This window comes from Cupriavidus sp. GW822-FHT02D05, from assembly GCF_058802485.1.
Genome location: NZ_JBXAOE010000004.1, coordinates 220,618 through 277,681, shown reverse-complemented (window position 1 = coordinate 277,681; position 57,064 = coordinate 220,618). Strand labels below are relative to the sequence as shown.

Below are 57,064 nucleotides of genomic sequence, written 5' to 3'. Positions count from 1 at the left end.
GGCGACGACTTCGTCCTCGGTTTCGAAGCGGAACAGCGGCGCGAGCGGCCCGAAGGTTTCTTCACGCGCGACCAGCATGCCGGGCGTCACGTCGGCCAGCACGGTAGGCTCGAAGAACGATTGCCCGAGCGCGTGGCGCTTGCCGCCTTGCAGCACACGCGCGCCCTTGGAGATCGCGTCGGTGATATGTTCCTCGACCTTGATCACGGCCTTGCCGTCGATCAGCGGTCCGATGCGCACGCCGTCTTCCATGCCGTTGCCCACCTTCAGCGCACGTACCGCCGCGACCAGTTTTTCGGCGAACGCGTCATAGACCTTGCTGTGCACATAGAGGCGGTTGGCGCAGACGCAGGTCTGTCCCGCGTTGCGGTACTTGGACACGATGGCGCCTTCGACGGCGGCATCCAGGTCGGCATCCTCGAACACGATGAAGGGCGCGTTGCCGCCCAGCTCCATCGAGACCTTCTTGATGGTGGACGCCGTCTGCGCCATCAGCGTACGGCCGACTTCCGTCGAGCCGGTAAAGGTGAGCTTGCGCACCAGCGGGTTGCTGCTGAGTTCGCCGCCGATGGCGGCAGCCGAGCCGGTGACGACCGACAGCACGCCTGCGGGAATGCCGGCGCGTTCCGCCAGCACCACCATCGCCAGCGCGGTCAGCGGGGTTTGCGAGGCGGGCTTGACCACCATCGTGCAACCTGCCGCCAGCGCCGGGCCGGCCTTGCGCGTGATCATGGCCGCGGGGAAATTCCACGGCGTGATGGCCGCGCACACGCCTACCGGTTCCTTGGTGACGACGATGCGCTGGTTGCTGACCGGTGCGGGAATGGTCTCGCCGTAGACGCGCTTGCCTTCCTCGGCGAACCACTCGATGAACGAGGCCGCGTAGCCGATCTCGCCGCGGGCTTCGGCAAAGGGCTTGCCTTGCTCGGCGGTCATGATGCGGGCGAGGTCGTCCTGGTTCGCCAGCAGCAGTTCGAACCACTTGCGCAGCAGCGCGGAGCGTTCCTTGGCGGTACGCGCGCGCCAGGCCGGCAGGGCGCGGTTGGCGGCCTCGATGGCCTGGCGCGTCTCGTCGGCGCCCAGCAGCGGCACCTGGCCGACGCGCTCACCGGTGGCGGGATTGGTCACGTCGATATGACGCTGCGCATCGGTCCAGCGGCCATCGATATAGCACTGCTGGCGCAGCAGGGAGGGGTCTTGGAGTTGCAACATGGTCTGGTTCCGGTTCCGTAGCGATGTGGGGGGGATTCGGCGCAGCGCCGCTGACGGCAGGTTAGCAGGATCCGGCGATCTCGTTTGGCCGCCGGAGGGATGATCAAGCCGCGATTCAACCCGCGATTCAACCCGCGATGTATAGCCCGCCATTGACGTGCAGCACCTCGCCGGTGACAAAGCTGGCCGCGTCGCTGCACAGGAAGCCGATGGCGGTGGCGATCTCGCGCGGCTGGCCGAGGCGCTTGAGCGGTGTCTGCTCAACGGAATCGGCGCCGCGTTTCTGGATCAGCTCGGTGGTCATGGGGGTTTCGATCACGCCCGGCGATACAGCATTGACGCGGGTGCGCGGCCCGAGTTCCCGCGCCAGGCTGCGGGTGAGGCTGAGCAGGCCACCCTTGGAGGCCGAATAGTGCGCATTGTAGTAAGCGCCCCGGTGTGCCGCCACCGACGTCAGGTTGACGATGGCGCTGTTCTCGCGCAGCGCGGGAATGGCGCGGCGCACAAGATAGAACACGCCATCGAGATTGATCGACAGCGTCTGCCGCCATTGCGCGTCGCTCATCTCGGCCACTGGCTGGGCCTGGTACAAGCCTGCCGACGGCACCAGGAAATCGATGCCACCGAAGCGCGCCTGCGCGAGCGCCACGGCGCGCTCGCAATCGTCGGGGCTGGCGGCGTCCATGCGCAGCGTGGCGATGCGCTCGCCGCTCGGGTCCAGTTCGCGGGCAAATCCGGCGACACCGGCTTCGTCCAGATCCGTCAGTACCAGGTTGGCGCCGTGCGCCAGGAACAGTTTGGCCGTCTCACGGCCGATGCCGCCGTTGGCGCCGGTCAGCAGCAGCGTGCGTTGATCGAAGTTGTACATGTTGTCTCCCGTGTTCAGATATGCAGTGCGCGCCCGTAGGCCGCGAGCACGGCTTCGTGCATGGCCTCGGACATGGTCGGGTGCGGCAGGACGGCGGCCATCAGGTCGGCCTCGGTGGTCTCCAGCGTCTGCGCGATGGCGTAGCCCTGGATCATCTCGGTGACCTCGTCGCCCACCATATGGGCGCCGAGCAGTTCGCCGCTGCCAGCGTCGAATACCACTTTCACCAGGCCGGCGGTGCTGCCCATGGCAATGGCCTTGCCATTGCCGACGAAAGGAAACTTGCCGACCTTGACGGGATGGCCGCGCTCCCTGGCCTGTGCCTCGGTGAGCCCCACGCTCGCCACTTGCGGATGGCTGTAAGTGCAGGCCGGAATACGTGTGGCATCAAGCGCATGCGGATGCAGCCCGGCGATCCGCTCCACGCAGATCACGCCTTCGTGGCTGGCCTTGTGCGCCAGCCATGGCGGGCCCGCCACGTCGCCAATGGCGTACACGCCAGGCTCATCGGTGCGGCCGAAGCCGTCGGTCACGATATGCGTCTTCTCGACCTTGACGGCGGTCTGCTCCAGGCCGAGGCCTTCCACGTTGCCGACAATGCCTGCCGCCACCAGCACGACGTCGACGTCGACTCTCGCGCCGCCGGACTTGCCGCCTTGCAGCTCGAAGGACCAGCCCTGCCCCTTGCGCTCAGCGCTCTTGATGCCGGTGCCCGTATGCAGCACGATGCCTTCCCGGGTCAGGCTGCTTGCCACCTGCGCGCAGATGTCGGCATCCTCCACCGGCAGGATGCGCTCCGCCATCTCCACTACCGTCACTTCGACACCCACCGCGTGATAGAAGCTGGCGAACTCGATGCCGATGGCACCGGCGCCAACGATCAGCATGCGCTTTGGCACCACGGGCGGCGCCAGCGCCTCGCGATAGGTCCAGACCGTCTTGCCGTCCCCCGGCAGCGCGGGCAGCTGGCGGGCGCGTGCGCCGGTGGCGAGCAGGATGTGGGCGGATGAAACGGTACTGATCGTGCCATCCGTTGCGGTGACTTCCAGCGTGCCCCTGCCCGCCAGCCGTCCGTGGCCGTTGAGCACGGTCACCCCGTTCTTCTTCATCAGGTGGGCCACGCCCTTGTTGAGTTGCGCGGCCACCGCGCGGGAGCGGGCCACCATGGCCGGCAGGTCGGCGGTAGGCGGCGCGGCATGCACACCGTAGGCCGCTGCGTCCTTGACCAGCCGCAGCACATCGGCGGAGCGCAACAGCGCCTTGGTGGGAATGCAGCCCCAGTTCAGGCAGATCCCGCCCAGGTGCGCTTTCTCGACCAGCGCGGTCTTCATGCCTAGCTGTGTGGCGCGGATGGCGGCCACGTAGCCGCCCGGGCCGCCGCCCACGACGATCAGGTCAAATGCGGAGTTCGCCACGTCATGGTCCTTAGATCAGCATCGACAAGGGGTTTTCAAGCAGGCGCTTGAACGCGGCCAGCCATTGCGCGGCCAGTGCGCCGTCGATGGCGCGGTGGTCTACCGAGAGCGTGCAGCGCATGACCTGCCCGGCCTTCAGCTCGCCGTCTTCCACCACCGGCACCGCTTGCGTGGCGCCCACGGCAAGGATGGCGGCCTGCGGCGGATTGATGATGGCGGAGAACTCGGACACGCCGAACATGCCCAGGTTGCTCACGCTGAAGCTGCCCCCCTGGTACTCCTCGGGGCGCAGTTGCGAAGCGCGCGCACGCGTGGCCAGGTCGGCGATTTCGGCGCTGATGACGGACAGCGGCTTGGTATCGGCAGCGCGCACGATGGGGGTGATCAGGCCGGCGTCCGTGGATACCGCTACCGCGATATCGGCCTGCCGATACTGGCGCATCGCCGTGTCGGTCCAGCCCACGTTGGCCGCCGGCACCTCGCGCAAGGCGACCGCCACGGCGCGCACGATGAAGTCGTTGACCGAGATCTTGCGCGGCGCATTGGCGTTGATCTGCGCGCGCAGCGCCAGCAACTGCTCCATGCGGCAATCCGCCGTGAGGTAGAAATGCGGGATGGTGGCCTTGCTCTCGCTCAGCCGGCGCGCGATGGTGCGGCGCATATTGCTGTGCGGGATTTCGGTGAACGCATCGCTGGCCCGGGCTTGCGGTGCGGCGGGGCGCGCAACGGCAGGTGCGCTGGCAACGGCGGGAGCCGCGGCGGCCTGCTCGATATCGCGCTTGACGATGCGGCCATTGGGGCCGCTGCCGCGCAATGCCGCGAGGTCCAGCCCGCGCTGCGCCGCCAGGCGGCGCGCCAGCGGGCTGGCGAAGATGCGCGCGGCCTGCGGCGTGGCAGTCGTGGCAGCAGCAACCGCTTCGCCGGCGGATGCCGCCTCGGCCCGCGGCGCTTGCGCGCTGCCACCGGCTGCGGCGATCAGCGCATCGACATCCACGCTGGTTTCGCCATTGACCAGCAGCACGCCGATGGGCGCGCCCACTTCCACGCCCTGGCCGGCCGCCACCAGGCGGCGGGCGAGCACGCCGGCCGAATCGGCATTGAGCTCGACCACGGCCTTGTCGGTTTCGATTTCGGCGATGCAGTCGCCCACGGCAATCGTATCGCCTTCGTTCTTGGTCCACGCTTGCAGCGTGGCCTGGGTGGCATTGGCCGCCACCTCGGGCATGCGTAGCAGGGTGGCCATGTCAGGCAGTCCTCGGCTGTTGCAGGTCGGGGCGATAAGCCGCGATATCCGCGTACTGCACGATCTCGAGCACGTTGCCTTCGGGGTCGCGGCAGAACGCGAGGTACGTGCCGGGGCGCACTTCGATGCGCTGCGGGCCGGTCAGGAATTCCACGTCTGCCGCGAGCAGCTTGTCGACGGCGGCCTGGATGTCGTCCACGATAAACGTGAGGTAGGTGGCGTTGGCCTTGTCGAGGATGTACTCGGGCGCTGCCGCAGGTGCGGGCGCTTGCACCGGGGCCAGCAGCTTGATGCGCTCTCCGTAGCTGGTTTGCAGGCGCACGGCGGTATAGCCGCCGGCGTGCATGGCAGCCTGCACGGCGCTTGCCGCAGGCACGGCCACTTCGCTGACAAAGGCGAAGCCAAGCACCTGCTCGTAGAAGCGGCGCATGCGCGGCAGGTCGCGCACGGCGATGCCGACCTCCAGGGGAACAATCATGTTCAGTGTCATTGGTATTCCTTGGGTTCGTTCAGTTGGCCAGGCAGGCATCCGGTCTCACGCCGCGCCCTTGTCTCGCATCACCTGGCGCAGGCCCTCGGCCACTTCCTCGGTGCGGGCGGCTGCGGCGCGCTCCAGCACCTTGGAGATGCTCGGCGCGGCCTCCGCGCCGGTCACGCGCTGCACGGGCTGGTCCAGCCAGTCGAAGTAGCGGCGCTGGATCTCGTCGGCCAGCCATCCGCCGTAGGAGGTGCCCCGCGCGCCTTGTTCCACGATCAGTACGTTGTTGGTCTTCTTTACGCTCTGCGCGATGGTGTCCCAGTCAATGCTGGCGCGGTCCAGCCAGCGCAGGTCGATCACCTCGGCGTCGATACCGGTCTGCTCCACTGCTTCGAGCGAGTGGCCGACCATCGACAGGTACGTGATGACAGTGACGTCGCTGCCGCCGCGGCGTACCGCCGCCTTGCCCACCGGCAGGTGATAGTCGAAGTCATCCACGGGGCCTACGCCCGAGGCGTTGTACAGGTCCACGTGCTCGATCACCAGCACCGGGTCCTTGCACGCCAGCGCGGTGTTCATCAGGCCCACGTAGTCGAACGGCGTGGACGGCGCCACGATGCGCCAGCCCGGGTTGGTGGCGAAGATGCCGGCCGGGTCCATCGAGTGCTGCGAGCCATAGCCCGTGCCCATCGCCACCTTGGTGCGCAGCACCAGCGGCACGTCGCTCTCGCCGCCGAACATGTGGCGCGCCTTGCCGATCTGGTTGAAGACCTGGTCGGCCGCCACCCACATGAAGTCCGGGTACATGAATTCCACGACCGGCTTGTAGCGGCCATCCAGCGCCAGCCCGCCACCCAGGCCCACGAACGCGTTCTCGCTGATCGGCGTGCCCAGCACGCGGTCCGGGAAGTTGTCGCGCAGGCCGCGCGTGGCGCCGTTGGTGCCACCCTTGAGGCGGTGCACGTCCTCGCCCATCACCACCACCGACGGATCGGTCTCCATGCGCCGTTGCATGACGTCCGCCACCACGTCGATGAACTTGCGCTTGTCCAGCTTGCCGGAGAAGCCGGCCTCCTCCTCGCAGCGCAGGCCCGCCAGCTCGCTCAGGTCGCCACGGATGCCCACGTCGCGGAAGTCCGGGCTCGGCCACAGCTCGGGACGGATGCGGCGCTTGCCCGGCTTGCCGGAAGGATCGGCTTCGGTGAGTGCGGCCATCGCGTCACGCATGGCTTGCTTGATGCGCTCACGCAGCGCGGCGATCTCGTCGGCGCTGATCAGGCCGCGCGCCTGCATGCGGCGCGCCATCAGTTCGAGCGGGTCGCGCGCGCGCCATTGCTGCTCTTCTTCCTTGCTGCGGTAGCCGAAGGCGCTTCCCGGGAAGGGGCCGTTCTGGTGGAAGAAGCGGTACAGATCGGCTTCGATGATCGTGGGGCCCTTGCCGGCACGCATATTCGCGAGCGCTTCCTGCGTGGCCAGGTACACCGCCAGCGGGTCCATGCCGTCCACCTTCCAGCTCGGGATATTGAAGCCCATGCCGCGCGCGGACAGGCGCGGCTCGGCGGTGGACTCTTCCACCGTGGTGGAGACGGCGTAGCGGTTGTTCTCGATAAAGAAGCACAGCGGCAGCTTCCACGCGGCGGCCAGGTTCATGGTCTCTAGCACCGAGCCGATATTGACCGCGCCGTCGCCGAAGTAGGTGATGGCGACCGCATCCGTGCCGGCATGCCGGTGCGACCACGCCGCGCCCGCGGCCATGGGCACGCCGCCGCCCACGATGGCATTGGTGCCCAGCGCGCCGGCTTCGGCCCATTGCAGGTGCATGGAGCCGCCACGGCCTTTGCAATAGCCCTGCGCCAACCCGAGGATTTCCGCCAGCGTGCGTTGCAGCAGCGTTTGCACGTCCGCGGCCAGCGGCGCGCGCGGGTCGATGCCGTTGGGCGCGAGGTAGCCCAGCGCCTTGGAGACGAACTGGTGATGCCCGCGATGCGAGCCATTGATCTGGTCCGCGCCAGTCAGCGGCACGATGGAGCCGGCGGCGCCGCCTTCCTGCCCGATGCTGGAGTGTGCCGGGCCGTGGACCAGGCCTTCGGCGGCGAGTTCGAGCACAGCTTCCTCGAAGCCGCGGATCAGGTGCAGGTGGCTCAGCAGGGTGCCGAGCAGGGCCGGGTCTGCCTTGGCCCAGTCTTCATCGGTGGTGCGCAGTTCCACCCATTCGGCGGCGGGGCGCAGGGCGCTACGTTCAGACATTTGAGAATCCTTGATTACCGTTCGATGGTGCTTTCAATCGTGTTGGAGGACTGCGTGCTCAGAAGCCGTCGGCGGTCCAGCCGCCATCGGAGACCAGCGCATGGCCGGTGATGAACGCGGCCGAGTCCGAGGCCAGGAAGAGGGCGACTTCCGCCATCTCTTCCGGCGCGCCAAAGCGGCGCAGCGGCGTGCGCGCCAGCAGCGCCTCGCCGTCGATGGCCTTGCTGGCCAGCAGCGTTTCCATCAGCGCGGTGCTGGTGTAGCCCGGGCAGACCGCGTTCACGCGGATGTTGTACTCGGCCCATTCCGCCGCCAGCGACTTGGTCAGCGACACCACGCCTGCCTTGGCGGCGCAGTACGCCAGGCGACGTGCGGACGAGGCCAGGCCCCACATCGACGCGGTGCTCAGGATGGCGCCGCCGCCCTGGCGCACCATGCGGCGCGCCGCCGCTTGCGTGCAGAAGAACACGCCGGAGAGGTCGATATCGATGGCGCGGCGCCAGTCGTCGGGCGTCAGTTCCAGCGACGGCTTGTTCATCGAGATGCCGGCGTTATTGAGCAGGATGTCGATGCGGCCAAAGCGGGCCTCGGTGGCGGCGCAGGCTTGCTCTACGGCCTCGGGGTCGGTGATCGAAGCCTTCACGACTTCGACCTGCACTTCCGGGTAAGCCGCTTCCAGTTCCGCCTTGGCGCTGGCGAGTCCTTGCGCATCCAGGTCCAGCAGCATCAGGCGCGCGCCGTGCCGGGCAAAGCCATGCGCCATCGCGCGGCCGATGCCGCTGGCGCCGCCGGTGTTGAGCACGACCTTGCCGGCCAGGCCGGGGTAGCTGGCGCGCGCAAACGGCTGCGCGTTCGGGTATCCAATAGGCAAAGAGGTGCTCATACGGCTAACCAGTCCTTCAGAAGTTGGGTATTGGAGGTGAGTTGTTCGGGCGTGCCTTCAAAGACGATGCGACCGTGGCCCATCACGCAGACGCGGCTCGATACCTTCAGCGCGATGGCGAGCTTTTGCTCCACCAGCACCACCGAGACGCCCCGGCGGTGAATGTCCTGGATGGCCTCGCCAACCACCGTCACGATCTTTGGCGCGAGGCCTTCGGTGGGCTCGTCGATCAGGATCACCAAGGGGTTGCCCAGCAGCGAGCGGCACATGGTCAGCATCTGCTGCTCGCCGCCGGAAAGGCTGCCGGCCTTGGTGTTGCGGCGCTCCTTCAGGCGCGGGAAGTAGTCGAACATCTGCTCGAACGTCCATTGCGGCGCGCCTTCGGTGGCGCGCTGCTCGCCCATGCGCAGGTTTTCGTCCACGGTCAGGTTGGCGAAGACCTCGCGCTCTTCCGGCACATAGGCAATGCCGCGCCGGCAGATCGCATACGATTGCGCGCCGGCCAGATCGCGCCCGCGCAGCCTGATGTGGCCAGCGCTTGGCGGCACCAGGCCCATGATGGCCTTGAGCGTGGTGGAGCGGCCCGAGCCGTTGCGGCCCAGCAGGCTTACCACTTCGGCCCGCCCAACGCGGAAATCCACGCCGTGCAGGATGTGGCTCTTGCCGTAGTGCGCGTGCAGTCCTTGCACGCTCAGCAGCGGATCGGCGTCTTGTACGGACTGCGCGCTCATACCGTGACCTCCTCGCCCAGATAGGCTTCCTTGACGCGTGCGTTGTTGCGGATCTCGTCGGGCGTGCCGGTGGCGACGATCTCGCCGTAGACCAGCACGCTGATGCGGTCGCTGAGCGAGAACACCACGTCCATGTCGTGCTCCACGATCAGCAGCGTGCGGCCCTGCGCGATCTCGCGGATCAGGCCGGCGGTGTAGTCGGTTTCCTCCTGCGACATGCCCGCCATCGGCTCGTCGAGCATGATGACCTTCGGGTCCGAGGCCAGCGTCATGGCGATCTCCAGCGAGCGCTGCTCCGAATACGACAGCTCGCCGGCGATGGCTTGTGCGCGCCCGGCCAGCCGCACCTGTTCGAGCAGGTGCTGGGTCTCGTCGCGCACGGCACGCACCTTGTGGGCGAACTTCCACAGCGTGTATTGCAGGCCGTGGCGCCGCATGACGGCGAGGCGCAGGTTCTCGAAAACGGTGAGGCCCGCGAAGATATTGGTGATCTGGAACGAGCGCGCCAGGCCGCGATGGTTGATGCTCTGCGGCGACAGGCCGTGGATCGGCTCGCCGTTGAGCATGATCTCGCCTTGGGTCAGGGGCAGGCGCCCGGAGATCAGGTGGAACAGCGTGGACTTGCCGGCGCCGTTCGGGCCGATCAGCGCGTGGCGTTCACCACTGACGAGATCGAGGTCCACGCCACGGATGATGTCGACGTCGCCGAAGGATTTGCGCAGTCCGCGCAGGGAGAGCATCGCTTGCGTGTTCATGCCGGGTTCCTCCGGACGTTGGTGGCCGCGGTGGCGGGCGCGTCGGTGGCGGGGGTGGTGTCCTTCAGGCGCAGCCAGCGGCCGTTGGCCAGGCGGGCCGTGGCGATGCCTGCCACCAGCAGCGCCGCGGGCACCAGCCAGGTCAGTGGCGAGATGGGATCCCATTCGCGGCCAAACAGTGCAATCGCGGGCCAGCCACCACCATTCAGGGCAGCCATGGAGCGGTAGTCTTGCGAGAAGAAGCGCTGCAGCATCTCCACCGTGAACACCGTGCCGCCTGCGAGCAGCAACGTGCCGACGACAAATGCCAGCGCCATGGGCAGCAGCGCACGCAGGCCATAGGTCTTGCTGTGCGTGGCGAAGGACTTGATCAGCCCGGCCAGGCCCGTCGGCATGAACATCATCACCAGCACGAACACGATGCCCTGGTACAGCAGCCACGAGCGCGTCAGGTCCGATACCGCATAGCCGAAGAAGGTCATCACCGCCGCGCCCAGCGCCGGGCCGAGGAAGAGCTTCACGCCGCCGATATAGCTGTTGAGCACCACCGCCGCGGAGGCGGATGACTCGAACACCACGTAGTTGGCCGCTTCCATGTTGAGTGCCTGCAGCGCGCCAGCGATGCCAGCGAACATGGCCGAGACGGCGAACACCAGCACGCCGAGGCGGTGCGTGTCATAGCCGAGAAAGCGCAGGCGGTTGGCGTTCTCCCGCAGGCCCAGGGTCAGGCGGCCCACCGGCGTCAGCGTGAACAGGTACAGCAGCGCCAGCGACAGCAGCACCCAGAACAGTGTCAGGTAGTAGACCTGGTTGCTGTCGCCGAAGGCGAGGCCCCACGCCGGCATGCGCATGGTGGACAGGCCCGCTTCGCCGCCGAACCAGCCCTTCAGGTGCGGCGCCAGCGAGTGCAGCAGTTCGGCCAGCGCCAGCGTGATCATGGCGAAGTAGACGCCGGTACGCTTGGTGGCGAACCAGCCGGCGGCCAGGCCGGCGACCAGGCCCATGGCGCCGCCGGCCAGCGGCAGCAGCGGCGTGGGCAGCAGGCCGTTGCCGCCAAAGGCGTTCATGGCGTGCACGGTGGCAAAGCTGCCAATGCCGAAGTACGCCGCATGGCCAAACGACAGCATGCCGCCCTGGCCGCTGAGCAGGTTGAACGAGGCCGCGAACAGCACCGCGATCAGCATCTGGATGGACGCGTTGACCAGCGATTGCGACAGCACCATCGGCAGCGCCAGCAGTGCGCCAGTGCCGAGCAGCAGCAAGGTCTTCTGCGTGTTGGAGAGGTGGGTCATGGTTACTCCTTCTCGCCCATCAAGCCTGACGGACGGACCAGCAAGATCAACAGCATCAGCGCGAACGGGATCGTCCCGGCCAGGCTGGAGAGTTTCAGGGTCATCAGCCCTCCGGCTTGCTCGGCCCAGGCGCCCGCTCCGGCCAAGGCCAGCAGGTCGGCCAGGCTGCGATCGATGCCGACCGAGAACGACGTGATCAGCCCGATCAGCAGCGAGGCGAGCATGGCGCCCTCCAGCGATCCCAGGCCGCCCACTACCACCACGACGAAGACCATCACGCCGAGTTCCAGCGCCATGTTCGGGTTGGAGGTGTAGAACGCGCCCGCCACCGCGCCGGCCAGGCCCGCCAGCGCCGCGCCGATGCCGAACACACCCATGAAGACCAGCGGCACGTTGTGGCCCAGCGCCTCGGCCATGCGCGGCTTGTAGATCGCCGAGCGCACCACGATGCCGACCCGGGTGCGCGTGAGCAGCAGGTAGATCACGGCGAACATGGCCACGGCGATGCCGCCCATGAACACGCGATAGAAGGGATAGGAGGACACGCCCAGGTGGAAGGCCGCGAAGTCCAGCGATGCCGGGATGCGGTAATCCACCGGGAAGTTGCCGAAGAACAGCTTGATCAGCTCGGCAATGATGAAAGACAGGCCAAAGGTCAGCAGCAGTTCGTGCGCGTGGCCGTGGTGATGGACTCGGCGCAGGAAGAAACGCTCCACCGCCACCCCGACCAGTCCCACCAGGATCGGCGAAACCACGATGGCCGGCCAGAAGCCGATCGTGCCTTGCAACGTATAGGCAAAGTAGGCGCCCAGCATGTAGAACGACGCATGGGCAAAGTTGAGCACGCCCATCATGCCGAAGATGAGGGTCAGGCCAGCGGAAACCATGAACAGCAGCAGGCCGTAGATGGTGCCGTTAAGCAATGAGACGACGAGGTATTCCATGAGGCTTCCTTGGAACGAGCCTGTGCGGCCAACTGGCGCATGGCCGTACTTGCCATCGCCTGCGCCGCAGCGGCGCAGGCGATGGCTGATGTTGCTAGGGTGGCTTGGACAGGGGATCAGCTGGGGCGCTGCATCTTGCAGCTGGCCTGGGCCGGCGTGGCGGCCTCGGCGGCGGAGAAGGTCTTGACCGGCTTGAAGCCCATGTCGGTGCCGTCGACCTTGAACTTCGCATCCTTGGCGACCACGGACACCACCATCGGCAGCAGCACCTGGTGATCGGCGGCGCGCATGCTCATCTCGCCCAGCGGCGATCTGACCTTGGCGGTTTCGAGCGCCTTGGCCAGTGCGCTGGTGTTGAGCTTGCCGCCTTCCGGCTTCACGGTCTTCAGCGCCTCGCCCAGCATCTCCACCGCGAACACCGTCTGTGGCTCGATGTAGGCGGGCATATGGCCCTGCCGGGCCTTGAAGTCGTTGGCGAAGCGCTCACTGTCGGCGCCACCCGCCTCGGCATTGAAGGGGTGGGCAACATAGTGGCCCAGCGCCACGTCGGCGGCGTTGCCGATATTGCCCGGCTGGTCGAGGAACACGGTGGCGAAGCGCGTCTTCAGGCCGGCCGCCTTGCTGGCCTTCATCAACAGCAGCAGGTCGTTGGACCAGTTCCCGGTGATCACGCTGTCCGCCTTGGCGGCAGCGATCTTGGCCACATAAGGCGAGAAGTCCTGCACCTTGTTCACGTCATGCAGCGTCTTTTCCACCACCGTGTAGCCGCCGGCGCTGGCGTAGTCGCCGATGGCCTTTTCCATGTCGACGCCCCAGGAGTAGTTCTGGTTGATCGAATACACGCGGGTGCCCAGCGCATGGAGCGGCTTCATCGCGCCGACCAGCGCCTTGACGCGGATCTGCGCATTGGTGGCGAACTTGAAATGGTAGAAGTGGCACTTCTCGCCGGTCAGCTCCATCGCCTCGCCGCCGACGTTCATGAACAGGATTTCCTTGCCCGGATTGCGCAGGTTGAACTTGCGCACGTCCTCGGTGATCTGGCCGGACACGGCTGAGGACGAACCCTGAATGACGATCTGGGCGCCATCGGCCACGGCCGCCTTCAGCTTGTCCGCCGCGCCTGCCGGGCCGCCCTGGTTGTCGTACTCGACCAGCTGGAGCGGCTCGCCGTTCCAGCCGCCGGTGGCGTTGATCTTGTCGATCGCATAGCGCGCCGCTGCGCGGAACATCAGGCCGGTGGATGCCTGCGGGCCGGACAGCGTCTCGACCAGCGCAATCTTCACCGGCGCCGCCGATGCCGTGCCCGCCAGCACGGAGAGTGCCGCGGCTGCGAACAAAGGACGGGTAATGCGGCTACCGCTCATGGGTGTCTCCTGGCTATTGTTTGGATTCATCTGGCGGGCGCCGAAACTGGCCCGTCATAGTGGTCTGACCTGTGGTTAAAGTGGTCTGACAGGTTTACTATAGGGAGATGGGAGGCGATCGTCAACGGCGACTTGCGCGCCATGCGGGTTTCTACTGAGAGTCCGATCGGACGTGTATCCGCGTAGCGGAACGAGGGGTGCGTGCCCTTGCAGGGATTGGCTTACGGGCGAATAACGGGAGCCGGCACCGCTTCGTGCTGGTACATTCCACACGTTTCATGCGCGCGAAGACGTGCTACATTGACCTGTAAGACCAATTTAAAATCGAGCGCCAACCAGAAGCTGTCTGGCGCCAGGGAGCCCGTATTGAACAAGACCGTGCCCGGTGCCGCGGCGCCGCCGCCCACCCAGCGCCCGGAGGGAACCATGTTCCATCCCGAGCCCAAACACTTGCCGGACGAGATCGCCAGGCGCCTGATCCAGGCGATCCAGGCGGGCGAGTTCGCCGTGGGCGACCGCCTGCCCAGCGAGCGCTTGCTGTGCGAGCAGTTCTCGGTCAGCCGCGCGGTGGTGCGCGAGGCCCTGTCGCAGCTCAAGTCAGAGGGGCTGGTTGCGCCCAAGGCGGGCAGCGGTGTGTTCGTGACCGAGCGCAGCCAGCGCCAGGCGTTTCGCATGCAGGATGTGGCCATCGACGAGAAAGATTCGCTGGCCATGGTGATGGAGCTGCTGGTGACGATCGAAGTGGCGGCCACCAGGTTCGCGGCCATGCGGCGCACGCCGGAAGACCTCAAGCGGATCCGGCGCGCGCTGATCGGCATGGAGTACGAGATCGCCAACGACAGGTTGGGCGATGAAGAGGACTTCGCCTTTCACCAGGCCATTGTCGAGGCGACGCACAACCCGCACTTCCAGGCCTTGAGCGAACACCTGGAGCACGGCGCGCGGCGCGTGATCCGGCAGGCGAGGAGCAATACCAAGAGCCATCACGCGGACATGGTCGAGGCCGTGCAGGAAGAGCACAAGACCATCTACGACGCGATCGTGGCGGGCGATCCCGAGCGGGCGGCGCAGGCGGCGGAAACCCACCTTCGCAACGCCGCCAAGCGGCTGAACATGTACCTCAAGGGGTGACTGGCGGCTGACCGGCGGGGTGGCCGGCAACCGCCGATGGGCTGTCCGCGTTCTTGTCCCGTCGGGCTTGCCTGGCTTATTCCAGCCCGGCTAGGCCCAGTTGGAAGCGTTGGCTCAACCGCTCGCCGCTGGCTAGCAAAACGCTCACTTCCACCCCCGATGCCATCGTCTGGCAGGCCGCGCGGCTGGTGCCGGAGACCGACACGCTGGCACCCTGCGGGCAAACGCACACGGCATGCCCCTGGCCCTCGGTATCGACCGTGACCGCGCCGTAGCCGGCCCGCATCGACAGGCCGGAAGCCTGGCGCCAGGTCCATGCGGACGGGGGCACAGAGGCGGTAATGTCGGTGCCGTCGCCCCGCAGCACCGCAGCGGTGGCGGTGACCCGGGGCACACCGGGCGTCAGCGGCGTGTCGGCGTAGGTGAGTTGCAGGCGCAAGGCGCAGTCCGGCGCCAGGGCGGAGGTGGCGTTGCGCGCCGTGGGCGGTTGGAGCAAGGTGAGTGCTACCTCACCTTGCTCGCCGCGCCAGACCTTGCGCAGCGTGTCCCCGCACGCTTTTAGCAGCGCAATGAGCAGGCCGCCTGGCCGTGGCGCGGCGTGGCCCGATAGTGACCCTGAGTGCATCGATGGCACGATTTCCCCGTATCCTTTTTATAAAGGCACTCTACAAACCGAGCGGCCTTCGCGCATCACCCATTCATGGGATGCCGCCGGGTTTTCTCACGGCCGGCGCGGGATTTCAGGCCGATGGCGGTGTCCCGGCCAGTTCGCCGACGCGCCTGACCACCTCGGCCAGTAGCGCCGAGCTGTCGTCGCTGCGATAGCTCATCATCACCGGCGAGGTAAAGCCGGGTGCGTCAATCGGCACGTAGGCCACGTCGTCGCGGTGCAGGCGCTGCACCGATGCCGGCACCAGGCAGATGCCAAGCCCCGCAGCCACAAGGCCGATGGCGGTCTGCAGCTCATTGGCCTCCTGCGCCACGCGCAACTGCAGGCCCTGCGTGCGGAACAGCGCCAGCACGTGGTCGGCGTAGCTGGGGCGGGGCCGCGCCGGGTAGAGCACGAAGGGGTGGGCCGCCAGTTGCGCCGGCGTCATGGGCGGGCCCTTAAGCGCAGGGTGGCCGCTGGGCACGGCGGCCACCAGCGTTTCGGCCATGACCACCGTGCGGGTGATGGCCGGGTCGTCCAGCACGATGCGGCCGAAGCCGATATCGATGCGCCCGGCTTTCAGCGCTTCCATCTGCTGTACGGTGGTCAGCTCCGACAAGCCCACCTCCAGCGCCGCATCGGAACCCCGCACCAGCCGGATCAGTTCCGGCAGGAAGCCATAGAGCACCGATGGCACGAAGCCGATGCCGAACCAGCGCTTCTCATTGCGGCCAATGCGCCGCGTGCCTTCCACGATCTCGTCGATGCGCTGGTTGAGCTGCAGCGATTGCTCCAGCAGGAAGCGGCCGGCTTCGGTCAGCCGCACCGCGCGCGAGGAACGGTCCAGCAGCACGGTGCCGATTTCGTCCTCCAGCTGGCGGATCTGGCGCGACAACGGCGGCTGGGCGATATGCAGGCGCTCAGCCGCGCGGGTGAAGTTGAGTTCGGCCGCAACGGCCTGGAAATAACGCAGGTGACGTAGCTCCATGCCCCCGTCCTTTCATACTTAAAAGGTATTGATCGGGACATACTCGGTCTTGGACACCCTGGATGTCAAGCCACATACTGCTTCTCAACGTATTCCATACTTGGCAGACACCCAGCATGAAAGCAACCGTCACCTCCGTCGAAGCCATCCTGGTCGACCTGCCCACCATCCGGGCGCACCAGCTTGCCATGACCACCATGCAGCGCCAGACCCTGGTGATCGTGCGGCTGCGTTGCAGCGACGGCATCGAGGGGATTGGCGAAGCCACCACCATCGGCGGCCTGAGCTACGGCGACGAAAGCCCCGAGGGCATCAAGCTGACCATCGATACCTACCTGGCGCCTGCATTGGCCGGCATCGACGCGTGCAATATCCACGCCGCCATGCAGCGCCTGGCTTCGGTGGCGCGGGGGAATCGCTTCGCCAAGTCGGCGCTGGAGTCCGCGCTGCTCGATGCGCAGGGCAAGCGCCTGGGCCTGCCCCTGTCCGAGTTGCTGGGCGGCGCGGTGCGGCCGAACCTGGCCTGCCTGTGGACGCTCGCCAGCGGAGACACCGGCCGCGATATCGAAGAAGCCGAAACCCTGCTGGCCGAGCGCCGCCACAACACCTTCAAGCTCAAGATCGGCCGTCGCAGCGTGCGCGATGACGTGGCCCATGTGTCCGCCATCAAGCGCGCGCTGGGCGACCGTGCCCGCGTGACCGTGGACGTCAACCAGGCCTGGAACGAAGCCGATGCCGCCACCGGCATCGCCATGCTGGAAGCCGCCGGCATCGATCTCGTCGAGCAGCCCGTGCCGCGCGAGCAGCGTGGCGCGCTGGCCCGGCTGGCGGCGCGCTTCGTGGTGCCGGTAATGGCCGATGAGGCCGTGTGCGGTCCCGAGGATGCGATGGAACTGGCGCGCATTGCAGGCGCGGACGTGTTTGCGCTGAAGATCTCCAAGTCCGGCGGCATCTTCGAGATGCTGCGCACAGCGGCGGTAGGCGACGCGGCCGGCATCGCGCTGTACGGCGGCACCATGCTGGAAGGCAGCGTGGGCACCATTGCCGCTGCCCACGGCTTTGCCACGCTGCCGCGGCTGGCCTGGGGCACCGAGCTGTTCGGCCCGCTGCTTCTCAAGGATGATGTGGTGACGGCGCGCCCCGAGTACCGTGACTTTGCCTTGCACCTGCCGGTAGGCCCGGGGCTTGGCCTGACGCTGGACGAAGACAAGCTGGCCCATTACCGCCGCGCCGCCTGAGGCGCTGCCCAAGCAAACATAACCGAGGATTCAAGCATGTTGTTTCTGGTGAGAATGGACGTAAAGATGCCGGTGGACATGCCGGCCGCGCTGGCCGACGAGATCAAGGCGCGCGAGAAGGCGTACTCGCAGGACCTGCAGCGCCAGGGCAAGTGGCCGCATCTGTGGCGCGTGGTGGGCGAGTACGCCAACTACAGCGTGTTCGATGCCGAGTCCAACGACGAACTGCACACCATGCTCTCCAGCCTGCCGCTGTTCCCGTACATGGAAATCCATGTCACGCCGCTGGCCAAGCACCCGTCGTCGATCAAGTAAGCCGGCCGGCTCGCCGTTACCCTGAATACCGCCGCGGCCCCGATGGCCGCGTTCCAACACCAACTCCGAATCCATTTGGAGGAGACTCTGATGCGCTTGCCATTCCTGCGCGCGTGGGCCGCCTGCGCCTGCGCGCTGGCCACCCTGGCCGTGCTGCCGTCCGCCGCCCACGCCGACAGCTATCCCGATCACCCGATCCGCTGGGTCGTGCCATTCCCCGCGGGCGGCGCGATGGACAATATCGCCCGCACGCTGGGCGAGGAAATGTCGAGGAGCCTGGGGCAGTCCATCGTGGTGGAAAACCGCCCCGGCGCCGGCGGCAATATCGGCGCCGAGATGGTGGCGCGCTCGCCCGCGGATGGCTACACGCTGATCATCGTCGCCAACGGCATGGCGGTGAACCCCGCGCTGTACGGCCGCCTCAGCTACGACCCGGTGAAGGATTTCGCGCCGGTCTCGCTCCTGGCGGTGGTACCTAACGTGCTGGTCACCAGCAAGGCCAAGAAGCTGCCCGCCACGGTGCCCGACCTGATCGCCGCGGCGCGCGCCACGCCGGACAAGTACACCTATGCCTCCGCCGGCAACGGCACCTCGATCCACCTGGCCGGCGAGCTGTTCACCTCGCTCACGGGCGTCAAGATGCTCCACGTGCCCTACAAGGGCAGCGGCCCGGCCATGACGGACCTGCTGGGCGGCCAGGTCGACTATATGTTCGACAGCATCACCTCGGCCAAGCCGCATATCGACTCCGGCAAGCTCACGCCCATCGCGGTGACCACCGCCAAGCGCTCGTCGACGCTGCCGAACGTGCCGACCCTGGCCGAAGCCGGCGTCAAGGGCTATGACCTGTCGCCATGGTTCGCCGCTTTCGTTCCGGCCAAGACGCCGCCCGCCGTGGTCGCACGGCTGAACCAGGCCATGGTGGACGCGCTGGCCAAGCCGTCGGTGCGTACCCGCCTGGCCGCCATCGGCGCCGAGCCGATCGGCAGCACGCCCGCGCAGCTGGGCAAGCACCTTGCTGCTGAAACCGATAAATGGGGCAAGCTGATCCGCGAACGCGGCATCCGCGCGGACTGAGAACGCCATGACCACTGCATTGCACCAAGGCATCGCGCTGCACTACGAGATCGAGGGGGCGCCCCACGCGCCCGTGCTGGTCATGTCCAACTCGCTGGGTACCGACATGCAGATGTGGGCGCCGCAGATGGAAAGCCTGCTGCCGCGCTTTCGCGTGCTGCGCTACGACACCCGCGGCCACGGGGGCTCCGGGCTGCCGTCCCCGGCTGCGGCGCCGTTCGGGTTTGCGGAACTCGGCCAGGACGTGCTGGCCATCATGGATCACGCCGGCATCGGGCGCGCGCATTTTTGCGGGCTGTCGATGGGCGGCATGACCGGCATGTGGCTGGCGGCCAATCACCCCGAGCGTTTCGACCGCTTCGTGCTGGCCAATACCGCCGCCCTCATCGGCCCGGCCAGCGGCTGGGACATGCGCATCCAGACGGTACGCAGCCAGGGCATGGCCGCCATCGTCGATGCGGTGCTGGCGCGCTGGTTCAGCGCCGCCTGGCTGGCCGGCAACGCCGCGCGCATCGCGCCGGTGCGCCAGATGCTGCTGGAGGCATCGCCCGAAGGCTACACGGCCAACTGCGCCGCCGTGCGCGACGCCGACCTGCGCGCGCAGCTGCAGCGCATCTCCTGCCCGGTGCTGGTGATTGCCGGCACGCATGACCTGGCCACCACGCCGGCGCAAGGCCGCGAAGTGGCGCAAGGGATTGCCGGGGCGCGCTACGTGGAGCTGGACGGAGCCCACTTGTCGAACTGGGAGCAGCCGGAGGGGTTTGCGCAGGCGGTTTGCGGGTTTTTGGCAGGCTGAGGCGGATTGCTCACCCGTCCTGCGCAGGCATCATTGCGATGCGATCCCGCGTGTTCTGAACCCCTTTGAATGATTGGCAAGCGACGACCGCAATCCGCGTTTGCCGTGGCACGCGACGCTACTTCGCCGCCCCGAAGCGGATATCCCCATACCAGGCACGCGCGTTGCCGCCCGTGTTGTCGGTATCGGTGAGCAGGCCGTAGGCGCTCAGCTTGCCGGGCTTTTCCTTGAAGGCATGCTCGAAGTCCTGCTCCACGTTGCGGCTCAGCGTGAGCCACTTGCCGGCGGCGTCGGCTCCGCCTGACACCACGATCATCTTGACCCGCGAGGTGTGGGGGTTGTCGATGACCGTGCCGACCGGCGCGGTATTGGACCAGATGTACATCAGCGTGGCATAGGGCAGCTCCTCGCCCGCCAGCGTCTTGGCCAGCTTGATAGCGGTGCGCTCGCCCAGCGATAGCTTGTCCGTATCTCCATCGAACATGAACACCAGGCGCGCCGGCGCGTCTTCCTTGGCGGCGACGCTGTTGTCGGCTTCGTCGATCGGGTGTTCCACCTTCCAGCGCCAGTTGACCTGCGGGGTCGCCTCCAGGTCCAGGTTGGTGCCCTTGTGCATCAGCGCGGAGGCGGATGCGGTCGCGTCGGCTTCCAGTACCGTGGCGTGGTCCTGCGCCACCAGGCTGTAGTGTGTCGACGCCTTGCCGTGCGCCACCGGCAGGTTCTTCCACCCGGGCGGCAACGGGCCGCCGGGCGTGCCAGCGGAGAAGGCGGCGCCGGGGGGCGGCGCCGATGCTGCCGATGCCTGCGCTTGGGCCGGCGCAGCGTGCGCCAGCAGCAGGCCGCAGGCTAGCAGGGTGGCCAGCACGTGCGCGCGGGGCGTCACCGAGCGGGAGGAATGCGTCAAAGCCAGATGGGGGGTCATGATCGATTGCCCGATGCTCGCCGTCATTGTTCTTATTGTCTCCATTGTAGGCAGCGGCCCGGGCCTTTGTGTGCGCGCCGGCCAGCGCATTGCCGAAGATCTTGGTGTAGTAGCGGTAGCCCGCGTCCAGATGCCGTGCCGCGCAAGCGCTCAGGCCACGCCGCCGTTGGCGCGCAGGATCTGGCCGTTGACCCAGCCGGCATCGGGGCTGGCGAGGAAGGCGACGACGCAGGCGATGTCTTCCGGCTGGCCCAGGCGTTGCAGCGGGGGCATCTTGGCGAAGGCCTGGATCTGCTCTTCGGTCTTGCCGTCGAGGAACAGCGAGGTCGCGATCGGGCCGGGGGCCACCGCATTGACCGTGATGTTGCGGCCGCGCAGTTCCTTGGCGAACACGTGCGTGAATGCCTCCACTGCTGCCTTGGTGGCGTTGTAGACGGCATAGCCGGGCATGTTCAGCGCCAGCGTGGTGCTGGAGACATTGACGATGCGCCCGCCGTCGGCAAGCCGCGCGGCGGCTTCGCGCAGGGTGTTGAAGGTGCCGCGCACATTGATGTCGAAGGTCTGGTCATAGAGCGCGTCGCTGGTGTCGGCCAGCGGCACCGTCTTGAGCACGCCAGCGTTGTTGACCAGCACGTTCACCTTGCCCAGTTGCTGCTCGGTGATCTCGAACAGGCGGCGCACGTCGTCGGCCTTGGACACATCGGCCTGCACTGCGATGGCCGCCGCGCCAGCGGCCTTCAGTTCGGCCACGAGGGCGTCGGCCTGGGCCGCGCCGGCCGCATAGTTGATGGCGACGGCGAAACCGTCCTGCGCCAGGCGCCTGGCAATGGCGGCACCGATGCCGCGCGATGCGCCCGTGACAATGGCGACTTGGGTGGGGTTGGTGTTGTTCATGATCCGTTTCCTTTCAGGTGGTGGGTTGGTGAAACAGATCATGGATCATTCCTGTGTAAAGATAATTGGTGGTATTTTGATATCATTGCTCCGTTTACATTAACAATTGGGCGCCCCGGGGTCTTTCATTGCCCACGCTGGCCCCGTTCAGCTACGCATGGACCGCTTCCAGGAAATGCAGGCCTTCGTGCGCATCGCCGAGCGCCAGAGCTTTACCCAGGCCTCCGAGGATCTCCAGATCCCGCGCGCCACCATCACCAACCTGATCAAGCGCATGGAACAGCGGCTCGGCGCCCGGCTGCTGGAGCGCACCACCCGCACGGTGCGGCTGACGCACGATGGCGAAGCGCACTACCGGCGCTGCGTACGCCTGATAGCCGACCTGGAAGAAGCGGAGGGGGCATTCCGGGATACCGCGCCCAAGGGCCTGCTGCGCGTGAACCTGCAGGGGACGCTGGCCCGGCATTTCGTGGTGCCGGCGCTGCCGGATTTCCTGGCGCGCTATCCCGAGCTGGAAATCCATATCGGCGAGGACGACCGGCTGGTCGACCTGGTGCGCGAGGGAATCGATTGCGTGCTGCGCGCGGGCAACCTGCAAGATTCGTCGATGGTGGGGCGCCGGGTTGCGCTGCTGGAGCAGGTGACCGTGGCCAGCCCGGCCTACCTGGCTCGCTATGGCGAACCGGCGGATCTTGATGCATTGCCGGCGCATCGCGCGGTCAACTACATCTCCAGCGGCACCGGCAAGGCGGTGCCGCTGGAATTTACAGTAGCTGGCCGCGTGACGGCCGTGCAACTGGCGGCTGCCATTTCGGTCACTGGCGCCGATCTCTACACAGGCGCCTCGGTGGCCGGGCTGGGGCTGGTTCAGGTGCCGCGCTATCGGGTGGCAAGGGAGCTGCGGGAGGGCCGCTTGCAGGTCGTGCTGGCGGACCTGCCGCCGCCGCCGATGCCGGTGTCCGTGCTGTATTCGCAGAACCGCCAGCTATCAATGCGGGTGCGGGTGTTCGTGCAGTGGCTGCGTGATGTGTTCGAGGCAGGCGCCGAGGGAACCAAGGCTTGATTCCAATCGGCGCCTGAGGCTCGCCGGTCGGTTATTTCCGCACGTTGGACGGCAGCACCGAGTTCCGGCTGGACTGCTTGGCGGATTGCCCTGACTGCGCCGACTGCCCCTTGCCGCTGGCCGACGACTTCGGCGACGCGGCGCCGGCTACTCCGACGCCGGCACAAAGCAGGATGGCGAGCAGTGCCGCCGGTGCATTCTTTCGCATGCTCATGATGGACTCCCGTTGCGTGGCCGGTCCGCCCGGGGCGTGCCGGCCACTGGTTGGTTCAGGTTCAGGTTCAAATTCCGGCTCAAATGCCTTCGGCCGGCGTCAGCGAGGCCGCGTCCGGGCCGCCCTTGCGCCCGCGATGGCGGTTGACCCAGGAGAACACCACCGGCAGCACCAGCAGCGTCAGCAGCGTGGTGGTCACCATGCCGCCCACGATCACCAGCGCCAGCGGGCGTTGCGCTTCCGAGCCGATGCCGTGCGACAGCGCTGCGGGCAACAGCCCCAGGCCCGCCAGCATGGCCGTCATCACCACCGGGCGCAGGCGCAGCGCCGCGCCCTCGACCACGGCTGCATGCAGATCGTCGGACTGCGCCAGCCGGTTGACGTAGGAGATCAGGATCACCCCGTCCTGGATCGCGATGCCGAACAGCGACAAGAAGCCGATGCCCGCCGAGATCGATAAGGTCTCTCCTGCGATATGCAGCGCCAGCAAGCCACCGATGGCCGCGAACGGCACGTTCAGCACCACCATCAGCGCATCCTTGAAGTTGCCGAAGGTGCTGTACAGCAGCAGGAAGATCACCAGGATGGTCAGCGGCACGATCACCGCCAGCTTCTTCTGCGCGATCTTCATCTGGTTGAACTGGCCATCCCAGAAGATGCTGTAGCCTGCCGGCAGCGTCACCGCCTTACCGACCTTGTCCTGCGCCTCGGCCACCGCGCTGCCAAGATCTCGTCCGCGCACGCCGAACTTGATGGCGATATAGCGCTTGCCGGTCTCGCGATAGACGAAGAACGGCCCATCGGTCGCCTCCACCTTGGCCACCATCGACAGCGGAATGCGCTGGCCGTCCGGCGTATCCACCAGCAAGCGGTTGATGACATCCGGGTTGTTGCGCGCCTGGTCGTTGAGCCGCACCGACAGCCCGAAGGTCTTCTCGCCCTCCAGGATGTTGGTGACCGCATCGCCGCCAATCGCAAACTGCACGGCGGACTGGATGTCGCTCACGTTCATGCCGAAGCGCGCGCTCTTCTCGCGGTCCACCGTGATGTTCAGCGTGGGCTGGCCGAGTTCCTTGAAGATGCCGACGTCAGCCAGGCCCGGCACCTTCTTCAGGATGGACTCGACCTCCTTGGCCTTGTCCTGCAGCGTCACCAGGTCGGAGCCGTAGATCTTCACCGAGTTCTCGCCCTTGACCCCGGACAGCGCCTCGTTCACGTTGTCCTGGATGTACTGCGAGAAGTTGTACTCGATGCCCGGGATACGATCCAGGTGCTTGGACAGGCGTTCCACCACCTGCTGCTTGGTCGCACCCTTGGGCCAGTCGGCCGGGGGCTTGAAGTACAGCGCGTATTCCTGGTTGAACACGCCGGTGGAGTCGGTGCCGTCATCCGGGCGGCCAATCTGCACCGACACGGTTTTCACCTCGGGCTGCTGGCGGAAGAAGCCGCGCAGGTCGCGCGCGACGGAGGCCGAGTAGTCGAGGTCCACGGTGTTGGGCAACGTGATGCGCAGCCACAGGTTGTTCTCCTCCAGCGTGGGCAGGAACTCGGTGCCGAGGTAGCGCGAGCTGTACAGCGTGCCGGCCAGGCCGATGAACGCAGCCAGGAACACCAGGCCGGGCTTCTTCAGCAGCTTGCGCAGCAGGGGCTTGTAGGCGCGCAGGATCACCGCGATGAATTTCGGCGAGTGCGGCCGCAGCGAGCCACGGAACACAAAGGACGTCACCGCCGGCACGAAGGTCAGCGCCAGCACGATCGAGGCCAGCAGCGCGAAGCCCATGGTGAAGGCCATCGGCTTGAAGATGATGCCTTCCACCCCGCCCATGAAGAACAGCGGCGAGTAGGCCACGATGATGATGCCGGTGGAGAAGATCATGGCGCGCTGGACCTCGCTGGTGGCCTTGACGATGCCATCCTCCACGTTGGTCTCGCCCTCCTCCAGGTGGCGCATGATGTTCTCCATCACGATCACCGCCGCATCCACGATCAGCCCGAAGTCGATCGCCCCTAGCGAGATCAGGTTGGCCGGCACCTTGAAGTGGGCCATGTTGATGAACGACACGCACAGCGCCAGCGGGATCACCGCCGCCACCACCGCTGCGGCGCGGAAGCTGCCGAGGAAGATGAACAGCACGATCAGCACCAGCGAGATGCCGACGAACAGCGCATGCTCGACGGTACCCATGGTGATGTCGAGCAGGTTCTGGCGGTCATAGAACGTCTTGACCTGGATACCCTTGGGCAGCACGTTCTGGTTGATGTCGGCGATCTTGTCGCGCACCCGCGCCAGCACCTCGGTGGCGTTCTCGTCGCGCTTCATCAGCACGATGCCTTCGACGATATCGTCGTGCTGGTCGAACTGCACCATGCCCAGGCGCGGCGTGTTGCCCACCCGCACCTCGGCGATATCGCGCACCCGCACCGGCACGCCGCTGGACACCGACACGGTGACGTTGCGGATGTCATCGAGCGTTTGCAGCAGGCCCACGCCGCGTACCACGAACTGCTGCTCGCCGGCCTTCATCAGGCCGCCGCCAGTATTGGCGTTGGCATTCGACACCGCATCCACCACCTGCTTGAGCGAGAGCCCATAGGCCTGCAGCTTCTCGGGCGTCGGCACGATCTGGTATTGCTTGACCTTGCCGCCAAAGGCCGTGATATCGGCCACGCCCGGGACGTGCTTGATCTCCTTGTAGACGTTGTAGTCCTGGTAGGTCTTCAGCGTGGTCACGTCGATGCCGTCGGCCTCGATCCGGTAGCGCAGGATTTCGCCGGTGGCGTCGCCGTCCGGCGACAGGTTGGGCTGCACGCCCGGCGGCAGGTTGGCTTGCGACAGGTAGGTGACGAAGTTCTGGCGGGCCTTGAAGTTATCCACGCCCTCCTTGAACTTGACGGTCACAACAGACAGCCCGAACAGCGAGACCGAGCGGAAGGACTGCACGTCCGGCACGCTGGCCAGCGCGTTCTCCACCGGAATCGTGATCTGCTGCTCGACCTCCACCGTGCTGCGGCCAGGCCACTGCGTAATGGCCTGCACCGTGACCGGCGCCACGCCTGGGTACGCCTGCAGCGGCAGCTGCAGGAAGCTCAGCACGCCGGCCGCCAGCAGGCCAACGGCCAGGAAGACGATCACCAGGCGCCGCTTGAGGATGCTCTTGATTGGCGAGAAGACCATCTCAGGCCTCCTGCTTGAGCAGCATTTCGTTGAGCAGCATGCCGCCCTGCGTCACCACCCGCACCGACGCGCCGGCCGGCACGCCTTCGGTGACCTGGAAGGTACCGTCGCTGCGCGGCGTGCCCTGCACGGTCACGCGCTCGATGTGCTTGTCGTCCGGCTGCGTCATCAGGTAGAGCTTGCCCTGGTCCTTGACGATGGCCGATTGCGGCACCACCAGCGCCTGCGCGCTGCCGGTGACGATGCGCGCGGTGGCGTACATCTCCGGCTTGAGCGTGCCGTCCGGGTTGGGCACATCGCAGCGTACCTGCAGGGTGTGCGTATCGGCGTCGACATTGGGCGCGATAAAGCTGACGCGCCCGCGGTAGTGCCGGCCCGGGTAGGCCGGAGTCTCGATCTCGATGACCTGACCCAGGCGCACGTTCTTGATGTCGTTCTCGTACAGGTTGCCGGTGAACCAGATCGAGCGAGTGTCGATGATGCTCATCAGCGAGTCGCCGACATTGAGGTAGGAGCCGGGGTCCATGTCGCGCTTGACGATGGTGCCGCCGATCGGCGCGCGGATGGTCAGCGTGTCGGAGGCCACGCCGCGCTCGCGGATGCGGGCGATGTCCTCGGTGGTCGCGCCCAGCACGCGCAGCTTGTTCTCGGACGATTGCATGGTCAGGCGGGCATCGTCCACCAGTTCCTTCAGGTCGCTGTTGTTGAGCGTCTTGAAGGCGTTATGCGAGAGCAGGAATTCGTTCTGCGCGGAGATGTACTCGGGCGAGTACAGCTCGGCCAGCGGCTGCCCGGCATGCACCACGGCGCCCTCGAACACCAGGATGCGCTCGACGCGGCCGGCCACGCGGGCCGAGGCCAGCTTGGCCTGCTGCACGTTGTAGGCCAGCTTGCCGGGCGTGGGCGTGTCGACCGTCACGGCTTGCGTGCTGAACACCGCGGACTTGACCGCGTTCGGGTCGAAGCCGCCTTCGGGCAGCGTCAGCAGCGACGGCACGTTGCGGGGTTTCGCCGCCTCGGGCTTGGCGTAGGGCGCGGCCATGCCGGCCTTGCCGGCTTGCTCCGCCTGTTGTGCCTGTTGTGCCTGTTCAGGCTGTTGGGACTGGGCCCAGTATTTCCCGCCCCAGATACCGCCGGCCAGGACCACCACAAAGCCAGCGCCGATCATCAGATTCTTGTTCATAGGTTCAAGGCCTTGCGGCCATCAGAATTTGTCCCGGCCCACCGCGGCGGCGAGCGTGTAGTAAGCCTGGCGCGCCTCGGACTCGGCCTGCGTCACCGCCAGTTCCGCGTTCTTGAGCGCGGAGCTGGCGGTCAGCAGGTCGGTGAAGTCGGCATTGTTGTTGGCGTAGTTGGTGAAGGCCATCTTGTAGGCGGTCATGGCCTCCGGCAGTTGCCGCTGGCGCAGGAACTCGGCCTGGTTCACCGACTGGCGCAGGTTGTTGTGCGCGGTATCCACCGCCAGCAGCGTCTGCTGGCGCACCGACTGGTCATTGGCATCGGACGCCACCTTGTTGGCCACGGCTTCATCCACGCCGTACTTCTCCTTGGTGAAGAAGAACAGCGGGATGATCACGTCGAACTCGATGCCGTAGCTGGCCGGCTTGAAGCCCAGGGGCGGGTTGCTACCGTTGAAGGTGCCGATGATCTGGAAGTCCGGCAGGTAGGCCTTGCGGGCCAGGCGCACGCCCTTCTCGGCCGCTTCCACCAGGAAGCGCGATGTCCGCACATTAGGATGATCGCGCAGCGCCATGTCTTCCAGCTCAGGCAACGGCGTGGGCGGCAGGCGCGCCGCGCTGGCGTCCGGGCGCAGCTCCAGCGGGAACTCGGGATTCTTGCCGATCAGCGTGTTGATGGTCTTGAGCGCGTTGTCATGCTGGCGCTCCAGGCCAAACATATCGTTCTGCGCGCTGCTCTGCGCCACCTGGGCGTTGAGGTAGTCCACATAGCCCGCCGCGTTGTTGGCGTAGCGGATGCGCGCGACCTGCTTGACCTGCTCCAGCCGCTTGAGGTTCAGGCGCAGCACATCGAGCTGCGCCTTCTGCGCCAGCGCCTGGAAGTAGGTCGTGCTCAATTGCGCGTAGAGCTGCAGGTACAGCGCGTCGCGCTGCGCGTCGATCGATTCGGCTTGCGTGTTGGCGATATCGGCGGCCAGCGCCTTCTTGCCCGGAAACGGGATCGACTGCGTGAGCGTATAGCTGAAGCTCTCGGCGCGCGCCAGCGCCAGCGGGCTGTTCTTGGGCAGGTTGCCCCAGATAAAGCCCACCTGCGGGTTGTTTGGCGCGGCGATCTGCGGCACGGTGGCCTTGGCCGCCATATAGAGCGAGCGCGCCTGGATCAGTTGCGGGTTGTTGGCGCGCAGCTCCTCCGACAGCTCCCACAATGAGAACCCGGGGCCAACGAGGCCCTTTGTCTTTTCTTCGGCGCTGAGCGTGGCCGCTGGCGTGGCGCTCACCCCGGCGCCGCGCGGCGCTGCCTGATCCCACCCGCTGGCTGGCGCTTTGCCGGCAGCAGGCGCTTTCTGCACAGGCGGAACAAGCGGGACCGGATCGGTATCTCCGCTTAGTTGAACACCCCATGCGACCCGAGCCGAAAAGACCAGGATGACGGCTGCTCCAACTTTTCTGTTAGTTGGTTTTTTAATCATAAACACTCCCATCGCTACTTGTAACAGTTATGACAGGGCAAGCTTTCAATTGCCCTTCCAGAACATTGCAAATGGCTTTCGGAAATTTAGGGGATTACCCGCATGGGGAATTGAAAATTGGAATCCAGCATCGACTATTCCGCAGAGCGATAGCAGAATCGCTATTGAAACCCTTAGGATTGCCATGTCACGCCGCAAGCCGGTTGGCATGCGCTGTCCCATGAAATGGGGGAAATGCAGGAAGTGGCCAGGACTATCTATTCCGCGGGACGCTCTGTATCCGGCGTGCGAAAGAAATAGGTTGCCGTATTTAAAGGCAATAGGATGTTTACATCGAAATCAATATGGATTGATCGATGGTATTGCTGATTAAATCAGGTCTAGGGCCGTGAAAAAAAGGATCCTGCCTTTCCTTTATCTGGTTTATTCCATGCTAGTGCGTCGTCCGTTCGCATAGCGGGCACACCCGGATCAACAGGGGCGCGTTTTCCATTTCGGCGAGCGCATCGCTATCGTCGGAGGCGACGGTGCACTTGCACTCGCGCGCCGCGCTTGCGGGCTCGCCGCGGGAGTTCGCCGGCAGTACCGCGTAACGAACGCCGAGCTGCATGCGCCGCTCCCAATCGCCTTGCGGATCCAGCGTCAGCAGCCACAAGCGGGTCTGGATCGACCAATGCCTGACGGTTTCGCTTTTGATCCCCAGGCGGCGTGCCGCTTCGGCGACCGATACTTGCTGGGAGGCCAGGTTGAAGAAGGCTTCCGCCTTGTCCTCCAGCCTGAGCCGCGCCATGGGTGTGCCGGTCAGCCGGCTGAAGCGCTGGCGGCAGCCGGCGCAATGAAAGAGCGGCAGGCTACTGCCATCGGTACCGTCATAGGTCGACTTGCGGGCCCGGCAACGCGGGCATTGCGGCGGCCGGTGGCTGGCGCTGTGCAGCTTGCGCCATGCGGACAGCAGGAAGGCGGTCAGGTCGGCATCGGAGACGTCCGCCGCCCCGCTCGCACGCACATGGATCAGCGTCGTGGCACGGCGCAGGTCATCCGCATGGAGATGCACGTTCGCGCTCGCGCGGCTGGCGGTGGGATCGACCTCGGCTCGCGTGGGTCGTTGCTGCTGAAATCTGCTCATATCGTCGGCGCGGGTGGATCCGGCCATGACGCCGTGGACCCCGGGGCTGGCGCCCTGGTCGTAAAATCCCGCTAACCCGTGCTCCGGGAGCGATGAAATTGCGCCGATTCTATGTGGATTGGCCGCCGCCGAGTACTGTGATTGATCACAGTAAGCCGGGCGGCGCCGCGCTGCTAGGGCTTGATGATGCCGGCGGACGCGGCCTTGACGACCGCTTCGATGCGGGTGGCCACGCCGAGTTTCTGGCGTGCGTTGTCAATGTGGAAGTCGACCGTGCGCTTGGACAGGCCCAGGATGGTGGCGATCTCGCCCGAGGTCTTGCCCCGTGCCGACCAAACCAGTGCTTCCACCTCGCGCTCGCTGAGCTGCACGGCTGGCAGGCCCGGCCGCGTGCGCGTAATCCGCGCAAGGCGAGCCTCGACAATGCTGGACAATATGTCGAAATCGACCGGCTTGGTCACGTAGTCGTCGGCCCCGAGCCTGCGCCCCCTGAGCTCGGCCTCGCGCTGCGCCAGTGCCGTGAGGAACACGAAGGGCATGTCGGCAAAGCGCGGCGCCAGCGAAGTGATCTTCTCCAGCAGTTCGAAGCCGGTCATCACTGGCATACTCACGTCGCAAAGGACGAGGTCCGGCGTGTCGCGCAGAATGGCGGCAAAACCTTGCTGGCCGTCGTGCGCGATGCTCACGGCAAAGCCCCGCTCGATCAACTCTTCGGCGATCAGTGCGGCCGTTTCGGCATCGTCCTCGATGCAGAGGATTTTCCGGCGGGCATCGGTCATGCTGGTCCTTGGTGGCGGCGGCGAGCCGCGTCTTGCGGCCCGCCAACGTACAGCGTAGCGAAATTCTGGATAAAAGTCTTATGAATCACTCGATTCGTCCGGCGCCCGCCAGCCGGCGAGTGCGTCGCGGCCTGGGGCGGCGCCTGGTCGGGCTGCCCGATTCAGTGCCCATGCTCAGGCCGATTCGTGTCCGGCTGTCGCTTGTGTTCGTGCTGTTCCTGCTGCTGGTGGTGGGCGTGGGCCTGTTTGGCATCAACCGGCTCAGCAACTTTCACAGCGTGTCGGCGCAGATCAGCGGCCGCTGGCTGCTGAGCAACCGTATCCTGGGCGACCTCAACAATTATATTTCGGACTACCGCGCGTTCGAGGGCGACGCGCTGATCGCGACGACGCGCGCCGACCTGCGCGCGGCCGAGGGGCAGATCAGCCGGCTAGACGATGTGATCAAGGAGGTCGAGGCCCGCTATGGCAAGATCGAGCACGATCCTGCCGAGCTGGCGCTCTACGAGCAGTTCATGACGCAATGGTCGGCTTACCGGCAACTGGTCGATCGCGTGGTCTCGCTGGCCCACCAGAAAGACACCACACAGGCCGTGGCGCTCTATCGCGGCGAGTCGCGCAGCGCCTTCGAGCAGGCCAACGGCACGCTGGGCGTGCTGACCGAGCGCAACGTGGTTGGCGCCGCGCAGGCAACCGAGCGCGAGGCGGACGCCTATCACGAGGCCCGGCAACTGATTGCCGGCGTCATCCTGGTGTCGGGCTTGCTCGTGATCGCGGCGGTGATCTATCTGGTCAGGGCGGTATCGAACCCCATTGCGGGGCTGGTCGAGCGCATGCACCGCATCATGGACAACGATCCTCACGTGGAGATCCCCGGGGCCGGGCGCAAGGATGAGATCGGTGAAATCGCCCGCGCCGTGGTGCGCTTTCGCGACAATACGATCGAACTGGAGCGCAGCAAGGCGGCGTTGGCCGCCCAGACGACGATGCTGCTGGATACGCTGGAAAACGAGCGGCGCCTTGCGGTGCTCCAGCGCAATTTCGTCTCGATGGCCTCGCACGAGTTTCGCACGCCGCTCAATGTGATCGACGGCCACGCGCAGCGGCTCATGCGCATGAAGGAGGCGCCGAGCGCCGAAGTCCTCGGCGAGCGCTGCGGGCGGATCCGGGTTGCCGTGCGGCGCATGACCAACCTGATCGACCACCTGCTCGATTCCTCGCAACTGCTGGACGGCGGGCGCCTTGCCACGCTGCAAGGCGTCGACTTCTCGCTGACCCTGCTGGTGCACGAAGTCTGCGAGATGCACCGCGAGAGTTCTCCCACGGCCGTCATCGAGGAGATCATCGACCCTGGCTTGAATGAGATCTTCCATGGCGACGCCAAGCTGCTGTTCCAGGCCTTCAGCAACCTGGTTGGCAACGCGATCAAGTATTCGCCCGCAGGCACCCCGGTCACTGTGCATATTTCCGGCGGCGCCGACATGATCCGCGTGTCCGTGTCCGATCGCGGCCTGGGCATCCCGGACAAGGACCGCGAGCATATCTTCGAGCGCTTTGTGCGCGGCGGCAATGTCGCCGGCACGGCAGGCGCAGGCGTTGGCCTCTACCTGGTCAGGCTGGCGGTCGATCTGCACCAGGGCGAGGTCGTGGTCACCAGCAAGGAAGGGCAGGGGTCGAGCTTCGTGGTCAGCCTGCCGCGCGCGGCGGCATCGGGCTGAAGGCTTGGGCTGGATTTGAGACAGACGCCCGGGCCAGGGCATCGACCTCTTGGATCATTCTGCCGAGGCAACGATTCCCGCATCGCGCTCGAGGCGGGGACCCACGCCCGGACGGACCTGGAGCATGGCGAACACGCCCAGCGCCGTCGCAACCGAAGTGGCGATGAACATGGACGAATAGCCGTAGCGTGCCGACAGGATGCCGGCCAGCGTGGGCGCCAGGACCGCAGCGATGTTGGCGATGAAATGCATGATGCCGCTGAACGTGCCGACGCGCGAGGGCGCGGTATCGATCACCACCGCCCAGTAGACGGAGTTCGGCAAGGCGTTCAAGGCGTTGCCCAAAGTCATCAGGGCGATGACGGTCCACACGCTGTGCGCCTGCGACACCATCAGGAAGCACAGGGTTGTCAGCAACAGCGAGGCGGCGGCAAACCAGCTTCTTGCAATGACCAGCTTGCCCGTGCGCTTTAGCAGCCAGTCGGAGATGCGCCCGCCCAGCAATACCGTAAAGCACGCGCCAACCCAGGGAATCATCCCGATGTACCAGAGGGAGGAAAGGGTGAAGTTGAACTCGTCGTGCAGGTACTTCGGTGTCCACGTCAGCAGCATGAAGTTGACGTAGATAAAGGAGAAATAGCCGATGGAGTTGAAAACCAGCGTGCGGCTCTTGAAGAACGCCCACCAAGGCAAGGCGGCGCTTGCGCTTGCGGCGCCTTTGGGGGCTTCACCCCGTCCGGCCTGAATCTGGGCGAGTTCTGCCGCATTCACCTTCGGGTGATCCTCGGGCCGGTTGGTGTAGACGCGCGAGAATAGGGCGATCAGCACCAGGCCCAGGACGCCGAGCACCACATACATGGCGCGCCAGCTGTCGGTGAGCAGCAGCAGGCCGACCGCTACCGGCGCGGTAAGCAGCGCGCCCAGCGGCGTGCTCAGCAGGCCGATGGATACCGCGAAGCCGCGCTCGGCCGGCGATGCCCAGGCGGACATGGTCTTGTTGATGATCGAGTAGGCGGGCCCCTCCGAGAAGCCGAAGAGGATGCGCACCATGGCAAATCCGCTCAGGGCCGAGCCGCCGAACACCGCGAGGCCGATGTCGCCCGCCCAGACCATGCAGATCGCGAACAGTGACCAGGCCACGCCTGCGATCACCCAGACCCGCTTCGCGCCGAGGCGGTCTGCCAGCGCACCGCCGATCAGCGCGCCAAACATATAACCGTAGCCGAAGTAGCCCAGCACCGCGCCCCAGCCGGCGCGGTCGAAGCCGTACTCCCCGATGATCTGCCCGGCCGAATAGGCGATGGCGCCCCGGTCAATGTAGTTGACCAGCGCAATCACGACGATCAGCAAGAAGATGGTGAAGCGATACCGGGTGGGCGGCGGGTGTTGGTGCATCGTGCGTCTCCGTAACGGGTTGGGAGTTGGCTTAGGAGCCTCAGGTTGTCTTGCGGATTGTATAGTATATATAATGCATAATGCATACCTTAACGCTACGGGAAAACCATATGTCTCGCCCATCAGTTGCCATCGCCTCGCTAGGGGGCACCATCAGCATGACGCCGTCGGATGCTGCCGGCGGGGTTGTCCCCAAGCTGGACGCCGCCCAGCTGGTCGCGGCCGTGCCGGGCCTGGGAGAACTGGCCGATATCTCCGCCGAGCCGCTCTTCCAGTTGCCGAGCGCTTCGCTGGGCCCCGAACAGTTGCTGGCCTGCCTGGCATGGGCCGAGGGCAAGGTTGCCGGCGGGGCGCGCGGCGTCGTCCTGACCCAGGGCACGGACACGATCGAGGAGACCGCCTTTTTCCTCGATCTGTATTGGCGCCACCCCGAGCCCTTGATCATTACCGGTGCGATGCGCACGCCGCTGGCCGCGGGAGCGGATGGCCCCGCCAACCTGCTGGCCGCCGTGCAGGTCGCCATGGACGACCAGAGCCGCGGGCGCGGCGTGCTGGTTGTCATGAACGACACCATTCACAGGGCGCGCTGGGTCTGCAAGTCGGATTCCCTGTCGGTCCAGACCTTCGTCTCGCCTGACGGCGGGCCCGCGGGGCGGGTGGTCGAGGGGCAGCCCGAGTACTTTCATCCGCCGGTCGACAGGCCGCTGGCAAGCCCGCCCACGCGGCGTTTTCCAAAGGTGGCGGTGGTGCCGGCGCTCCTGGGCGACGATGGCGATCTGGCCGTGGCCGCGCTTGATCTCGGCTACGAGGCAATCGTGGTTGCCGCGTTCGGCGCCGGGCACGTCTCCTTCGGCTTCGCCGAGCATGTCGCTCGCCTGTCCAAGGTGGTGCCGGTGGTAATCGCTAGTCGCACCGGGGCTGGGGCAACGGCCTCCCGAACCTATGGTTTCGCCGGCTCCGAAGTCGATCTGGCACGGCGCGGCGCCTTGCTTTCGAAGTGGCTCCATCCGTTGAAGGCGCGGCTGTTGCTAGGTGCGTTGCTGGCTGCCGGCACGCCGCGCGAGCAGATCCCGGACGCGTTTGCGAAGTGGGGTACACTGCCACGCCATTCGCCCATCCAACAGCAGCCTGTTCCTTGAAGACTTCGCCGAATCCCCCGTCCAGAGTGCAAGCCGCGCCTTCGCGCCGGCTGACTGCCTACCAGTATGCGGTGCAGACGTTGCGCGCCGACATCCTGCAAGGCCGCATGACCGCGGGCGAGCGCTTGCGCCAGGATGACCTCGCCAAGCGGCTGGAGATGAGCACTACGCCCGTTCGGGAAGCATTGCGCACGCTGATCTCCGAAGGGCTGGTGTTCTTCGACGCGCATCGCGGCGCGGTCGTGCGCGGCCTGACGCTGGATGATGTGCAGGAAATCTACCGGCTGCGCAAGGTGCTGGAGCCGATGATGGTCGAAGAGGCGGTCCGGGGCATCACGCCGGAAGATATCGCCCGGGCCGAGGCGTTCCATGCGGAGATGCTGCAGACGCAGGATGTCACGCGCTGGACCGAGCTGAACCTGGAGTTCCACGCGGCACTCTGGGCATCCCAGGAACACAGCAGGCTGGCCCACCTGGTCAAGACGCTGCGCGATTCGGCTGCGCCGTATATCTCGCTGTCGCTCTACATGAGCCCGGAACATATTGCGCAGAGCAATGCCGAGCATGCCGAAATCCTGTCCCAGTACAGGCAGCGCGATGCCGAGACCGCCAAGCGCCAGACCATCCATCACCTGGACGACACGCTGAAGATCATCGTGCGGGCGATCGATAGTTCCGATGCTGTGGACAACGGCGGGGCATAGCGCAGGCGCACCAGCGGGCGTTCGCTGCGAGCCTGCCGGGTGGTGGCAGGCAGGTGGCAGGCAAAAAAATAGCCCACCTGATGGCGGGCTATATTTTTTCCTGGATATGCGGCATTCGAGCAGTATCCAGGCAATGCTGGCGGAGTGGACGGGACTCGAACCCGCGACCCCCGGCGTGACAGGCCGGTATTCTAACCAACTGAACTACCACTCCGCAGTGGCTGTGGAACCCGCTTGTTGCGGTTTCCGACGCTCGTGTTGAGGCTGCGCTTGGTGGCGTTGCTCTCGAAACTGGCGTCCCCAAGGGGATTCGAACCCCTGTACTCACCGTGAAAGGGTGATGTCCTAGGCCTCTAGACGATGGGGACTGAGACTTGCTCGCTACGTCATGTACATTTCGTGTCGCGAGGGGCGCGATTATAGCGCCCTTTTTTCGCGATGGGAAGCCCCTGTTTATTCTCCCCCGCAAATCGTCAAACGGCGCGCGCATCGCATAGCCGTATTTGCCAAGACAGGCAGCAGGGGCATGGCCACGATGCTGTCCATGCGGGATTGCCTGCGTCTCACGTTGACTCTCGCACTGACTCTCGACGCCATTGCCATGCCGACCCAATCCCATCCTGCCGGCCGCCTGATCGGCCCCACCGCCATCGGCGCCTTCGCGCTGCTGCTGTGGGCCACGCTTCCCCTGTTGACCGCCCAGGCCCGCCGCTTGCCGCCATTCGAATTGCTGGCGCTGAGCTTCGGCGTGGCATTCCTGTTGGGGCTGCCGTGGCTGGCGCTGCATCGGCGCACCGCTGCGCCATGCGAACCGCCAGGCAGCCGGGCCCGGGCATGGCTCTTCGCCTTCGGCGCCATCTTTCTCTATCACGCCCTGTATTTCTACGCGTTCGCGGTGATCCCGCCGGCCGAGGCCAGCTTGCTGGCCTATCTCTGGCCCTTGCTGATGGTGCTGTTCTGCGCGCTGGCGCCGGGTGGCGCCTTGGGCAGGCGGCAGGTCGCTGCCGCGATGCTGGGGTTCCTCGGCACCTTGCTGATCGTCAAGGGCACGCCGCAAGCCGCGCCGGCGGCCTTGCCGGCAGGCACGCAGGCCGGCGCGGCGACGGGCTACCTGGCCGCGCTCGCATGCGCCCTGATCTGGTCGGGCTACTCGGTTGCCAACCGGCGCTACGGCGAGGTGCCAAGCACCACCATGGTCAGCGTGTGCGGGGCAGTGGCCCTGTGCGGTGTGTTGTGCCACCTTGCGCTGGAATCCACCGTGATGCCGAGCGCCGGCGAATGGCTCGCGGCGCTGCTGCTGGGCGTGGGGCCGACCGGCGTGGCCTTCGCAGCGTGGGACCACGGCACCAAGCACGGTCGCCTGGCGTTGCTGGGGGTGTTGTCATATGGCACGCCGCTGATGGCTACGCTGCTGCTGGTGTGGTTCGGCTTTGCCACGCTGACGTGGACGCTGGCAGGCGCGGCCGCACTCATCATCGGCGGCGCGGCGCTCGCGATGACTGGCCGGTCGCACGTCCGCGCGCCGGCAATCGGCCTGATCGACAGGCACGTCATTGGCGCCGCCGCTCGCGCATGGGGCCGTCGGCGTCGATGCTGCCTCCCGCGCTAAGCGGCCCATCGACGTTGACCGGCCCGTTGACCAGCATGTTGCCTTCCACCACCAAGGGCCCGTGCACGGTGAGCGGGCCGTGAAACACCTTCTGCCGCCCTGCGCCAGGCGGCTGTCCATAGACCGGTGGGCGATTGGCAAACCAGGCTGCGGTCAGCGGGCCGTGCGCAAGGACGCTGCCGTCCACGGTCAGCGTGCCATGGACGGTGAGGGGGCCTTCCACCACCAGCGAGCCGCCGATGGTGAGCGGCCCGGATTCCACCGGCTGGCCATGTGCCGCCGCGGCTAGCCACAGGGATGCCGCCAGGATTGCGCGGGCCTGCCGGGCAATTTGCGATCTCATGACACCTCCCAAGGTGCGCGGCGCATTTGCCGCAAGCAGCTTCCAAGTTAGCGCGCGCGGCGGATAGGTGCAAGCCGCGCTCCGAGCCCTGTTCTTTTGCGGTGCGATCTGCCACCATTGCGCCCCTTCATTTCACGGCTCCCGATGAGCGCATCTACGTCATGGCTTCCAGCAAAGCACACCATGCCACCGGATGGGCGGCAGGCCTCGCCGCCGCCGCGGTGGTCGCCCAGTCCGGTGCCGGCGGCCCGTATCACATGGCCGCGGTGCTTGCCTTTTTTGCGGGCGCGGCCGGCGGCGGCGCGCCCGACTGGCTGGAGGTCGCCTGGTGGTCCAGATCCCGCCGGCTGTGGATCACTCACCGTACCTGGACGCACTGGGGCATCGCCTGGCTGGCGCTGCTGGTGTTTGCGCACCGCGCCCTGGGCGCGCATGCGCTGGCCGCGCCGGCATTCGGGTTTGCCTGTGGCGGGCTGATGCACTTGCTGGCCGATTGGCCCAACCCACTCGGCGTGCCCTGGATTCTCGGGCGGCATTCGCTGAACTGGTGGAAGAGCGGACGATGCGACCTGCTGGTGGTCGCGGCCTCGTGGATGGGCGCACTGGCGTTGTCACGCCACGTATGGTTCCACGGCGCGCACGGGCTGGACCTGTTCCAATACTTGCGGGCCTGGCACTTGCGGGTTTGAATGCCTGGGCGCGAGCGCCCGCACAAAAAAAGAGGCGGCCACAAGGGGCCGCCGATCGGGAATGTCGAGGGAGGCAATTCCCTCAGAGAAGGCTAACGGCGCGCCCAAGTGCCACATGAACCCCACCGACGTGGGGTGATGGCCTCGGCATATCGGGAAGTGGCCGGCGGCCAGCTTCAAGCCTCCAGGCAGGTCGCCGCCGTGCCGGGCTGGCTCGCGTCCGCGTCACGCCTTTGCCGGCGCACTGCCGCCACCAGTTCGTCATGCGCGGCGTCGAGCCATGCGGTGCGATGGCGCACGGGGTCTCGCGGGGAGAGTGCATCGACGCTGACCTCGCGCAGGAAGTACTTCACCATGCTGCCCGCGCGCGCGGGCACGGGCATCATGCCCAGCAGTTGCCGGCGCTGCAGCAGGCCGCGGTCGACGGCATGGCCCAGCGCGGCCCACGGAGTGCGCCCCAGCGCCAGGTAGAGCGCCTGGTCATCCATCTGCCTGAGCGCGCCGAGGAACAGGTTCTCGAACACCCTGCGCAGCATCGGCACCGCCATCAGCTCTTCCAGGTCGCCATCGAAAGCCAGGCCGCGCCGCGTGGTGGCATAGGGCAGCAAGGCCATCGGCTGCAGCCGCTCGAAACCATCATCCCAGAGCGATGCGGCATCGGACAGCCCGACCAGTTGCGCGATGCCGAAATGATCCAGCATGCGAATCAGGTTGGGCCGCACGAGCGGGCCGCCGAGTTCCACGCGCCGTTTGTTCTCGCGCTGGATGGTGCGCCCGGGCGCATGCCGCTGCAGCAGGCTCTCGGTCAGCTCCGCCGCTAGCTGCACGTGGGTGTGCCCGGGCGTGGTGCTCACCAATACCAGCCGAGCGCGCTCATGGCTGTGCTCGAACGGCACGTAGCACATCGCGTAGATGCCATCGCGATCCACCAGCACCGGCTTGTCGATCACGGCTGTCGCCGCTGCGCGCCGGATGCGCGCGCAGTACTCTTCCAGGTAATTCGCCAAAATGTCCCCGCCTCACCACGATTTCTCTCTGGTACAGCCGCCCTGTAGCCGGGCTTACCTTTGCTAGCATGGTAGGCGGCGGCCGGACGGCAGGCAAAGCGGGCGGTGCTGTTTCCTGCCTGTGGCAAGACAGGGTGTGTGGGCCAGCGAACCAACCGCGCGGGTACACCATCCTGATGATGGATGGACGCGACCGGGTTACCCGGGCATCGGTGGCGAACTCATGGCGAACGTTGGATCGATGGTTTGAAGGCTGGCGCGGGGATCAGTGCGCGGCATCGTGCTGGCCAACGGCATGCCGCGCCGCGGTGCGCGGCCGCGCCGAAGCGATCAGCAGCGCGGCGGTGGCGACAAAGGCGGGCAGCGAGAGCAGGCCGAAGATCTTGCCGAAGCTCCATCCCAAGCCCAGGATCTGCGCGCCCAGCAGCGCGCCGACGATGCCGCCAAAGCGCCCAATGCCCAGCATCCAGGCCACGCCGGTGGCCCGGCATTGCGTGGGATAGAAGCCGGCGGCCAGCGTGGGCATGGAGGATTGCGCGCCGTTCATGCAGGTGCCGGCGGCAAACACCAGCACGCCGAGCAGGAACACGTCCCCGGCGCCGTGGCCCACCGCATAGACCAGCGCGCCAGTCAGCGCGTAGGTGCCGGCCACGATGCGCCACGGATGGCCACGGTCCATCAGCCAGCCCACGGTCAGCGTACCGATGCCACCGCCCAGCGGGAACAGCGCGGTGATGAGCGCGGCCTTCTCGATCGGGTAGCCCGCGTCGGCGAACAGCGTCGGCAGCCAGCTCGTCAGCAGGTAGAAGATCAGCAGTCCCATGAAGTATGTGGTCCACAGCAACACGGTGCCGGTGCGGAACTGGGGCATCAGGATGGTGCGCAGCGAGGAAGCGCCGGTGGGCGCGGCCTCTTGCACATGAAAGCGCTCGTCGGCGCGCAGCACACCCGGGTGGACCTTGGACAACGCGGCAGCGATGCGCGCGTCCGGGGCCTTGCGCGCCACCAGGAAACGCACGGACTCTGGCAGCAAGAAGATCAGCAGCACGGCCAGCAGCAGCGGCGCTACGCCGCCCACCAGCAGCACCGAATGCCAGCCATAGTGCGGAATCAGCCAGGCCGCGGCAAAACCCCCGGCCGAGGAGCCCAGCGTAAAACCGCAGAACATGGCGTTGACCGCCAGCGAGCGCCGCCGCGTGGGCGCGTACTCCGACATCAGCGTGACCGCGTTCGGCATGGCCGCGCCCAGGCCAAGGCCGGTCAGGAAACGCAGGACCGTGAGCGCTTCGAGCGAGGTCGAAAAAGCCGATGCCACGCTCCAGCCGCCGAAGCACAGGACCGAGCCGACCAGCACGCCCTTGCGGCCAAAGCGGTCGGCCAGCGGCCCCGCCACCAGCGCGCCGGCAGCCAGGCCGAACAAGGCCGCGCTCATCACCGGCCCGAGATGGGCGCGGCTGACGCCCCATTCCTTGGCCAGCATCGGCGCGATAAAGCCGATCGCCGCGGTGTCGAAGCCATCGGCCGCGACAATCAGGAAGCACAGGATCAGGATGATCCACTGGAAGCGCGAGAACGGCTGGCTGTCGATGAACTGCTGGACGTCGATGCCGGCGCCGGGATGGCGCGCACGGTCAGGGGAGGCGGCCGGCTGGCCGCTGGTTGGGGGCGTCATGGTGCGGGTCTCCTGCTATGCCGCTCGTTGGCGGCGAATGCACTGGTTTTCTTGGTATCTCAAGGCGTGCCGCGTGGCATCGCGCGCGTATTCGGCGTATTCAATACGGCAGGCCGACGTAGTTCTCCGCCAGCGACATCTGGGCGGCACGCGAGCCTGTGAGGTAGTCCAGTTCGGCTTGCTGGATGCGCAGCGCGAAGTCATCGGCATCGGGGAAGCGATGCAGGAGCGATGTCATCCACCACGAGAAGCGCTCTGCCTTCCAGACCCGGCGCAGGCATTTCTGCGAGTACGCGTCCAGCTCGCTGGCATCGTCGTGCAGGTAGCGCGCGATCAGGCCGTCGGCCAGGTAGAGGACATCGCTGGCGGCCAGGTTCAGGCCCTTGGCGCCGGTTGGTGGCACGATATGCGCGGCGTCGCCCGCCAGGAACAGGTTGCCGAAGCGCATCGGCTCGCACACAAAGCTGCGTAACGGCGCGATGCTCTTTTCGATGCTTGCGCCCGTCACCAGCGCCTCGGCGGCGCTGGCGTCCAGCCGGCTGCGCAGTTCGTCCCAGAAGCGTCGATCGGACCAGTCCTCGACCCGTTCGTCGGCGCTTACCTGCACGTAATAGCGGCTACGCGTGAGCGAGCGCATGCTGCACAGCGCGAAGCCGCGCTCGTGGCTGGCATAGATCAGCTCATCGGCCACCGGCGGCGTGTCGGCGAGCACGCCGAGCCAGCCGAAGGGATAGACCCGCTCGAAGATGCGCTTGGATGGCTCGGGCACGCTGCGCCGCGTGACGCCATGAAAGCCGTCGCAGCCAGCGATGAAGTCGCAACGCAACGCATGCTGCTGGCCGTCCTTGAAATACCGCACCACGGGCGAGGCTGTATCGAAATCGTGCACGCTGACGTCTTGCGCGTCGTACACCGTGACGGCATTTACGGCCGCGCGGGCGACCATCAGATCGCGCGTGACTTCAGTCTGACCGTAGACCGTGACCGAGCGGCCAATCAACGCGTGGAAGTCGATGTGGTGGCGCTCGCCGCCATAGGACAGTTCGATGCCATGGTGAACCAGGCCGTCGTGCTGCAGGCGCTGCGCCACGCCAGCGCGCTCCAGCGCATCGGCGGTCACGCTTTCAAGGATGCCGGCGCGGATACGGCCGAGGATGTAGTCGGGGCTGCGTTGCTCGATGATAACTGCATCGATGCCGGCCTTGGCGAGCAGCTGCCCGAGCAGCAAGCCGGCGGGGCCGGCGCCGATGATGGCGACTTGTGTGCGCATCGCGTGTCTCCTGGTGCGGGATGGGGATTGTTATTGCACGTAACTATTGAACGTAACAATAGCGGCGCCAGGGACGGGAGGGAATAGACGGAACGAACCATCAACAGGACAAAACGAACATCCGAATCTGGCGCGGAATGTGCCGAAATGTCCTGTCGATGCTGGGGAAAACCCTAGATTATGGGTTGAATTTAGCCGGAATTGTGATATTCGCCGGTGTGCGCGGCGACGCGTCCGAGCGCGCCGGCCGCGCGCGACAGCCTTCACATTTCATACATGTCGCCGCGCTTCAACGGCCCGAGCGCTGTTCCTTGCGGCAAGCCTTGCAAATGTGTTCAAGGCCGTCCTGGCGGCGCGTGTCCCGCGCGAAGAACTCGCCGTCAGCCGGCCAGTGCTCTGCGCAGTGACGGCACAGCTTGAGCAGGCCGATATCGGACATCAGGACGTCGCCGCAGGCAACGTTCGCTCGCACGGCGCGAGCACGGCGCGTGGGGCTCGTGCGCGGTGGGGGCGTGTCTTGCATGGCGCCTGTGGTGAGGGCGCCGTGGCTCTCGCGCGGCATGGCGGCGTGATCGTACATGGTCTCTCCTTGCCTTGGAAATGGCGGAAATGGGCCAGTGATGATTGGGGTGCGCAGCCGGATCCGGCCGCGCCGCTGAAATACCCCGTTACGAAATGGCGTGTGGTTGATGGTCCGATAGCTGTCCGATAGCTCGGTGAATCGATGACGGAGCGATGAGATGCCCGCCTGCGTGCTGTTGTGGCTTACTGGGACAACATGCCCGCGCAGGCCATCAGCAGCCATCCGATGGCGGTACATCCGCCCAGCCAGCCGAGCAGCACCAACACGATGGTGGACCACTTCATCGGGGCCGCCGCGCTTGCGCGGCAGGAAGTCGGGTTGCGTGAGAAAGGGAGCGGCTCATGCGTACTTTCCTTGGAATGGCAAGACCAGGCTTGCTCAAGGGGGGCAGCTTAGCGATCCTGCGGTGTCAATGTATGTCCGGGTTGTAAGGAAATGTGCACGCGCAAATGTGCCGCACCCCGGCATTGCCTACGAACACCTTTGCCGCCTGGACCCACTACGGGAACGCGCGAGGCCAGCGCCTGGGAAGGCGCCTTCCCGGGCAATCGGGAGCCTGCCTATAATGCCGGATCCGACACCCAGCCCACCGCGCACGGCGCCAAGGCCAGCCATGACGATCCTGCTCGATACCTCCATTTCGCACACACTGGATACCCTGGTTGAGCGCGTCGCGGCGATGCCCGGCGTACGCGTGCAAGCCTGGGTCTTCGACGACATCGCCACGCGCCGCGCGGCCGAGCAGCGGCTTGCCGCCGCTGGCGTGCAGGCGGCGATCCACAGCGCTTACAAGCCGCTGCTGCATTTCTTCCTCGAGGCGTTGGCGCTGGAACACGACGGCGGCCGCCTCGCCGCCGCGGGCGAGATCTCCGTGCGCCTGCCCGCGGCTACAACGGCGGGACAGTCGCAGCGCTTCCGGCTCGAAACCTATCCGCTCGCCGGCATGCTGCCGCAAGGCAGCCTTCGCCTGAGCGACGGAGACGACGAAGGCCACTATGTCGTCGAACTGGACGGCATCGCCCACCGTGTGTTCGTGCCGCTCGCGGAGTCTGGCGCGCCGTGCGGGTGGCTGCGCCTGTCGCGTGATGGCGCCGTGCTGGAGGACGGCCCGCTCGCCACCGAGTACGAACTGGCATTCGCCGCAGCCATGGATGCGATCCGCGGCCATGCCTGGGGCCGGCAGGGGCCCTATTTCGATGTGCTTCGCATTGCCATCGACACGGGCGGCATCGAATGCCGGCTGTCCTACCAGGACGAGTGCATCAGTACGCGCGAGGCCCTGCACGAGGACCTGTATTTCTCCGTTCTGGAGTTCTTCCAGGATCGCGCCGGCTTGCCGCGCGGCGATCGCACCTTGCAACCCGGCCAGATCGTGCCCGAGATCCGCCACGCGCAGGGTGCCACGCGGGTGCGGGTGGCATTGTTGCCGCACCCGCGCGTCGCGGCCGCGACGCCGGCCGACGCGGCTGCGGCCCCTCTGTCCCCGAGTGCGCTCGCCGCGCTCTCGCAGCCCCTGACGCCGGAGGAGGCCGCCGTCGAGATGCATGCCCTGGGCGGAAAGCGCTTCAGCGTGCTTTCCACGCAGGGGCGCGTGGTCCACGGCACCCACATCCAAGGCGCGCTGCCCGGGCTGGTGATTTCCGGTGGCCAGCATGCCAACGAAACGTCCGGCGTGGTCGGGGCGCTGCGCGCGGCACAGGCGCTCAAGCAGCGCCCGCATGCGCACTTTGCCCTGATCGCTTTGGAGAACCCGGATGGCGCAGCCTTGCATGTGCAGTTGCGCGAGGACAATCCGCGCCATATGTCGCATGCCGCGCGCTACACCGCGCTGGGCGACGACCTGGAGGCACGCACAGCGCCGCCCTTCGTGGAGAAAGCGGCCCGGCTGGAAGCCATCGAGCGCACCGGTGCCGGGTTGCACATGAGCCTGCACGGCTACCCCGCCCACGAATGGACGCGGCCGCTCACCGGCTACGTGCCGCCGGGCTTCGAGACCTGGACCATTCCCAAGGGCTTTTTCCTGATCTTGCGCCACCACGCCGGGCGCGATGGCATGGCGTTCATGCAGGCGCTGACTGCGCAACTGGCGGCTTCGCCGGATCTGGCTGCGTTCAATGCCCGCCAGCTGGCGACGTGGGGCAACCACGCCGGTGAGGTGCCGTTCCCGGTGCTAAACGGCATTCCCTGCATGATCTTCGAGGATTCCCGGTCAACGGTGCCGTTCACGCTGGTCACCGAATTCCCCGACCAGACGGTCTATGGCGATGCGTTTCGCCTGGCGCACACCACCCAGATGCGGGCGGTGCTGGCGGCGGCGGAGCTGTATTGGGCGGGTTTGCTGGGTTGACGGGGCGCGTTGCGCGCCGTTAGTGGATCGTGCGTGTCACCTTGGCGTGCGGCACCTCTGCCGCCGCCGTGCTTTCAGGCGTTGCGCCTTCGTCCTGCTCGATCATGGTGGCCGCGAGGCTGAGCGCAGCCTGCATCTCTTCGTGCGACAGGCCGGAAGATAGCGCAAGCCGCACCGCCAGGGACGCCAGTCGGGCAACTTCATAACTCGGGATGCTCATCTCAGCTCCTTGTCCTTGTGTCAATGCTTGTGTCAACGCCATGGCAAGCCCTGCCGCGCCGGGCGGCAGGGGCGCCGGCGCGCCATATCGGCATATTCGGCCGCCCGCGCATGCTCGCGCCGGCGCCTGTCAATCTCCAGTATGGTTCACGGCGAGCTTCGCCGCCTGAAGAGAATCCAGCAATGCTGCGTCGCCTCAGGCGGGCAGGAAGCCTTCCACGGTGAGATAGCGCTCGCCGGTGTCGTAGTTGAAGCCCAGCACGGTGGCGCCGGCCGGCAGGTCCGGCAGCTTCTGCGCGATCGCGGCCAGGGTGGCGCCTGACGAAATGCCCACCAGCATGCCTTCCTCGCGCGCGGCGCGGCGCGCCATTTCGCGCGCCGGCTCGGCGTCGACCTGGATCACGCCATCAAGCAGGACGGTATCCAGGTTGCGGGGAATGAAGCCAGCGCCGATGCCCTGGATCGGGTGGGGCGCGGGCGCGCCGCCGGAAATGACCGGTGAGGCGACCGGCTCGACGGCATAGACCTTCAGCGCGGGCCATTTTTGCTTGAGCACGCGGGCGCAGCCGGTGATATGGCCGCCCGTGCCCACGCCAGTGATCAGGGCATCGATGCCCTGCGGGAAGTCCGCAAGGATCTCCAGCGCGGTGGTGTTGACGTGGACCTCGATATTGGCGGGGTTCTCGAACTGCTGCGGCATCCAGGCGCCCGGCGTGGCCGCCACCAGCTCCTCGGCACGGGCGATGGCGCCCTTCATGCCCTTTTCGCGCGGGGTCAGGTCGAAGGTGGCGCCGTAGGCCAGCATCAGGCGGCGGCGTTCCACCGACATGCTGTCCGGCATCACCAGCACCAGCTTGTAGCCCTTGACCGCCGCCACCATGGCCAGGCCGATCCCGGTATTGCCCGAGGTGGGCTCGATGATGGTGCCGCCCGGCTTGAGCACGCCGGATTGCTCGGCCGCCTCGACCATCGACAGCGCGATGCGGTCCTTGATGGAGCCTCCCGGGTTGGCGCGCTCGGACTTGATCCAGACCTGATGGGTATCGCCAAAGAGCCGCTGAACACGGATATGGGGCGTATTGCCAATGGTCTGCAGGATATTGTCGGCCTTCATTTAGGATCTCCAGGAATGGTTTCGAACCGGACTAGCAAACGGGTCCGGACAAGCATGCACTGGAGGATTCTAGCGGGCGGCGCGTCGGCAATGCGATTTCGCCGTCATATTGGCGCGCGCCAGCGCCTAGTGGCAGGCCTCGGTGCGCGTGGGCAGGCAGCGCTCAGGCGCCGGCAGCGCTTCCAGCTCGGAGGCGAGCACGACCCGGCTGCGGCCACGCCGCTTGGCTTCATACAAGGCGCGGTCCGCGCTGCCAAACAGCTTGTCCCAGGTGGCGGCCCCACCGTCCTCGCGCTCGCGGATCTGCGCAACGCCGATGCTGGCGCTGGCGAACCCGCCAAGCTCGTGGGGCAACGCGATGGCGCGGATGCCACGCAGGATGCGGTTGGCCAGCAGGAGGGCATCGGCTTCAGTGGTATGCGGGCAAAGCACGCAGAACTCCTCACCGCCGTAGCGGCCCGCGAGGTCCGCGCCGCGGTGCGTTTCCTTCAGGACGCGGCCGATCTGCTGCAGGATGCGGTCGCCGGCGCGGTGGCCGCTGCTGTCGTTGATGTACTTGAAGCGGTCGATGTCGATCACCAGGCAGCTCAGCGGATGGCCGTGGCGGTTGAATTCAGCGGCCAGCACCATCGCCGCGCCATCCACGGCACCGCGGTTCAGCAGCCCCGTCAATGCATCGAGGCGTGCCTGCTTCTCCTGCTCGGCCAGCATGGCTTCCATGGTCATCAGCGTGAAGCCCGCCAGGCCAGCGAGGATCGCGACAAAAGCGGGCAGCAGCCGCAGCAGGAGCAAGGCTTCGGCACTCAGGGCTGGCACGGGGGCACCGGCTTCCAGCATCGCATACAGCCCGCAGCATTGCGCCAGCAGTTGCAGGCCGCACGCGGCAAGCACCAGCGGGCGGCTGCGGCGGGTCAGCGCAAGCGGGCGCCGCAGCAGGCAGGCCAGGGTGAAGCAGGCGGTAATGGCGGCTACCACGTAGCCGGTGACTTCGGCCAGGCGGCTGCCGCTGTCCAGAGCGCCGGCAGCCAGCACCGCAAAGATGGCAAGCACGCCGGCAGCGAGCGGCACGGGGGCCGAAGGGCGGTCGCCGGTCAGCGATATGCCGCGATGGATCAGCAACTGGGCGGCTACGCCCAGGGCGGGCGCCACCAGCAGGAACCATGCGGGCCCGCCGCGCGCGTCGATCACCAACAGGCCCGCGGCGCAGGCCAGCACCTGGCCTGCGACCCATGCGCGGCCTACGGCGCTCTGGCGCAAAGCCAGCATCAGGGCCGCGAGGATGATTTGCGTGGCGGTGAACAGGACAAGCAGTGCCATCACGGCAGTGCCCTCATCTGACTGCATGAGATCCCCATCGAGTTCGGCGCAGCATCGCTGCGCAGGAGTTTGCCTTCGAAGGTGGGTTCGCGCGTATTGCGTATCGCGTACTGCGTGGAGCCCGTGCGTGAGCCAGCTCGCGACTTGCGACATTCCCGAATGCGGCGTCCGGCCGGTGCTTGTCCGGGTCCATTCCTGCCGATGTGAAGATGTTTTTTTGTTTGAGAAAATTCTACACAGCGCCGCGCTGGAAGTGCCCCGTATTCGCGGCGCGTGACAATTGTTGACATTGGCCTCAAAGCGCGTGATCTACCATTCGCTTCGCTTGCTGCGCTGGTCGCCACGGACCGTTGTATTCCGGCCCAAGCTATCGTGTGATTCCCTATTTTCGTCACCTCAGAGCACAACAGCGTCGAGTTTGCGCCACGTACTGTGATACTTTGTCGATCCGGAAAACTACAAAAATGCAGAAAGTACCGAGACAACAATCAGCTTGCCAGGCACCAAAACCCCTTGCGCGACCGGATCCGGCGGCTTCCGTTTCAGCGCGCCTTCGCAGCGTTCGAAACCCGGGAATTGGCGCTAGCCAGCCTCTGTGACACTGGCATGCATTTGCACTAGTGCATATTCCCTAGTCCTAAATGCTTATATGCACAATTAAGCGCATGCCTCAGAATTCTCGCCCGTAGTGCTTGAATAAGCACTTTTAGTTTGGCCTGCAGGGGACTGCCTGAGAGATCGGGCAGCGCAGGTAGAAGTGGATGGGATCAGCCATACCCGGAATGCATCGTCTGGTGGCATCAAGCGCGACCAGCATGTTGGCAGCAAGCCAAGCGAGCTCTTTCGGGACTATAAAAATATGAAGAAAATAGGGGTCAGCAAGTGATTCTGTTGGGATTGGACGGTGTCACGCGCCGCGTGGCAGGCCTGCGTCAAGCAAGCCGGGGCGCGCCGATGACAAGAGCCTGGCTTGGCGCACTGCTGGCCGTGTTTGCATCCTGGCTGTGCCCGGCGCAGGCACAGGCACTGGCAACCACCGGCTCTCGCGCCCCGAACATCGTCTTCCACTACGGCAGCAAGCCGCCGGTGGACGCTCTGCAGGCGTTCGATGTCGCCGTGGTCGAGCCCGACAGCGGCTTCGATCCGCGCACCGCCACCACGCCCAATACGCAATGGTTCTCCTACGTCAGCATTGGCGAGGTCGCACCGTCGCGCGCCTACCTGAAAGACATTCCCAAGGCCTGGCTGATCGGCAATAACGACGCCTGGGGCGCTCGCGTGGTCGACCAGGCCGCCGAGGGCTGGCCCGCCTTCTACGTGGAAAAGGTCATCGCCCCACTGTGGCAGCGCGGCTATCGCGGCTTTTTCCTCGACACGCTCGACTCCTACCAGCTCAAAGCCAAGACGGATGCCGAGCGCGCCCGCCAGGAAGCTGGCATGGTGGCGGTGATCCGCGCCATCAAGGCACGCTATCCCGAGGCCAAGCTGATCTTCAACCGCGGCTTCGAGATCCTGCCGCAGGTCAACCAGCTGGCGTACGCGGTCGCGTTTGAATCGCTGTACCGCGGCTGGGACCAAGGCGGCAAGCGCTACACCGAAGTGAGCGAAGCGGATCGCAACTGGCTGCTCGGCCAGGCCCGAACGATCCGCGAGCAGTACCACCTGCCGGTGATCTCGATCGATTACTGCCCGCCCGCCGACCGCAAGTGCGCGCGCGACACCGCCGCGCAGATCCGCGCGCTCGGCATCATCCCTTACGTGGCTGATCCCGGTTTGCAGACGGTTGGGATCGGCAACATTGAGGTGATGCCGCGCCGGGTGCTGGTGGTGCAGGACCGCGAGCCGGGCGTATCGATCGACGACTCCGCGGGCGTGCGCTTCGTCTCCATGCCGCTGAACTACCTGGGCTATCGCGTGGACTTCGCCGAAGCCAGCCAGCCGCTGCCGGAGATCGGCCCGGACCGCTACGCTGGCGTGGTGATCTGGATGGCTGGCAACGTGCGCGACCAGCCCGGGCGTTTCTTCAGCTGGGTGCAGCGCAATATCGACCAGGGCGTGCCGGTGGTGTTCCTGAACGATTTCGGCGCGCGCATGAACGCAGCGCTGGCATCGAGCCTGCAGCTCAATTCGGTCAAGGGCAAGATCGGCGTCAAGGCGGACGTAGTGTCGAAGGACCCGATGATGGGCTTCGAGATGCCTGTGGCGCCGGACCGCACGCAGGCAGCGCCGGTTCAGGTGGGCAATGGCCCGGGCTTTCGCTCCCTGCTGCGCCTGAATTCAGGCACGCTGACCTACGACGCTGCCGCGATCACTCCCTGGGGCGGCTACGTGCTCGGGCCTTACGCGGTGCGGCAAAGCGCCAACGACCAGGACCGCTGGGTGGTGCAGCCGTTGTCCTTCCTGCGCGAAGCGCTGCGCCTGCCGGCCATGCCGGTGCCGGATGTCACGACCGAAAACGGACGTCGCCTGCTGACCGTGCACGTGGACGGCGACGGCTTTGCCTCCCGTGCCGAGATTCCCGGCGGCGGTTATTCCGGTGAAGTCCTGTTTCGCGAGATATGGGACCGCTATCGCCTGCCGATGACGATGTCGATCATCCAGGGCGAAGTGGCCAGCGACGGCATGTATCCCAAGCTGACCGCGCAGCTCGAGCCGATCGCCCGCAAGATTTTCGCGCAGCCCTATGTCGAGGTGGCGAGCCACACCTTCTCGCATCCCTTCGAGTGGGGCCGCACGGTGCCCGGCGGCACGCACTCGGAGAACGCCACCGAAGGCGACGACGACTTTCACCTGGCGATTCCCGGCTACACGATGGACCTCAAGCGCGAGATCGGCGGCTCGATCGACTATATCAACCGTACCCTGGCGCCCCCTGGCAAGCCGGTCAGCATGCTGCTGTGGTCGGGCGACTGCCAGCCGCCCGCCGAGGCCATCAAGCTGACCGACCAGGCCGGCGTGCTCAACATGAACGGCGGCGATACGCTGATCACGCGCAGCAACCCGACCTGGACCGCGATCTCGCCCATCGGCGTGAACAAGGCCGACGGCACGTTCCAGATCTTCGCGCCAAACCAGAACGAGAACGTCTACACGAATCTCTGGCATGGCCCGTACTACGGCTTCGAACGCGTGATCGAAACGTTTGAGCTAACCGACCGGCCGTACCGCTTCAAGTCGGTCAACATCTACTATCACAACTACTCCGGCACCAAGGCGGCTTCGCTCAAGGCGTTGCGCAAGGTCTATGACTACGTGCTGAGCCAGCCGCTGATGCCGGTGCATGCCACTGACTACGTGCGCAAGGTGATCGACTGGCAAGGCATGGCGGTGGCCCGCGAGCTGGGCGGCGACGCCACGCAGCCGGCCGCCTGGATCGTGCGCGGCGACGCCAACCTGCGCAACGTGCGCTGGACCGGCGCGGACGTGCCCGACGTGGCGAACTCGCAAGGCGTCACCGGCACCTCGCCGGCGCCCGGCGGCGGCGTCTACGTGCACCTGGCCGATGGTGCCTCGCGCATCGTGATGCGCGCCCCGAGCGCAGCCAATGCCGCGGCTCCCTCCGGCCCCGAGATCGCCGAGGCCAGCGGCTTCGTGCGCAACTGGCAGCGCACCGGCCAGGGCAGCGCGCAGCGCATCCGTTTTGACTTCAGCGGCTACTTCAAGCCATTCTTCCGCCTCGCAGGCGCGGACCGTTGCCGGATTGCCATCGATGGCAAGCCGGTGCAGGGCGTGCAGGAGCGCGGCACGCTGCGTTTCGATACCACTCCCGTTCCCAATCCCAACAATGCCAAGCAAAGCGTCGAAATCACCTGCGCCGCCTGAGCGCGAGCGGCTCCTGCCGCCAGCGTTCGTGCTGACCTTCACCGCCATGGTGGGGATCGGCCTGGCGTTGATGTTCCCGCGCGAAACCTTGCGCGAACGCCTGCTGGGCGATGGCCGGGCAGTGGACGGCCTCAGCATGGCCTACCTGGAAGCCTGGTGGCGGGCCACGCCCGGCGACAGCGGCTTCGCGGCGGTGCTGGCCGAGCAATATGCGCGCACGGGCCGGCTGGATGAGGCCGAGGCCATGCTGTCCCGGCTGGAGGCGCGCTATGCGGCCAGTTCTGCGGCCAGTTCCGCGGCCAGCCTGCAAGGGCCGGTGCGCAACGCTGAGGCTAATGCCGCCGACGCCGAGCTGCCCAGCCAGATCCTGCGTACCCGCATCGAGATCGCGCAGCAGCGCGCGTTCGCGGCGTTGCCGAACACCCCCGAGCGCGAGCACTACGTTGAAAAGCTCGGCGGCCTGCTCGACCAGGCGGTGACCATGAAGTGGGACCGCGCCGACCTGGAAGAGCTGGCCACCACCGCGCGCTCGATCAACGCGCTCAAGCCGGCACAGGTGTTCTACCAGGCGCTGGCCAAGAGCGACCCTGCCCGCGCGGCGCTGTGGAACGCGCAGGCTGCGTCGGCGGCGCTCGCGGGCGGCGACTACCAGCAGGCGGCCGACGCGCTGTTTGCCGCGCAGTCCCGTGCCACCGATCCGGCCGAGCAGCGCCGCCTCTACCTGGCCGCGCTCAAGACGCTGCAGTCCGGCAACGAGCTCGACAAGGCGCTGGCCCAGGCCGAGCAGCACGGCGGCAAGCTGCTGGAGAACGCCGAAGTCCTGCGTTACCTGACCAAGCTGGCGCTGGCCGCCAACCGCCCCGAGCAGGCCGCGCGCTATGTGCAGCGGCTGCTGCGCCTGCCGCCGAGCTTGCAGCCCGTGCCCGAAGGCGCCTCGCTGCAACGCGCCGAAGTGCGCCGCGTGGCGGCCACCCAGCCATGGGCCGCACGGGGTGTGATCTTCCTTGATGGCCCGCGTGGCCTGGCCTTGCGCCGCGCCATGGGCGACGCCGCGATGCCGCACCTGCGCCGCGTGGCGGATACCTCAGGCGCCGGCACGTCCGCTTCCGCGGCGGCGGGCCAAGCCCGCGCTGCCTCTGCAGCTTCGGCAGCACCAGCACCAGCAGCAGCCCCTGCCGGCGTCCCTACCGGCGCACCCACCGCGGCCGAGCGTGGCTTCAATGCCGACGACTACGAACTCGCGTTCCAGGTCTTCCTGGCCGCCGGCAAGCTCGACGACGCCCAGCGCGTTGCCGAGACCGCGGTGCGGCGCCAGCCCGGCGCGGCGCGCTGGCGCGAACGCCTGGCCCAGGTCGCCGAGTGGAATCGCCAGCCCACGGTAGCGCTCAAGAGCTGGCTGGAATATGCCCAGGCCAGCAATGACGAGACCGCCTGGAAGGCCGTGCTGCGCCTGGCGCCCGGCCTGAACGACGACCGCGCCTACCTGGCCGCGCTGCGCCACCGCGCCGTCACGGGCGATCTCGCTACCGTCGACCAGGTGGTCGCCACCTACGAACGGCTGGGCGAGCCCGAGCAAGGCCTGGCCTTCCTGCAAAGCCTGAGCCACGGCCCGAACGCGCGCCCGATCATGGAGCGCCAGGCGGAGCTGGCCGAGCGCGCCGGCAAGGATGCCCGCGCCTTCGAGCTTTACACCGAATTGCAGCAGCGCTTTGGCCCGCGCCCGCAATACGCGCTCAAGCAAGCCAACCTGCTCTATGTGCGCGGCAAGCTGGCCGAAGCCCTGCAGGCCATGGTGCCGTCCATGCGCACCGCGCGTTCCACCGACATCGAATTCTGGCGCACGCTGACCGAGCTGGCGCGCCTGAACCAGCGCAGCGACCTGCTCGAGCAAGGCTACCGGCAATTGATGCTGGCCATGGCCGAGTCGCATGACGACCACTGCATGGCCATGCCCCCCGGCGCCGGCCGCAACGACTGCCTGGCCGAAGTGCGCGATACCGAGGAATCGGATTTCTCGAACCTGATGGATTTCTACGACAGCTCGCCCATCGATGCCGGGCGCATCGCCGAAGCCAGCTGGCGCAAGGGCGGCAAGCTCGTGTCGCTTGAGCTCGCCATCAATTACTACACCCGCGCGCGCGCCTACGGCCGCGTCGCCACGCTGCTGCAAGGCATGACCCCTGCCCAGCTGAAGCAGGCCGAGCAATCCAGCCGCTTCCTGGCCATGCGCGCCGAGTACCAGCGCGCCCGTGGCGAGCGCGAACTGGCCCTGGCCGACCTGCGCCGTGCCGCCGGCATGCCCGACGCCGGCAGCGAGACGCTGGCCGCGCTGATGTGGGCGCTGGTCGATCTCGGCTCGGATACCGAAGTGCGCGCCATGATGCTGCGCCTGAAGGGCGAGGCCGAGGGCAACCCGGACTTGTGGGGTGCCTTTGCCGCCGGCAGCATGCGCTTCCAGGACGGCCGCGCCGCGCTGCATTACCTGCGCAAGATGGCCGACGGCAAGAACGCCGATCCGCTCTGGCTGGGTCTTGCCGCCGATGCCTACGACGCCATTGGCCAGACCAGCACCGGGTGGCGCCTGCGCCGCCAGGCCTGGGTCGACCTGCACAAGGACCAGTCCGCGGCCGGGCGCCGCGCCTCGGATCCCCGCAGCGTGGATCCGGCCGCCGAGGAGGAGGACGCGCAGGGCGGCCCCGCCCCGGCCGAGCTGCGCCGCCAGACCGTGGCGCTCGGGCAGATCTTTGCCTCGGGCGATGTGTCCCAGCGCCTGGTGATCGAGATGCTGCGCGCTGACCGCACCGTGATGGCCGGCACCAATGCCGCGAACTGGACCGGTCCCGCCAATCCGGCGTCGCGGCTGGGCGAGATTCCCGGCCTGCCGGCGCTCGATCCCAAGACGCCGCCGGGCGTGGCGCAACGCGAGGCGCGCCAGCAGGCCGTGGTCTCGTCCGCTTCCAAGGAAGTGGCGCTGGCCTGGGCCCTGTCCAACGAATCCAACGAACTGGCGCGTGCCTGGCTGGCCCGCCAATATGCCCGCCAGTTGCTGCGCCCGGCGTATGCCGAGATCACGCTGGCGCTGGCCAACCAGGACCTGGCCGCGCTCGACCGCGTGCTGGAGCGCCAGGCTGGCCGCATTCCGGTGGACAACCAGATCGAAGCCAACGTGCAGCTCGACCGGCTCGGCGCCGCGCAGACGCTGGCCTACGAAACCCAGGAGACCACCCGTACCGACGACAGCCTGCAGGAAACCCTGCAGGACACGCTGCTGTTCAACGCGCAAGCCATCGAGCCACGCGTGACGTACCAGCGCCAGAGCCCGCTGAGCTATTTCGACTACAGCCTGGCTGGCGGCGTGCGCCTGTGGGATGGCTACGACCTCAACCTGCGCGGTGCCTGGCGCACCCAGCGCAGCGTGGACCAGACCCAGCTCACCGGCGTGCCTTCGTCCGACAAGCGCGGCGAGCTGTCGCTCGGCTACCGCGACCAGCACCTGCGCTGGCGCCTCGGCGTGGGCCGGCGCGACGGCCTGGATAGCGTGACCACCGCGCGCTTCACCGGCGAGTGGCGCGAGAGCAGCCGCTTGAGCTTCACCACGCTGGCCGGCATCAACCAGAGCGCCGACGAATCGGCGGCGCTGCGGGTCGGCGGCGTCAAGGATGTGCTCGGCCTGGGTGCGACCTACAACTTCAGCCTGCGCGAATTTGCCGGCGCTCGCATCGAGTACGACCGCTTCCGCGGCCAGGACGGCTCGCAGCTGGGCCACGGCCTGGTGTACGACCTGGAACTGGGCTACCGCATCCGTACCGCGTACCCGGACTACACGGTGCGCCTGGTGGGCACCCATGTCACCTACAACGCGCGCGGCGGCACGCTCAGCAACAAGCTGGCCACGCTGGTGCCTGCCGACGACGAAGCCACGCCGGGGTTCTACATGCCCCAGGGCTTTACCCAGGCCGGCGTGACATTCGGCTTCGGCACCGAGCTGATCGACGACTACACGCACAAGTGGCGGCCGTTTGCCGAAATCGGCCTGCTGCACGACACCCGCGCCGGGCAGAACTTCCGGGCGCAACTGGGCGTGGCCGGCAAGGTGTTAGGCAACGATCACCTGTCCATGTATGTGCAGCACGAAACCGCGGCGCGCAATGGCGGCACGCCGCTGACCGAAGTGGGTGTTCGGTACAGATGGCTTTTTTAATCCGGGCAGGCACGCGGGCGTGCCGGTTCACTGTATGCAATCGAGAAGGGGAGAGAGTCATGGAAACAACTAGCACGAAGCAGAACCGCGCAGCACGACTGCTGGGCTGGTGCGGTGCGCTGGGCGCAGCGCTGTGGCTGGCCGGATGCGCGGTGACCGATATTGGTCGCGCGCCCGCGCTGCCGGCCGGTGAGTCGGTGGCGATACTGCCGATCGTCAACTACACCGAGACGCCGCAGGCAGGCCTGCGCGCCGAGGCGATCGCGGAAAGCCTGCTGAAGACCGGCGGCATTGCCAACGTCAAGCGCTATCCCGCCAACCTGAACCCGGAAACGCTGTTCGAGCCCGCCGAGCGCGAGTCGGTGGGCAAGGCGCTGGAGTGGGCACGTACGCAGAAGATGCGCTACGCCCTCACCGGCGCGGTGCAGGAATGGCGCTACAAGGTGGGCGTGGATGGCGAGCCGGCCGTGGGCATCTCGCTGCAACTGCTGGACGTGAGCACGGGCGAAGCCGTCTGGTCCGCCACCGGCAGCGACAGTGGCTGGAGCCGCGAGTCGCTGTCGGGCACCGCGCAAAAGTTGCTGCGCCGCCTGCTGGCGCCGCTGCGCCAGGGTTGAACCGCAGGAGAGCATGATCGTGGCCAATACAGCCGACAAGATTCGGGAAGGACAGGGCATTGGCGCGGGCGGCCGCTATTTGCGGTTGCTTGCGCCCGCCACGAGCGGACCGGTCTCTGCGGTCGAGCTGGTGGTGACGATGGCGCTGGCGATGGGGCTGGGATACCTGCTCCTGCCCAACAACCCCCTGCTGCTGGGACTGGGCTTTCCCTGGGCATGGCTGCTGCCGGTCATCCTGGCGCTGCGCTATGGCACGTTGATTGGCGTGGGCAGCGTGCTGATGATGCTGGGCGGCTGGTTCTTCTTCCACCAGATCGGTGCGCAGCCGGGTGAGTTCCCGCGCCTGTTCTTCCTGGGCGGGCTGCTCATGGTGCTGGTTGCCGGGCAGTTCGGCGATGTCTGGGGCACGAGGCTGGCGCGCGCGCGCGCCGTCAACCGCTACCTGGAAGAGCGCCTTGCGGCCCTGACCAAGAACCACTACCTGCTGCGCGTGTCGCATGCGCGGCTGGAGAACGACCTGCTGGCCAAGCCCACCACGCTGCGCGACACGCTGTCGCAAATGCGGGCGGTGACGCTGGAAGATGCCGCACCGGGTGGCGTGCTGGTGGGCGCGCGCCCCATGCTGCAAGTGGTGGCGCAGGCGTGCCAGCTCGAAGCGGCCGCGCTCTACGCTGTCGATGGCGAGACGGTATCCGCCACGGCGTCGGCGCAGATCGGCCCGGCATTCGAGTTCGATCCCGACGATGTGCTGGTGCGCCACTGCCTGGAGACGCGCCAGCTGGCGCACCTGCAGGCCGACGGATTGTCGCGCCAGTCGCCGGACTATCCGCAGACCCGCTACGTAGCGGTGGC

47 protein-coding genes and 2 tRNA genes (2 of these 49 running past the window's edge) are annotated in these 57,064 nt (G+C 66.6%); 16 read left to right on the top strand and 33 right to left on the bottom strand.

Annotation, left to right across the window (positions count from 1 at the left end; genetic code table 11):
- The 12 genes from gabD to AC1RQK_RS07795 all read right to left on the bottom strand — a co-directional run.
- Positions 1-1,212: the 5' portion of an NADP-dependent succinate-semialdehyde dehydrogenase gene (gene gabD / locus AC1RQK_RS07850; protein ID WP_492808349.1), read on the bottom strand. 237 nt of this gene lie to the left of the window's left edge; the window shows 1,212 of its 1,449 coding nt (coding positions 1-1,212); it begins with the start codon at positions 1,210-1,212; its stop codon lies off the left edge, out of view.
- A gap of 127 nt (positions 1,213-1,339) precedes the next feature.
- Positions 1,340-2,080 carry an SDR family NAD(P)-dependent oxidoreductase gene (locus tag AC1RQK_RS07845; RefSeq protein WP_492370589.1) on the bottom strand — a complete coding sequence of 247 codons (741 nt, stop codon included), beginning with the start codon at positions 2,078-2,080 and terminating at the stop codon, positions 1,340-1,342.
- A 14-nt stretch (positions 2,081-2,094) separates the two neighbouring features.
- A complete protein-coding gene (lpdA, locus tag AC1RQK_RS07840) occupies positions 2,095-3,495 on the bottom strand; it encodes a dihydrolipoyl dehydrogenase (protein ID WP_492808347.1) in 1,401 nt (466 codons plus the stop codon).
- Positions 3,496-3,505: 10 nt separating this feature from the next.
- Positions 3,506-4,738 (bottom strand): pyruvate dehydrogenase complex dihydrolipoamide acetyltransferase, encoded by a 1,233-nt coding sequence (locus tag AC1RQK_RS07835; RefSeq protein WP_492808345.1) that lies wholly within the window; start codon positions 4,736-4,738, stop codon positions 3,506-3,508.
- A 1-nt stretch (position 4,739) separates the two neighbouring features.
- The gene (locus tag AC1RQK_RS07830; protein WP_492370586.1) at positions 4,740-5,228 is read right to left on the bottom strand and encodes a VOC family protein; all 489 of its coding nucleotides are present in this window, start codon (positions 5,226-5,228) and stop codon (positions 4,740-4,742) included.
- 45 nt (positions 5,229-5,273) lie between these two features.
- A complete protein-coding gene (locus AC1RQK_RS07825; protein ID WP_492808343.1) occupies positions 5,274-7,463 on the bottom strand; it encodes an alpha-ketoacid dehydrogenase subunit alpha/beta in 2,190 nt (729 codons plus the stop codon).
- 58 nt (positions 7,464-7,521) lie between these two features.
- Positions 7,522-8,346 (bottom strand): SDR family NAD(P)-dependent oxidoreductase, encoded by an 825-nt coding sequence (locus AC1RQK_RS07820; RefSeq protein ID WP_241754678.1) that lies wholly within the window; start codon positions 8,344-8,346, stop codon positions 7,522-7,524.
- Positions 8,343-9,077 carry an ABC transporter ATP-binding protein gene (locus AC1RQK_RS07815; RefSeq protein WP_492808341.1) on the bottom strand — a complete coding sequence of 245 codons (735 nt, stop codon included), beginning with the start codon at positions 9,075-9,077 and terminating at the stop codon, positions 8,343-8,345. The genes AC1RQK_RS07820 and AC1RQK_RS07815 overlap by 4 nt, the downstream gene beginning before the upstream one ends.
- Positions 9,074-9,832, bottom strand: a complete 759-nt coding sequence (locus tag AC1RQK_RS07810; protein WP_492370582.1) for an ABC transporter ATP-binding protein — start codon at positions 9,830-9,832, stop codon at positions 9,074-9,076. The genes AC1RQK_RS07815 and AC1RQK_RS07810 overlap by 4 nt, the downstream gene beginning before the upstream one ends.
- A complete protein-coding gene (locus tag AC1RQK_RS07805; RefSeq protein WP_492370581.1) occupies positions 9,829-11,124 on the bottom strand; it encodes a branched-chain amino acid ABC transporter permease in 1,296 nt (431 codons plus the stop codon). The genes AC1RQK_RS07810 and AC1RQK_RS07805 overlap by 4 nt, the downstream gene beginning before the upstream one ends.
- Positions 11,125-11,126: 2 nt before the next feature.
- Positions 11,127-12,068 (bottom strand): branched-chain amino acid ABC transporter permease, encoded by a 942-nt coding sequence (locus AC1RQK_RS07800; RefSeq protein WP_492808338.1) that lies wholly within the window; start codon positions 12,066-12,068, stop codon positions 11,127-11,129.
- A gap of 116 nt (positions 12,069-12,184) precedes the next feature.
- The gene (locus AC1RQK_RS07795; RefSeq protein WP_492808336.1) at positions 12,185-13,432 is read right to left on the bottom strand and encodes a branched-chain amino acid ABC transporter substrate-binding protein; all 1,248 of its coding nucleotides are present in this window, start codon (positions 13,430-13,432) and stop codon (positions 12,185-12,187) included.
- A gap of 426 nt (positions 13,433-13,858) precedes the next feature.
- Here AC1RQK_RS07795 and AC1RQK_RS07790 point away from each other — a divergent pair, with 426 nt between their 5' ends.
- A complete protein-coding gene (locus tag AC1RQK_RS07790) occupies positions 13,859-14,563 on the top strand; it encodes a FadR/GntR family transcriptional regulator (protein ID WP_492808422.1) in 705 nt (234 codons plus the stop codon).
- Positions 14,564-14,639: 76 nt separating this feature from the next.
- On the opposite strand, the gene AC1RQK_RS07785 is transcribed toward AC1RQK_RS07790, so the two are convergent.
- Positions 14,640-15,197 carry a hypothetical protein gene (locus AC1RQK_RS07785; protein ID WP_492370579.1) on the bottom strand — a complete coding sequence of 186 codons (558 nt, stop codon included), beginning with the start codon at positions 15,195-15,197 and terminating at the stop codon, positions 14,640-14,642.
- A gap of 106 nt (positions 15,198-15,303) precedes the next feature.
- On the bottom strand, positions 15,304-16,200 hold the full coding sequence (locus AC1RQK_RS07780; protein ID WP_174423471.1) for a LysR family transcriptional regulator: 897 nt from the start codon (positions 16,198-16,200) through the stop codon (positions 15,304-15,306).
- Positions 16,201-16,316: 116 nt separating this feature from the next.
- On the opposite strand from AC1RQK_RS07780, the gene AC1RQK_RS07775 reads away from it, so the two are divergent.
- The 4 genes from AC1RQK_RS07775 (at position 16,317) to pcaD (ending at position 19,626) form a co-directional block, all read left to right on the top strand.
- Positions 16,317-17,438 (top strand): muconate/chloromuconate family cycloisomerase, encoded by a 1,122-nt coding sequence (locus AC1RQK_RS07775; protein WP_043352961.1) that lies wholly within the window; start codon positions 16,317-16,319, stop codon positions 17,436-17,438.
- A 36-nt stretch (positions 17,439-17,474) separates the two neighbouring features.
- Complete coding sequence (gene catC / locus AC1RQK_RS07770; RefSeq protein WP_492370578.1) at positions 17,475-17,753, top strand: muconolactone Delta-isomerase; 279 nt, start codon at positions 17,475-17,477, stop codon at positions 17,751-17,753.
- 90 nt (positions 17,754-17,843) lie between these two features.
- Positions 17,844-18,830 (top strand): tripartite tricarboxylate transporter substrate binding protein, encoded by a 987-nt coding sequence (locus AC1RQK_RS07765; protein ID WP_492370577.1) that lies wholly within the window; start codon positions 17,844-17,846, stop codon positions 18,828-18,830.
- Positions 18,831-18,837: 7 nt separating this feature from the next.
- A complete protein-coding gene (pcaD, locus tag AC1RQK_RS07760) occupies positions 18,838-19,626 on the top strand; it encodes a 3-oxoadipate enol-lactonase (protein WP_492370576.1) in 789 nt (262 codons plus the stop codon).
- A gap of 118 nt (positions 19,627-19,744) precedes the next feature.
- On the opposite strand, the gene AC1RQK_RS07755 is transcribed toward pcaD, so the two are convergent.
- Positions 19,745-20,548 (bottom strand): DUF3047 domain-containing protein, encoded by an 804-nt coding sequence (locus tag AC1RQK_RS07755; RefSeq protein WP_492808332.1) that lies wholly within the window; start codon positions 20,546-20,548, stop codon positions 19,745-19,747.
- A 150-nt stretch (positions 20,549-20,698) separates the two neighbouring features.
- Positions 20,699-21,442: an SDR family oxidoreductase gene (locus AC1RQK_RS07750; protein WP_492808330.1), complete on the bottom strand. Its 744-nt coding sequence runs from the start codon at positions 21,440-21,442 to the stop codon at positions 20,699-20,701.
- 157 nt (positions 21,443-21,599) lie between these two features.
- On the opposite strand from AC1RQK_RS07750, the gene AC1RQK_RS07745 reads away from it, so the two are divergent.
- Complete coding sequence (locus AC1RQK_RS07745) at positions 21,600-22,505, top strand: LysR family transcriptional regulator (RefSeq protein WP_492808328.1); 906 nt, start codon at positions 21,600-21,602, stop codon at positions 22,503-22,505.
- Positions 22,506-22,536: 31 nt separating this feature from the next.
- Here AC1RQK_RS07745 and AC1RQK_RS07740 read toward each other — a convergent pair whose 3' ends face one another.
- From AC1RQK_RS07740 to AC1RQK_RS07715, 6 genes are all read right to left on the bottom strand, one after another.
- A complete protein-coding gene (locus AC1RQK_RS07740; protein WP_174423480.1) occupies positions 22,537-22,719 on the bottom strand; it encodes a hypothetical protein in 183 nt (60 codons plus the stop codon).
- A gap of 79 nt (positions 22,720-22,798) precedes the next feature.
- Positions 22,799-25,894 (bottom strand): efflux RND transporter permease subunit, encoded by a 3,096-nt coding sequence (locus tag AC1RQK_RS07735; protein WP_492370572.1) that lies wholly within the window; start codon positions 25,892-25,894, stop codon positions 22,799-22,801.
- Position 25,895: 1 nt separating this feature from the next.
- The gene (locus AC1RQK_RS07730) at positions 25,896-27,077 is read right to left on the bottom strand and encodes an efflux RND transporter periplasmic adaptor subunit (protein WP_492370571.1); all 1,182 of its coding nucleotides are present in this window, start codon (positions 27,075-27,077) and stop codon (positions 25,896-25,898) included.
- 21 nt (positions 27,078-27,098) lie between these two features.
- Complete coding sequence (locus AC1RQK_RS07725; RefSeq protein ID WP_492370570.1) at positions 27,099-28,349, bottom strand: TolC family protein; 1,251 nt, start codon at positions 28,347-28,349, stop codon at positions 27,099-27,101.
- A gap of 625 nt (positions 28,350-28,974) precedes the next feature.
- Complete coding sequence (locus AC1RQK_RS07720; protein WP_492370569.1) at positions 28,975-29,667, bottom strand: DUF746 domain-containing protein; 693 nt, start codon at positions 29,665-29,667, stop codon at positions 28,975-28,977.
- Between the two features lie 173 nt (positions 29,668-29,840).
- Positions 29,841-30,446: a response regulator transcription factor gene (locus AC1RQK_RS07715; RefSeq protein WP_492808324.1), complete on the bottom strand. Its 606-nt coding sequence runs from the start codon at positions 30,444-30,446 to the stop codon at positions 29,841-29,843.
- Between the two features lie 80 nt (positions 30,447-30,526).
- On the opposite strand from AC1RQK_RS07715, the gene AC1RQK_RS07710 reads away from it, so the two are divergent.
- Positions 30,527-32,164, top strand: coding sequence for a sensor histidine kinase (locus tag AC1RQK_RS07710; RefSeq protein WP_492370567.1), 1,638 nt, complete (start codon positions 30,527-30,529; stop codon positions 32,162-32,164).
- A 54-nt stretch (positions 32,165-32,218) separates the two neighbouring features.
- Here the strand turns inward: AC1RQK_RS07710 and AC1RQK_RS07705 are convergent, their stop codons facing one another.
- Positions 32,219-33,559 (bottom strand): MFS transporter, encoded by a 1,341-nt coding sequence (locus tag AC1RQK_RS07705; RefSeq protein WP_492808321.1) that lies wholly within the window; start codon positions 33,557-33,559, stop codon positions 32,219-32,221.
- A gap of 110 nt (positions 33,560-33,669) precedes the next feature.
- Here AC1RQK_RS07705 and AC1RQK_RS07700 point away from each other — a divergent pair, with 110 nt between their 5' ends.
- Both AC1RQK_RS07700 and AC1RQK_RS07695 read left to right on the top strand, forming a co-directional pair.
- Positions 33,670-34,698 (top strand): asparaginase, encoded by a 1,029-nt coding sequence (locus AC1RQK_RS07700; RefSeq protein WP_492370565.1) that lies wholly within the window; start codon positions 33,670-33,672, stop codon positions 34,696-34,698.
- Complete coding sequence (locus tag AC1RQK_RS07695) at positions 34,695-35,402, top strand: GntR family transcriptional regulator (RefSeq protein WP_492370564.1); 708 nt, start codon at positions 34,695-34,697, stop codon at positions 35,400-35,402. The genes AC1RQK_RS07700 and AC1RQK_RS07695 overlap by 4 nt, the downstream gene beginning before the upstream one ends.
- Positions 35,403-35,539: 137 nt before the next feature.
- On the opposite strand, the gene AC1RQK_RS07690 is transcribed toward AC1RQK_RS07695, so the two are convergent.
- Both AC1RQK_RS07690 and AC1RQK_RS07685 read right to left on the bottom strand, forming a co-directional pair.
- A tRNA-Asp gene (locus AC1RQK_RS07690) sits at positions 35,540-35,616 on the bottom strand.
- A gap of 78 nt (positions 35,617-35,694) precedes the next feature.
- Positions 35,695-35,770: transfer RNA gene (locus AC1RQK_RS07685), tRNA-Glu, on the bottom strand.
- A 158-nt stretch (positions 35,771-35,928) separates the two neighbouring features.
- On the opposite strand from AC1RQK_RS07685, the gene AC1RQK_RS07680 reads away from it, so the two are divergent.
- Positions 35,929-37,011 (top strand): DMT family transporter, encoded by a 1,083-nt coding sequence (locus tag AC1RQK_RS07680; RefSeq protein WP_492808320.1) that lies wholly within the window; start codon positions 35,929-35,931, stop codon positions 37,009-37,011.
- Here AC1RQK_RS07680 and AC1RQK_RS07675 read toward each other — a convergent pair.
- Positions 36,953-37,354, bottom strand: a complete 402-nt coding sequence (locus tag AC1RQK_RS07675) for a hypothetical protein (RefSeq protein WP_183037134.1) — start codon at positions 37,352-37,354, stop codon at positions 36,953-36,955. The two genes, AC1RQK_RS07680 and AC1RQK_RS07675, sit on opposite strands and share 59 nt — an antisense overlap.
- Positions 37,355-37,515: 161 nt before the next feature.
- Here AC1RQK_RS07675 and AC1RQK_RS07670 point away from each other — a divergent pair, with 161 nt between their 5' ends.
- Positions 37,516-38,043, top strand: a complete 528-nt coding sequence (locus AC1RQK_RS07670) for a metal-dependent hydrolase (protein WP_492370562.1) — start codon at positions 37,516-37,518, stop codon at positions 38,041-38,043.
- Between the two features lie 176 nt (positions 38,044-38,219).
- Here AC1RQK_RS07670 and AC1RQK_RS07665 read toward each other — a convergent pair whose 3' ends face one another.
- From AC1RQK_RS07665 to AC1RQK_RS07650, 4 genes are all read right to left on the bottom strand, one after another.
- On the bottom strand, positions 38,220-39,050 hold the full coding sequence (locus tag AC1RQK_RS07665) for a hypothetical protein (RefSeq protein WP_492808318.1): 831 nt from the start codon (positions 39,048-39,050) through the stop codon (positions 38,220-38,222).
- Positions 39,051-39,315: 265 nt separating this feature from the next.
- Positions 39,316-40,722, bottom strand: a complete 1,407-nt coding sequence (locus AC1RQK_RS07660; protein WP_492370560.1) for an MFS transporter — start codon at positions 40,720-40,722, stop codon at positions 39,316-39,318.
- A gap of 100 nt (positions 40,723-40,822) precedes the next feature.
- A complete protein-coding gene (gene pobA, locus AC1RQK_RS07655; protein WP_492808316.1) occupies positions 40,823-41,992 on the bottom strand; it encodes a 4-hydroxybenzoate 3-monooxygenase in 1,170 nt (389 codons plus the stop codon).
- A 289-nt stretch (positions 41,993-42,281) separates the two neighbouring features.
- Positions 42,282-42,572 (bottom strand): hypothetical protein, encoded by a 291-nt coding sequence (locus AC1RQK_RS07650; protein ID WP_492370558.1) that lies wholly within the window; start codon positions 42,570-42,572, stop codon positions 42,282-42,284.
- Positions 42,573-43,188: 616 nt separating this feature from the next.
- Between AC1RQK_RS07650 and AC1RQK_RS07645 the strand changes: the two genes are divergently transcribed.
- The gene (locus AC1RQK_RS07645; protein WP_492370557.1) at positions 43,189-44,922 is read left to right on the top strand and encodes a M14 family metallopeptidase; all 1,734 of its coding nucleotides are present in this window, start codon (positions 43,189-43,191) and stop codon (positions 44,920-44,922) included.
- A gap of 19 nt (positions 44,923-44,941) precedes the next feature.
- Here the strand turns inward: AC1RQK_RS07645 and AC1RQK_RS07640 are convergent, their stop codons facing one another.
- From AC1RQK_RS07640 to AC1RQK_RS07630, 3 genes are all read right to left on the bottom strand, one after another.
- The gene (locus AC1RQK_RS07640; RefSeq protein WP_492370556.1) at positions 44,942-45,142 is read right to left on the bottom strand and encodes a hypothetical protein; all 201 of its coding nucleotides are present in this window, start codon (positions 45,140-45,142) and stop codon (positions 44,942-44,944) included.
- Between the two features lie 195 nt (positions 45,143-45,337).
- Positions 45,338-46,255 carry a cysteine synthase A gene (gene cysK / locus AC1RQK_RS07635; RefSeq protein ID WP_441636112.1) on the bottom strand — a complete coding sequence of 306 codons (918 nt, stop codon included), beginning with the start codon at positions 46,253-46,255 and terminating at the stop codon, positions 45,338-45,340.
- A 126-nt stretch (positions 46,256-46,381) separates the two neighbouring features.
- Positions 46,382-47,599, bottom strand: a complete 1,218-nt coding sequence (locus AC1RQK_RS07630) for a GGDEF domain-containing protein (protein ID WP_492808314.1) — start codon at positions 47,597-47,599, stop codon at positions 46,382-46,384.
- A gap of 927 nt (positions 47,600-48,526) precedes the next feature.
- On the opposite strand from AC1RQK_RS07630, the gene AC1RQK_RS07625 reads away from it, so the two are divergent.
- The 4 genes in view from AC1RQK_RS07625 to AC1RQK_RS07610 are tightly spaced (at most 59 nt apart) and all read left to right on the top strand, a layout consistent with a single transcriptional unit that may run on beyond the window.
- Entirely contained in the window at positions 48,527-51,394 is a 2,868-nt protein-coding gene (locus AC1RQK_RS07625; RefSeq protein WP_492370554.1) for a bifunctional glycoside hydrolase/polysaccharide deacetylase family protein, read from the top strand.
- A complete protein-coding gene (locus AC1RQK_RS07620; protein WP_492808312.1) occupies positions 51,357-55,595 on the top strand; it encodes a tetratricopeptide repeat protein in 4,239 nt (1,412 codons plus the stop codon). The genes AC1RQK_RS07625 and AC1RQK_RS07620 overlap by 38 nt, the downstream gene beginning before the upstream one ends.
- 59 nt (positions 55,596-55,654) lie before the next feature.
- Positions 55,655-56,212, top strand: a complete 558-nt coding sequence (locus AC1RQK_RS07615) for a penicillin-binding protein activator LpoB (protein ID WP_150984411.1) — start codon at positions 55,655-55,657, stop codon at positions 56,210-56,212.
- Between the two features lie 13 nt (positions 56,213-56,225).
- A protein-coding gene (locus AC1RQK_RS07610) for a PelD GGDEF domain-containing protein (protein ID WP_492808310.1) crosses the window boundary here: on the top strand, positions 56,226-57,064 show its 5' portion. It continues 607 nt past the right edge of the window; 839 of the gene's 1,446 nt are visible here — the first part of the coding sequence; its start codon is at positions 56,226-56,228; its stop codon lies beyond the right edge, outside the window.

Bases quoted from the DNA above. Each gene is read 5' to 3' on its own strand.
- AC1RQK_RS07845 (WP_492370589.1), bottom strand. From the start codon at position 2,080: ATGTACAACTTCGATCAACGCACGCTGCTGCTGACCGGCGCCAACGGC.
- AC1RQK_RS07835 (WP_492808345.1), bottom strand. From the start codon at position 4,738: ATGGCCACCCTGCTACGCATGCCCGAGGTGGCGGCCAATGCCACCCAG.
- AC1RQK_RS07830 (WP_492370586.1), bottom strand. From the start codon at position 5,228: ATGACACTGAACATGATTGTTCCCCTGGAGGTCGGCATCGCCGTGCGC.
- AC1RQK_RS07825 (WP_492808343.1), bottom strand. From the start codon at position 7,463: ATGTCTGAACGTAGCGCCCTGCGCCCCGCCGCCGAATGGGTGGAACTG.
- AC1RQK_RS07820 (WP_241754678.1), bottom strand. From the start codon at position 8,346: ATGAGCACCTCTTTGCCTATTGGATACCCGAACGCGCAGCCGTTTGCG.
- AC1RQK_RS07815 (WP_492808341.1), bottom strand. From the start codon at position 9,077: ATGAGCGCGCAGTCCGTACAAGACGCCGATCCGCTGCTGAGCGTGCAA.
- AC1RQK_RS07810 (WP_492370582.1), bottom strand. From the start codon at position 9,832: ATGAACACGCAAGCGATGCTCTCCCTGCGCGGACTGCGCAAATCCTTC.
- AC1RQK_RS07805 (WP_492370581.1), bottom strand. From the start codon at position 11,124: ATGACCCACCTCTCCAACACGCAGAAGACCTTGCTGCTGCTCGGCACT.
- AC1RQK_RS07800 (WP_492808338.1), bottom strand. From the start codon at position 12,068: ATGGAATACCTCGTCGTCTCATTGCTTAACGGCACCATCTACGGCCTG.
- AC1RQK_RS07795 (WP_492808336.1), bottom strand. From the start codon at position 13,432: ATGAGCGGTAGCCGCATTACCCGTCCTTTGTTCGCAGCCGCGGCACTC.
- AC1RQK_RS07790 (WP_492808422.1), top strand. From the start codon at position 13,859: ATGTTCCATCCCGAGCCCAAACACTTGCCGGACGAGATCGCCAGGCGC.
- AC1RQK_RS07780 (WP_174423471.1), bottom strand. From the start codon at position 16,200: ATGGAGCTACGTCACCTGCGTTATTTCCAGGCCGTTGCGGCCGAACTC.
- AC1RQK_RS07775 (WP_043352961.1), top strand. From the start codon at position 16,317: ATGAAAGCAACCGTCACCTCCGTCGAAGCCATCCTGGTCGACCTGCCC.
- catC (WP_492370578.1), top strand. From the start codon at position 17,475: ATGTTGTTTCTGGTGAGAATGGACGTAAAGATGCCGGTGGACATGCCG.
- AC1RQK_RS07765 (WP_492370577.1), top strand. From the start codon at position 17,844: ATGCGCTTGCCATTCCTGCGCGCGTGGGCCGCCTGCGCCTGCGCGCTG.
- pcaD (WP_492370576.1), top strand. From the start codon at position 18,838: ATGACCACTGCATTGCACCAAGGCATCGCGCTGCACTACGAGATCGAG.
- AC1RQK_RS07755 (WP_492808332.1), bottom strand. From the start codon at position 20,548: ATGACCCCCCATCTGGCTTTGACGCATTCCTCCCGCTCGGTGACGCCC.
- AC1RQK_RS07750 (WP_492808330.1), bottom strand. From the start codon at position 21,442: ATGAACAACACCAACCCCACCCAAGTCGCCATTGTCACGGGCGCATCG.
- AC1RQK_RS07745 (WP_492808328.1), top strand. From the start codon at position 21,600: ATGGACCGCTTCCAGGAAATGCAGGCCTTCGTGCGCATCGCCGAGCGC.
- AC1RQK_RS07740 (WP_174423480.1), bottom strand. From the start codon at position 22,719: ATGAGCATGCGAAAGAATGCACCGGCGGCACTGCTCGCCATCCTGCTT.
- AC1RQK_RS07735 (WP_492370572.1), bottom strand. From the start codon at position 25,894: ATGGTCTTCTCGCCAATCAAGAGCATCCTCAAGCGGCGCCTGGTGATC.
- AC1RQK_RS07730 (WP_492370571.1), bottom strand. From the start codon at position 27,077: ATGAACAAGAATCTGATGATCGGCGCTGGCTTTGTGGTGGTCCTGGCC.
- AC1RQK_RS07720 (WP_492370569.1), bottom strand. From the start codon at position 29,667: ATGAGCAGATTTCAGCAGCAACGACCCACGCGAGCCGAGGTCGATCCC.
- AC1RQK_RS07715 (WP_492808324.1), bottom strand. From the start codon at position 30,446: ATGACCGATGCCCGCCGGAAAATCCTCTGCATCGAGGACGATGCCGAA.
- AC1RQK_RS07710 (WP_492370567.1), top strand. From the start codon at position 30,527: ATGAATCACTCGATTCGTCCGGCGCCCGCCAGCCGGCGAGTGCGTCGC.
- AC1RQK_RS07705 (WP_492808321.1), bottom strand. From the start codon at position 33,559: ATGCACCAACACCCGCCGCCCACCCGGTATCGCTTCACCATCTTCTTG.
- AC1RQK_RS07700 (WP_492370565.1), top strand. From the start codon at position 33,670: ATGTCTCGCCCATCAGTTGCCATCGCCTCGCTAGGGGGCACCATCAGC.
- AC1RQK_RS07680 (WP_492808320.1), top strand. From the start codon at position 35,929: ATGGCCACGATGCTGTCCATGCGGGATTGCCTGCGTCTCACGTTGACT.
- AC1RQK_RS07675 (WP_183037134.1), bottom strand. From the start codon at position 37,354: ATGAGATCGCAAATTGCCCGGCAGGCCCGCGCAATCCTGGCGGCATCC.
- AC1RQK_RS07670 (WP_492370562.1), top strand. From the start codon at position 37,516: ATGGCTTCCAGCAAAGCACACCATGCCACCGGATGGGCGGCAGGCCTC.
- AC1RQK_RS07660 (WP_492370560.1), bottom strand. From the start codon at position 40,722: ATGACGCCCCCAACCAGCGGCCAGCCGGCCGCCTCCCCTGACCGTGCG.
- pobA (WP_492808316.1), bottom strand. From the start codon at position 41,992: ATGCGCACACAAGTCGCCATCATCGGCGCCGGCCCCGCCGGCTTGCTG.
- AC1RQK_RS07650 (WP_492370558.1), bottom strand. From the start codon at position 42,572: ATGTACGATCACGCCGCCATGCCGCGCGAGAGCCACGGCGCCCTCACC.
- AC1RQK_RS07645 (WP_492370557.1), top strand. From the start codon at position 43,189: ATGACGATCCTGCTCGATACCTCCATTTCGCACACACTGGATACCCTG.
- AC1RQK_RS07640 (WP_492370556.1), bottom strand. From the start codon at position 45,142: ATGAGCATCCCGAGTTATGAAGTTGCCCGACTGGCGTCCCTGGCGGTG.
- cysK (WP_441636112.1), bottom strand. From the start codon at position 46,255: ATGAAGGCCGACAATATCCTGCAGACCATTGGCAATACGCCCCATATC.
- AC1RQK_RS07630 (WP_492808314.1), bottom strand. From the start codon at position 47,599: ATGCAGTCAGATGAGGGCACTGCCGTGATGGCACTGCTTGTCCTGTTC.
- AC1RQK_RS07625 (WP_492370554.1), top strand. From the start codon at position 48,527: ATGACAAGAGCCTGGCTTGGCGCACTGCTGGCCGTGTTTGCATCCTGG.
- AC1RQK_RS07620 (WP_492808312.1), top strand. From the start codon at position 51,357: ATGCCAAGCAAAGCGTCGAAATCACCTGCGCCGCCTGAGCGCGAGCGG.
- AC1RQK_RS07615 (WP_150984411.1), top strand. From the start codon at position 55,655: ATGGAAACAACTAGCACGAAGCAGAACCGCGCAGCACGACTGCTGGGC.